Below are 57,671 nucleotides of genomic sequence, written 5' to 3' on the forward strand. Positions count from 1 at the left end.
CATTGGGCGGCTGCGCCTCGCCGACGGTCGTGACCCTGCACAATGGCACCCAGTACTTGACCAAAGAAACGCCGAAAACCAGGGATGGCTTTTACGAATTCGAAGACATCTCGGGTAAGCGGGTGAAGATCAAGGCGGATGATGTCGTCACCGTTCGCCATGAAGACTGAATCCTGAAACCTGCGGGTGCCCCGAAAAGATCGTCCTGACGCGGCCCGAGCCTATCGGCAGCGCTTATAGAACTAAAATTAACTAATTGAAATATATAGTTTTTTTGTAGGAGCAGCCGATCGACGCTCGATTGCTCCCGATGGCGATGGCGATCTCAAGGATGCCATCGCCGGCAAGCCGTGCTCCTACAGGTGTTCTATGCGTGACAGCGCAGCGGCGAAGACGGGGTGTCGGGTTCGCGCTGCACTTTGTTGTGGTTAGGCGATGACGATGCCGGCGCCTGACAAGTGATCCAGTCCAACACCTACCAGAGTCACCGAATCGGTACCAAAGGTCAGTACCGTGTCGCTACCCACTGCGCTGGCATGCTCCCGGTAGTCATAACTTTGGCCCACGCCTTCGACACCCTGGAACACCAGTTTGTCGGTGGATTGGAAACCCAGGATTTTGTCGTTGCCGAAATCACCATTGAACAGGAAGGTATTGCTGCCCCCTCCCGACTCCATAAGGTCATTGCCGGCACCGCCGACAAAGACGTCGTTGCCTGTGGAGCCGATCAAGTGGTCGTTGCCGTCCAGGCCAAACAACCAGTCACCACCGGCATGCGCCTTGAGGGTATTGTCGCCCGCATCGCCCTTCACTGCCGACGCGTACTGCGTCAGGGTATTGCCGGCGAGCAGGCCCTTGTCGGTGACGCTGTGGGTCACGTCGTCCTTGAGCAGGCCCCACATAAATCCCGGCTCCTTGCTGGTCAGCGTGCCAATGTCGCGGGTGATGCTGATGCCGCCATTGGCATCACGAACATACAGCGTCCCGGCGCCGTCGTTGGCGAAATCGAAGTTTTTCACCGACTGCTGCAAATCCAGGGTGTTGCTGCCCTTGCCACCGAGCAGAATGTTGTAGCCGCCACTATCCCTGAAGGTGTCGTTGCCATCGCGACCCTCCAGGTAGTCGTTGCCGCGCCCTCCCTGGATCAGGTCGTTGCTGTCGGTGCCGATGATGAAGGTGCTGCCCTTGTGGGGTTCGGCGTTGCGGTTCAGGTCCTGGACCCAGGTGTTGCTGCGCGCCGGGTCCGAAAGGTTGGCGACGATGATGGTCGAGTCCTTGCTCGTCAAATCGTAGAACTTCGATTCAAGAACCCGGGTCATGCCGTCGCCGTAACCGGTTGGCAAATGGGAGATCCAGGTCGGGATGTTGGTGATGGAAAACGGCAGGATATTCCAGGCCGTGGAGGCGTAGTGATCGTTGAAGCTGACAATGTTGTTGGTTGCCGAATCCTGATGGGTATCGTGCACGCCCGCCGACGACAGGTTCAGTGACGAACTGTCCAGCACGCGGAACACCGGATCGTTTTCGTAGCCCACGTTGAGCACATTATTGCCGCTGCTTTGGGTCGGTGAGGCAAAGGCTACGTAGTTGGCATCTTTGTAGAACCCCGAAAAGTGATCGGTGCTCAGGTCGGCGAGGCTGTTGACCGCCAAGCCACCCAGGCTATGGCCGCTGACGACGATATCTTTGCCGGTGAGGCCGTTGGCACTGGCAAAAGTGGCCACGTCTTCAAGCAGCGAACCGAAGGCTTCGCCCGCGTAGTTTTTCGCATAATCCTTGGGCCCGAAGGCAGCCAGCAGGTCATTGATCACATCGCCGATGGAGTCGCTGATCTGCGATTCCCGCGGGCCGCTGGTGCCGCGAAAGGCAATGCCGATCGAGGTCAGGTGACCCTCGGCGTCGTACTTGCCGAGCACTTCGACCTGGGCACTGGTGTAACCGGCCTTTTCACCGAAGAAGGTTCCACGTGCGTCGACCTTGCCGTCATAACCCAGTTGCCCGGCGCTGATCGGCGTCCAGCCGGCTTTGTGTACCGCGTCCAATGCGGCTTTTTCCGAATCAGGGTTCCACGGTATTCCTGGAATGACACCCTGGGAGTCGGCGCCGCCGATCAACCCAGAGAGCAGCGTGGCCGGCAGTCCTAACCCGAAACCATTGTGCTGGTAGCCGGCGGCAAAGCCGTTATCCAGGTTGTGGTAGGAGTAAAGAGCGATCGCCAGCGCATCGGAAAACAGCGCTTTGGAGTCCTCTGTACCGAGTTTTTTGTAGTCATAGACACCCATGGTATTGCCTCTCTTTGTTGGAATTGTCAGAGATTGCTCAACACGACGTTGCGAGGTATTAGTGCAATGTTGTTTTATCGAGGTTTAAGCAAATACGATCCCTGCCCCCGACAGGTTGTCCGGGCCGACGCCCACCAACGTCACCCCGTAGTTGCCCACCGTCAGCAATGTGTCGTTGCCGATCTGCGAGAGGTGTTGCGTGTAGTCATAGCCTTGGCCTGCACCTTCGACACCCATGAACACCAGTTTGTCGCTGCCCTGATAGCCATGTATGACGTCGAAACCGAACGCCCCGCTGAACAGAAAGGTGTTATTGCCACCACCGGTTGAGTGCATGACGTCATTGCCGCTGCCACCGACGAAGGTCACATGGTTTTTGCCGCTGCTCAGCAGATCGTCGCCCGCATCGCCGAACAGCCAGTCACCATCGAAACCGGCCGCCAGTGAATTGCCGTAGGCGTCGCCATTGAGCGAATGGCTGTAGAGACTCAGCTCAGTGCCGCTTCGCAGACCGGCCTGTGTCACGTAGTGGGTCACAACATTGTTGAGTGCACCCCAAAGCCAGCCAGGTTCTTTGCTCACCAGCGCGCCGATATCACGGGTCAGGCTGATACCGCCGTAGGCATCGCGCAGGTACAGCGTGCCGTCGCAATCGTTGGCGATGTCGAAGTTTTTCAGCGGCTGCTGCAGTTCGAAGGTATTGCTGCCCTTGCCGCCCAGCAGGATGTTGTACCCCCCGTCATCACGGAAGGTGTCATTGCCGTCACGACCTTCGAGGAAATCATTGCCGACACCGCCCTTGAGCAGGTCGTTGCTGTCGGTGCCGATGATGAAGGTGCTGCCCTTGTGAGGTTCGCCACTGCGATTGAGATCCGCCACCCAGGTGTTGCCACGCGCCGATTCAGACAGGGTGGAAACGATGAGGGTCGAGTCCTTGCCGGTGAGGTCGTAGAAGCCCGAGCTGATGACCCGGTTCAACCCGTCGGCATAACTCGGCGAGCCATGCGCCGACCAGTCCTGCGGGTTGAGAATGCTGAACGGCAACAGCTGCGTGGACGCGTAATGGTCATTGAAGTTGACGATATTGTTGGTCGCCGACCCTTGATGAGCATCGTGTTTACCCAAGGACGCTACGCTGAACGTGGTGCCGTCCAGCACCCGAAATACCGGGTCGTTTTCGTAACCGATGTTCAACACGTTGTTGCCGGTGGCGCTCTGGGTTGGCGAGGCGAAAGCCACGTAATTGGCGTCTTTGAAGAAGCCTCCCCAATGGTCCGTGCTCATCTCGGCCAGGCTGTTGACCCCCAGACCGCCCAGGCTGTGGCCGCTGACCAGGATCTGCCTGGCGCTCAGGCCATGAGCGCTGGCGAATATCGCTACCTCATTGAGCAAACTGCCGAAGGCGTTCTGGACGTAGTGCTTCGCGTAATCCGCCGGGCCGACGGCGGCCAGCAGGTTGTTTTTCATGTCGCCAAAGGTGTCACTGAAGCCCAGGCCGCCGGTGCCGCGAAAAGCGATGCCGACCGAGATCAGTTTGCCGGCAGCGTCATATTTGCCGAGGACTTCGGCCTCGGCGCTGGTGAAGCCTTCCTGCTCGCCAAAATAGGTGCCCTGGACACCTACCTTGCCTTGATGGCCCAGTTGCCCGGCGTCGATCGGCGTCCAGCCCGAGGGCGTCAGAGGTTTACCGGTCGGCGTGTAGGCGTACAGAGCCAACGCCAGTGCATCGGCGTACAGCGCTTTGCAAGCGCCACTGCCCAATTGCTTATAGTCAAAAACACCCATGGTCTTGCCTCTTGGTTGTTGCTGTTGAGCGGTTGCGCTATTCAGAACTGCCAATCGAGAGTGAGCCCGACTCCATGGTCTTTCTCCCGCGAACCGAGCAGCCCGTTGTAATCCAGGTTCAGCTGGGTATCGCGCCCCAGGGAAAGCCCGGCACGCGCCCCGAGCACTGCCGCGTTGCGGTCCATGGAGACGCTTTGCACAGTGAACGGCGCGCCGCCGCTGGCAAATGCCACGTGATCTTCGGCGCGGGTATTGCTCAGGTGATGCTGCCAGCCGAGGGATCCGGAAAGGTCCAGTTGCTGCTTATCGGAGAGTGCGAAACCTTTATTTGCCCGCAGGCCCAGGGTCGACAGCACGGCATCGCGGTTGTCGTCTGTGCCCTGGAGCGCGGCGGCGTCACCTTTCTCGGTGAAGCTGTCGCGGCTCACATGCACGTAAGCGAGGTTGGCGAAGGGTTCCAGCGTCAGCGCCGGCAGCTCCAGCCGATACGCCGCTTCGGTGAACAGCTGGGTACTTTGTGCGTCACCTTTGGTTTTCTGCTGGCCGGAAACATCGCCATATTGCAGATCGCGTTTGACGTCGATTCGGTGCCAGCCATAGGCGCCGCCGAGGCTCAGACGCACAGCGCCGAACGCGTGCCCGGCATAGACCCCCAAGTGGTAGCTGTCGACCGATGCCGAGGAGTGGGTGCCGTCGCCCATGCTCAGGGAACTGTCGCTGTAACCGGTAACGAAGCCCAGACGAGTGTCTTCGCTGAGCAGGCCATCCACGCCGGCCAACAGACCGCCGATGGCGCTGTTGTAGCTCGCGTTGTCATGGCCACCGTCGGTCTTGCCCCAGGAGCCCAGCACTTTGACCCAGGCGTTGCTCTGGTCATCGGTCGGGGTTGCCGCGTCGTAGAGGTCGTCCTGACGCAAGCGCTCGCCCACCGCATCGCGCAGGTAACGGCTGTCATGGATCAGCAGCGTGCCGATCGCCGGATGGATTTCCCCGGACAATTGCTGGAAGGCTTGCCGCGCGCTGCTGGCCGTCGGCGACAACAGCAGGCTTTCGAACACTGGATTACCAGCCCCCAATTGCTCGGCCGCGGCGGCTACGGAACGCTGGTTCGGCGTTTGCCCGACGCTGGCGAAGGCGGTTGCGTTGCGTTCGATAGCCAGTTGTACGCCAGTTGCCGCGTAGTCGAGGCTGGCACCGAGAAACAGGTAGTTCGGTACCACGGCAGCAAAACGCCCTGCGATACCGCCCGCGGCCTCAAGAATGTCGTACTGACGGCCCAGCAGGCTTTTCGCTTGAGCGGGACTCAGCAGCGTCGGGCTGTTTTCCAGCGCGAGGGTCACGCTGGCACCGCTGACAGTCGCCGTGCCGCCGGCAACGATGCGGTCGCTGCGGGTTTCGGAAAGCTCCACGGCATAGGTCGAGCCCGGCTCGAAGGTGACATCACCGGCTACCTGCAAGGTGCCGATCGAGTTACCGGGGGCGATGGTCCCGCCGCTTTTCGCGGTCAGCGATCCGACACGGCCCGAGCCGCCGAGGATACCGCTGTTGTTGACTGTGACGTCGGATATGAGCGAACCGTTAACCGCCAGCCGTCCCTGATTCACCAGTGTCGGGCCGGCATAGGTGTTGGCCCCGGTCAGCACCAGGGTGCCGATCCCCTGCTTGGTCAGACCGCCGTGGCCGGAAATGTTGTTGCGCCACACGTCCAGGCCGCACTGTACGTCGGTGCACACCCGCTCAGTGGGTTTGCCGGCATCCACAATCGCGCCGATTCCCGGCAGATCCGCAACGAACTGCCCGGAGCCGTAAGCCCCATCGATACGGAATTCCTGCGGGATATCGGCTTGGGTGACAAACATCCCGGGGCCATCGATCCCTTTGCGCAAGTCGATCATTCCCCAGCCGTAGAGCGCATCGATACCCGGAGCGCCCATGTCGGTTGCGGTGGTCTTCAGCACCGTAGCGATTTGCGCACCAGTCATGTAGGGGAAGCGTTCCATCAGTACCGCGGCACTGCCGGCGACATGGGGCGCGGCCATCGAGGTGCCGTTTTTATTGGCATAACCGACGGTCAAATCATCCAGCGTAGTGCCACCGATCACGGCACTGTAGATCCGGCTACCCGGCGCGGACACACAGAAACTGGCGGTATAGCCACAGCGAGATGAGAAGGTACTGATGTTGTAAAGATCCGGACTGTTGGTGTCCGGGTTTTTCTGCAGACTGGCAACCGTTAACCAGTTGGGTGCAATTTGCGGGACGAAATACGCCAGGCCGGCAATTGCGTCCGGGTTATTGAGGTTGTAGTCATTGCCCGCGGCGAATATGGTGACAATGCCGCTGCGGGCCGCATCGATGGCCCCCTGATAAGCGCCCCCCGATCTGGTGTGCAACAGCGGTCCGATCTGATCGAACTGCAGCTGCGCATCCTGCACCGTGAAGTGCGGGAAGGCCGGATCGCGTCCTCCCTGATCAAAGCGCTCAGTGATGCCAATGCCCCAGCTGTTGTTGATGACCCGCGCGCCACTGGCGATCAGTCCGTCCCAGCCGGCTTTATAAACCGCACCATCATTACCGAGAATAATGCCGTCCTCGGGTCCCGGGTCGCCGTTCTCGGCACTGATAATCCGGGCATTGAAGGCCACGCCGTGCATGGGCCCACCATCACGGTCACCCGCGGCAATCCCGCCGACATGGGTGCCATGAGAACCCAATTTGCCGTTGGAACCCACGGACGGTGTGCCGTCATAGCGGAAAGCATCCCCGGCTTTCACCGGAATATAGGGGTCGGTGTATTCCCGAATGCCACTGGTAACCAGCGTGAGCACCTTGTTCGGGCTGGTGAACTCGGGATGCTGCGCATAGACCGGCTGATCGAAAATACCCAGCTTGACGCCTTTACCGGTGTAACCGGCCGCATAGGCATCTTGCGCATGAATCGCGCCCAGCCCCCATTCAGCGTTGAATTCACTGCTGCGCCAGCTGTCGGGATCACCCTGTTTGCCGCTTTCGACATAAGGTGCCGCCTGCGCGCCGCCGATTGCTGCCAGGCACCCCATCAACGTGCCACCCAGCATTTTTGCTGGCTGGAACCTGCGCCCCTGAAAAAGATTGACGTCTCTACGCTTAAATTCCATTACCGCTACCGTCCTTAGTTGTCTTGCCAAAATCCTCGCGCCTTCAGCTGGGCGGTGCAGCGTTTAACGGGTTCGGGGCCGCGACATGAAGGCTTCGTCGACCTTGGCCAGATCGTCTTCGCGCAAGGTGCCGGCGTAGTAATGCAACTTGGTCCAGGCCATCAGATAGTCGTAACGAGCCCGGGCCAGATCCCGGCGTGTGGTGTAGAGCTGCTGCTGGGCATTCAAGGCGTCGAGGTTGACCCGCTCGCCACCGAGGATGCTTTGCCGGGTCGAAATCACCAGCGCTTCGGCTGAACTCAGGGCTTTCTGATACGCCTGCAACTTGCTGACTCCAGACAGGCAGGCGCTGAACTGGCGACGCAGTTCGATCAGGGTCTCCCGGGTTTTCGCATCCAGTTCGTACTCGGCCTGCTCCATCGAGCGGCTTGCCTGGCGGGTGGACGCAGACACCCCGCCACCGGCATACAGCGGCACGCTGATTTCGATGCCAATGGTGTTGGTGTCATAGCGCTGGTTGTAGGTGTTGCCGCTTTCCGATTCGTTTTGCCGGACAGAGGCATAGGCGCTTACTTTGGGCAGGTGCCCGGCGCGATTGCGCTCGACCTCGAATCGGGCCGCTTCCAGCGCCTGACGCCGGGAAGCGAGGATCGGGTTGTTGGTGACCGCCAGTTCATGCCAGACATCGAAGTTGGCCGGCTGCAGAGTGAAGGACTCGAAAGAATCGCCCAGCGGGGCCAGATCGCCGATGTCCACCGCAGGTACACCGATCAGAGCACCCAGTTCGCGCAAGGCCGCATCCTGCTCGTCGCGCGCTTCGATTTCCTCGGCGCTCGCCAATTCAAAGCGCGACTGCGCTTCGAGAATGTCGGTGCGGGTGCCCTCGCCCTGGCGAAACAGCTGTTCGTTCTGCTGGAACTGTTCCTCCAGAGCTTTTTTCCTGGCCTGCGCGATGTCGATTTGATCCTGCGCGAACAGCGCTTGGGTATAGGACGTCAGCACCCGGACCAGCAGCTCCTGGCTTTTGCCGCGAAAATTTTCGTCGGCATACAACGCCTGTGCCACCCCCTTGCGGTAAGAAGCATAAGCCTCGTAATCAATCAAAGGTTGCTGCAGGGTCAAGGCCGAGCCGTAGCTGTTGTAGTTGCGATCATCGTGAGTGGTGCCGCGCCGACCATCCAGGTTGGTCGCCCTGGAATTATTGCGCCCCTTGTTGTAGGTGTAACCGAGTTTGGGCAACAGCCCGGCGCGGCCGATGGCACGGTTCTCAAGGCCCGCATCGCGTTCCTTGATGGCGCCGAGAAACACTGGATCATTGCGCAGCGCCTGCTCGTAGACCTCGAACGGCCCCATGGCTTGCACACTGGTACACGCGAGGAGCGCAACGGCTGCCCCGAGCATGGAAAGCTTATTCATACGCCGGAACATCCCTATTGCTCGGTCAATGCGGAACCTGCCCGATCGAGCAGAGGTTTGAACAAGTAATTGAGGAGCGAACGCTCGCCCGTGCGCACGAACATTTCCGCCGGCATACCGGGCTTGATTACCAACCCGTTGAGCTTCTCCATGGCCACATCACTGACGCTGCTGCGCAACACGTAATACGGCACACCGGTTTTTTCATCGACCATCTGGTCGGCCGAAATCAGGCTGACTTCGCCTGGTACACGGGGCGTACGGCTCTGGTTGAACGCGGTGAACAGGATGTCCACCGGCAAGTTGCCGCCGACCTTGTCGATCAGGTTCACCGGCAGGTGCCCTTCCACCTCCAGCCGGGTGCCTTGCGGAACGATTTCCAGCAATGTTTCACCGGGCCGCACCACCGCGCCTTCGGTGTGTACACCCAGGCTCACGGCAATGCCGTCGGCCGGTGCATTGATCTCGCTGTGTTGCAGATCGAATCCGGCCGAGGTGAGCTGCTGCTCCAGGGTCAGACTTTTCAATTGTGCGTCGGCCAGTTGGCTGCGGACTTCTTTCTGGTATTCCTCGCTGTGTTGCTGCAGCTTCAAGCGCGACTCAAGAATGCCCTGCTCGACACGCCCGCTTTCACCGGTGTTTTTCGCCTGGTCCTGCTGCACTTGCGACAACTGTCGTTCGTATTCCATCAAGCGGTTACGCGGAATGTAGCCGTTGGCCGCCAGCGGACGCAGGTTGTTCAGTTGCTCACGCAGGGACTCGGCCTGCGCGCTCAGATCAGTGTGGGCGCGGCGCATCCCGGCCAGTTGTGCGCTAGCGCCTTCGATGTTGGCGCGAATGCCGGCTTGCTCCCGGGCAAAGGCTTCGCGTCGACTGCTGAACAGTTGCCGCTGGCCTTCGAGCACCAGCGCCAGTCGCGGGTCGGGATCGCTGCTCAACCCGGCAGGAAAACTGACCTGTTTGAGGTTGTCGCGTTCACTCTGCCAGCGCGCCACGCTGGCCCAGGCCATCCGGTACTGCGCTTGCAGGGATTGAACATCGGCGGCGACCCGGGTCTGATCCAGCACAAACAACGGCTGCCCCTGCTTGACCACCTGCCCTTCACTTACCAGAATCCGGCTGACGACACCGCCACTCAGCGATTGCACGGCTTTGCGCTTGCCCGAGACCACCACAGTGCCCTGCACTGGAATCCCTTGATCGAGCGGCGCAAGACTGGCCCAGGCAAAGAAACTGCCGGCACCAAGGATTGCCAGAATCCAGCCCATACGGGCAAAAAAGCGCGCGTCGCGTTCAGGGTGCGCCGGCGCATAACCTTGTTCGATTGTCATGTCGCTGTCCTTGCTCATGCGCCACTGTTCCTGTTTGCAGCCTGATACTGACGACTGAGGCTGAGCCCGGCCGGTGTGGGGGATGGGGCTTTTTCCCGTTGCGGCTCCTGAGCGCCGGACAATGCCTTGAGGACTTCATGGCTTGGGCCGAAGGCTTGCAGGCGCCCTTCGTTGAGCACCAGCAACTTGTCGGCCTGGGCCAGCGCCGAAGAGCGGTGAGTCACCAGAATCACGCTGGTCCCTTGGGCTTTCATCTGCGCAATGGCGGCCGCCAGGGCCGCTTCGCCGACGGTGTCCAGGTTCGAGTTCGGCTCATCGAGCACCACCAGGCTTGGGCCGCCATACAGGGCACGGGCCAGGGCCACACGCTGCTTTTGGCCGCCGGACAGGCCGCTGCCATCCTCCCCCAATACCGTGTCGTAGCCTTGCGGCAGGCGCAGAATCAGTTCGTGAACACCGGCCTGCCGGGCCGCCTCGACGACTTTCTGCGGGTCGGTGTCGCGAAAGCGCGCGATGTTTTCGGCAATGCTGCCGCTGAACAATTCGATGTCCTGAGGCAAGTAGCCGATGTAGGGCCCGAGGTCATCGCGATTCCAGCGATGAATATCAGCACCGTCCAGGCGCACCGTGCCTCCCAGGGTCGGCCAGACACCCACCAGCACCCGCGCCAGTGTCGACTTGCCCGAGCCGGAAGCACCGAGTACCCCCAGCACTTCCCCCGCAGCAAGACCGAAGCTGACCTGATGCAAGGTCGCCGCCCGCTTGCCCGGCGGGCCGGCGCTGACCTGTTCGAAGGCCACCTGACCTTTGGGCGCTGGCAAGGCCATGGCGCTGTCGCTGGGCGGGAACCCTTGCAGCAAGGTGTCCAGGCGCTGGTAGGCCAGCTTCGCCGAGCTCCATTGCTTCCACACGGCGATCAATTGGTCGATCGGGCTCAAGACCCGTCCCATCAGGATTGAGCCGGCAATCATCATCCCGGCAGTCATGTCGCCCTTGATCACCAGCAACGCGCCCAGCCCCAGTACCAGTGATTGCAGGCACAGGCGCAGGGTTTTACTGAGGGAGCTGATGACCGCGCCGGTATCGCTGGCCTGATTCTGCAAACCGAGAAAGCGCGAATGCACCTCAAACCAGCGTTTGCGCAAAACCCCGAGCATGCCCATGGCCTGAATGGTTTCGGCGTTGTGCAGATGACTGGTGGCCAACTGGCTGGATTTTTGCGAATAGCCACTGGCTTCACCCAGCGGCTTTTTGGTCATGGCTTCGTTGAGACACGCCAGCGCGATCAGCAGCAACGCACCGGCCGTGGCCAGCACGCCGAGCCAGGTATTGAACACAAAGATCACGAACAGATAGACCGGAAACCACGGTGCGTCGAAGAAGGCGAACAGCGCCGGTCCCGTGACGAACTGGCGAATGTACGTGAGATCCCCCAGCGACTGCCCGGCATTACCCTCGCCCTTGAACAGGTTGCGTTCGAACGCGGCCCTGTAGACCCGCAGGTTGAAGCGGCGCTCCAGTTGGCTGCCGATCCGGATGACGATGAAGCTGCGGATGATTTCCAGCAGACCGATAAACGCGAAAAACCCGACCACCATCAAGGTCAACATGGCCAGGGTGGTTTCGTTCTGCGAAGAGAGCACCCGGTCATAAACCTGAAGCATATAAATCGACGGTACTAACATCAGTACGTTGATCAGCGCGGTGAAACAACCAACGCTGATCAGGGTACTTTTATAATCGCCCAGTGCCTGCAACAGCGGTGCAACGGGAGTGGTCTTCGCCATCTTCATGAGTCTTCCCTGAGCTAATACCCGCGCGATAGTTCGGCGAGGGTTCAATGTATTGTCCGCACACGCGTCGAGACGTTATTGGAGGATTGAAACGTGCAGGCGAAAGGACCTTATTGCCAGACGAAATAAGGTTCGAGGTAGTTGTTAGCTGCCTGTTTTAAACTACCGATACGCGCATATAAACATCGCCTACTCTATTAAGCGCAGCGTTGTGTTTTATTACTGAGGGCGGTGCAGAACAAGTACAGTCCCTGACTTCAAAGTGGCGTGATAGAGCCCTTCCCGCTGTCGGCCTAAATGAATGATCCTCGAACCTTCTTTACCCGTCAGCGATATTCCATCCGGTTCCGGAAACCAGCCGCTGGGTGTTTCACCCAACCAACCGGCGACACATTCGAGTTCTCCGGCCAGCGTCTGGTTTTGTGCGAGCTCAAGCATGCAGACTTTCGTTGGCTCATCTTGCTGGTGGATCTGCCACTTCCCGGCCAGTTCCGAAGGGTCGGGTAATCTCAGGCTTCTTGCCATGCTGGCATCTCCAAAAAACATCATCAGCGTCGCGATCAACCACGCTGCGGCCCTGGTAAAGGCGGTCTGGTTCATAGGGTGTTTCATTCCGGGCTTTAGCCTCGCTTACACGAGGAGTCGATGCAAGGACAGGGAGCAGCGCATGCGCGCCGCCCCTGCTTTTACTTCGCCTGGCTGCTACGCCACGATGTCCGTGACTGCCGCTTGCCCGACGGTGGTGACCAGAAAGTCAGCCACACCGTGCCCGGAGAAGTCCACGGCCAGGGTGCTCAAGTTCATTCCCGAGGCATAGCTCAGCACCGCTTCGCCGGCAGAACCTGTGAATGAGTTGACGAAGTGCAGCCCCGTTCCAGCGCTAATGCCGGTCAGATCGATCTTGTCCAGGCCGCCGACAAAATCCATGATCTGGTCGGCTGCGCCCGGTCTGGAGTCCGAGCTTGCGCCAAACACGAAAGTGTCGGAACCGGCACCCCCCCAGAGCTTATCCGCGCCGCCGGCACCGTAGATGATGTCGTTGCCAGCACCGCCCTTGAGCACGTTGGCCGCGCTGTTACCAATCAGCAGGTCGTTGCCCGAACCGCCAATGGCGTTTTCGATGGTCACGCCTTTGGCAATGGACACGTTACCCACCAGGCCGCCAACGTCGGAGAATGAGGCTTCATTGAGGTTGATCTTCTGGTTTTGGGTAAAACCGGAGAAGTCAAAGGTGTCCTTGCCACCCGCGTCCCACACCGAGAACACCAGCTTGTCCGAGGACGAGCTCGCACTGAGAAAGTCGCGACCGGCGTTGGAGTTGAAACCGTAGGTGGTGTCACCGGCACGGGTGTTCATGTTGGCGCCGTAGAGCTTTTGCACCGCAGCGATATCGTCCATCAACGGGCCGGATGAATAAGCCTCGACACCGCCTTTGCTGAAGTTCTGGCTGGTGTTGCTTTCACTCCAGTAGCTCATGAGGCTGTAGCCGCGAGTGTCCTGCCCATAGGACGCATCGTTATAGGTCGGATTGCCTTCGCCGGCATTGTAGTCGCCGGGGTGAGACAGGCCGAGGGTATGACCGATCTCGTGAGTCAGGGTTTGACGGCCGTAGTTGTTCACACCCGGGGTTTTGTTGACGTTGTAGCCACTGCCGGTCAGGTACCAGGACTGACCGTCATAGCCAGGCTCGGTACCCGGCAGGAAAGCAAACGCTGCCGCCCCTTCCTGACCGCCACTGTAGTTGCCGAAGGTCATGTGACCGTCGCCGCCCTTGGCGGCCTCAGTGAAGGTGACATTGGCCACATCTGCCCAGGATTGCATGGCGAGCACGGACTGAGCCTTTTGCAAGGCGTTGAACTGGCTGAAGCCAGTGACACCCAGGCCGCTGAAATTGGATGTTGGCGAAGTCAGAAACGTGTAGGTAAGTTCAATCTTGCCGCTGCCATTGAGATCTTGCCATGAAGCACCATCACGCAAGATCTGAGTCGCGGCCTGATCTACAGAGAAGGAGGGTTTGCCATTGACCGTGAGGTCGTCGCCACGGTCATACTGATGGCTGAAACTATCGATCTGGTTGAACGCCGAACTTGATGTGGCCTGTGGCGCCCATTGTTGTTCAGCTGCAACGATAGCGTTCTCTTTGACTTTCGACATAAACACACTTCCTTGTTTGCAATGGAACAGTTTTTTTCAGATAGCGACAATCTCTGGCGAGATCGTCCTATCACTCGCCCAATGAAGGCGAAAGAAAACTGACACAATTCGAAAACAAACGTCCACTACTTTTTTTGAGATCGAATTGTGTGGTTCCAGCAAACTCCCGGAAACAATGCCTGCAGGGTCTAAATATTTTGGGTGATTCCGCTCTCCCGACCAATTGTCCGACAATCTACTATTTAAATATTAAATAAAGGCAAGTTCGTTTTTATTCACTACATCGCGGCTTTATCAACTACTCGCGCGTGCGCCATCCTGTTGCGTTTAATGCGTGTAGTAATGTCTCTGGGTCGAGGGCAGGAACCAAGGTGCCAGTGGCCGTCCTCATGTGTTCGCCTGCCAGCAGCGCGTTTATGATCGCCTCCTCCACCGCCTCGGCGGCAGCGCTGAACAACGGCGAAATATGGTCATTGTTGAGCATCTCAAGGGACGTGCTCATTGGCAGGTCTTTACGTCCATAGTCCGCGGGCGGCAGGTCATGGTTGCCGGTGGCGAAGGCCAGGAAAATATCGCCGCTGGATTCTTCGGTACCGCCGCCGGTGCGGGCGATGCCGATCGATGCCCGTTGCGCCAGGCGTTGGCACTGATGAGGCAACAATGGCGCGTCGGTGGCCAGGATCACCACGATCGACCCCATGCCCGGCGTGCCCCTCTCATCGAAGGGCGACGGGATATCCGTCAATTGCCGACCGACTGGATAACCATCGACCCGCAACTCTTCACGCTTGCCATGGTTGGCCTGTACCAGCGCGCCGACGGTCCAGCCGCCCTGTTGCGCCGACAGTTTGCGCGAGGAGGTACCGATGCCGCCCTTGAACTCATGGCAGATCATCCCGGTGCCGCCACCGACCGCACCTTCCTGAACCGGGCCGGTCCCGGCATTGGCCATGGCTTCGAGCACCTGTTGCGGGCCGACATGCTGCCCCCAGATATCGTTGAGCACGCCGTCGTAGGTTTCCATCACCACCGGCATGCACCAATACACCGCCGGATCGGCCAGGCTGTCGTGCTCCTGGGCGATCAAGGCATCGCGAACCACGCCCACGCTATGAGTGTTGGTGATCGCCAGAGGTGTGGCCAGCAGCCCCGCCTCGCGAATCCACTCAAGGCCCGTGGCGTCACCGTTACCGTTGAGCACATGGCAGCCGGCGAAGCACGGTTGCAGTCGCGCATGGCTTGCCCGCGGCTCGATCAACGTCACACCGGTGCGTACCTGCTTGCCGTTGACTTCGGTCTTGAGGGTGCTGTGCCCTACCCGTACGCCCGATACATCAGTGATGGAATTGAATTGACCGGGTGTTCCCAGGCCCAGGCGGATGCCCAGTTCACGTGCACGCATAACCACTCCTTACAACTTCTGGAACGCCGGGCTGAACCGGCCGTTGGTGCCATACAAAATTACCGACACTGCCAGCAGCCCGATAATCACCATGATGTCCCTGGCCGAAGCCTCAAGGAACAGATTGAACAATAAATAACCGGCGCCGAGCACCGCCAGCAATGCGGGCAATGGCCACAGCGGCATGCGGTAAGGATGCTGCCGATCGCGCAGCACCACCCGACTCATCAATGCACTCAAGGCGACGATCAGGTAAACCAGCATGATCAGCAGCACGCTGAAAGAAGTCATGTCTGCCAGGTTCGAGCTGAAACTGAGCAGCGCCGATGGAATTGCCAGAAACAGCGTGGCCAGCCACGGCGAGTCCCAACGGGGATGAATACGGGTGAACAGCCGGTTGACGGTGGGCGTCCACAGGGCGTCGCGGCCGCTGCTGAATACCACCCGGCCGATCTGAATCACGATCGCGACGATGGCGTTGAACACCGACAGGAAGATCCCGGCGCTGACCACACGGGACAGGGTTTCGTTGCCATGACTGGTGAGCAGATAGCCGATCGGGTCGGGGCTGTTGATCATCTCGCTGAGGGACGGTGCGCCGATCAGTAACGCGGTCAAGGGCACCAGTTCGATGACCACCACCAGACCCAGCGACCAGAGCACAGCTTTGTGCACGCCGCGCCCGCCGCATTTCATGTCTTCGCCCAGCACCACCGCCGAGCCAAATCCGTTATAGGAGAACAAGCCGATACCTATGGCGCCAATCACCAGAGCCCAGGGTGCCAACTGCAAAGTGCCGTTTTCGACGATCTGCGGTTGCAACAGGATGCTTGCCGGTTGCGAGGCATGACCGAAGCCAATAAACACAATCACCAGCATTGCCGCGACTTCCAGCAGCAGACAGGTGCCGGTGATCCAGGCGTTGAGTTTGATATTCAGAATGCCCAGCAGGTAACTGCACACCACAATGAGCAGGGCGACGGTCTGTGAATCGAAATGACTCCCCAACGCGTTGTTCAGATAGGTCGCGGCGCCAGTGGCCAGCACCGGCGGAATGAACAGCAACATCGCCAATACCGTCAGGAAGGTCGCATAACCGGCCATGCCGCCAAACACTCGCTTGGCGTACACGTATTCACCACCGGCGCTGTTGTGAGCCCTACCCAGCTCGGCGTAACAGTAGGCGAACATCATGGCCAGTAAACCGGCCATGACGAACGCGAGAAACACTCCGGTGCCAGCCTGATGAATCGCGAACGGCGCGATCACGAACACCGAACTGGCCGGCGTCACGCTCGAGACGGTAATCGCCACGACGTCGAAGACACTCAACGTGGGTTTCAGGGTGCCGTTTGGTGCTGCGGGAGAGCTCATATCGTTATCCTCCTGGTTATTTTTAGTCTGAGGCAGAAACGAAAAAGGGACCGGGGGTGCGTTCCGGGCCGCACTGGGTGGGGCTACTCTAGGCAGCACGACAACGGCGGCCAATTCCCCTATTGGAGTACTCCCCTTGACCTTGAGCGCAAAAAGGTTGAAACCGTCGGCCGGGTTTTGATTTTTTGAATGTGGAGCAACACACATGAGCAGTCTGTTCAGGGAAGTCGGTATGCACGCGGGACTGGGCCGTACCCTCTCGCAGGTCGGCACCGAGCGTTTTTGGAAGCAGCTTGTTTTGTTGTTGCACCAATGCCTGCCGTTCGATAACGCTCTGGCGATTTTCTATCCGCAAGACGGCCTGCCCCAGGCGCTGGAAGAGTACGACGCCGAACCCTCGAGCAAACCGGCGTCGATGCTGACCTACCTCAATGGTTTGTACCTGCTGGATCCGTTTTTCCAGGCGTGCCGTGAAGGCTACCCCAGCGGCCTGTATCGGCTGGAGGAAGTGGCACCCGATCACTTCCGGCAAAGCGAATACTTCCACAGCTACTTTCACGAGAACGTGCTCGAAGACGAGGTGCAGTTCATTCTTCAGCTTCCCGGGGCCGGAACGCTGTCACTGTCGTTGGGCATGCAGCGCGTGTTCACTGCGGATGAAGTGGGCCAACTGACCACCCTCGCTGCCTGGGTACTGCCGCTGATGCAGCAGCACTGGCAGCAGAACAGCCAGCGCACACAGGCGCCGGCACAGGATGAAATGGCCAGTCAGATCCGCGATGCCCTGAGCCACTTCGGCTGCGGCGTACTGTCGGACCGCGAACTGGAAATCGCCCGGCTGATCTTGCGCGGGTTTTCCTCCAAAGCCATGGCCGAGCGGCTGAAAATCTCACCGGACACCATCAAGGTTCACCGACGGCATCTGTACGCCAAGCTGGATATCTCATCGCAACCGGAACTGTTTTCGTTGTTTATTCAGTCGTTGGGGCATGATCTGGAAAATCCTTGAGGCCTTCGGCAGACTCAGGCATTCAACGAAAATGTTCATCTGGTTGGCCAGCGACACCGGGTTGAGATTGGGTTCGCTCAGCGACTGACTGATCAGCTTTTGCGCATAGCAGCGCAGGCTATGGCCGTGCTGGCTGTCATAGCCGTCAAGGGTGTTGCTCTCGGTCTGACGCAGGGTTGGCCCCAGTAGCACAATCAACGCTTCCTGCAGCGCCTCGCCCTCCTGCTGTGCCGTGCAACCATGCAGTTCGCCGGCACAAATCTGCTCCACCAGCATGCGCATCAGTCGGCCACTGGTGCAGTTCTGCGAGAGCTTGCCGAATTTACGTTGAGGGTCTGGAAGATGGCGGTAGACCTCGTCCCGAGACAGGTGAAACGAGGCGTGTTCGATCAAGCCATGGGGCACGATTTCACAGGCTCCGGCAAGTTCATCTGAGACCGCGTTTGCCGGTTTTACGACCGCTGCGCGGCCGGACGCAGGCTTCGCCAGCTGCTACAGGAAGACGCGTTTGCCGTGAGTGCATGTCCCCGGCAAATGAGCTTTTCGTAGCAGCTGGCGAAGCCTGCGTTCGAGCGCGCAGCGGTCGTAAAACAGTCACCTCAGGTATTAAAGCCAACAGGCATCCCACAGCGGATAATCGTGGACACGCTTGACCAGGCCTGCTCGCAGAGGGTTGCGGACAACGTAACGAGCAAGGTCTTTTACATCATCATCCTGACGCGCTGCGCGGTCGTAATAACCCTTTTGCCATAAGCGCCCTCGCCGTCCCATTGCTTGATTCACCGTCAAACTGCTGCGTGATTTGATTCGGCACATCAGTTCGGCCAGCGTTTTGTCCTGGAGTTGGAGCAACCAGTGAAAGTGATCCGGCATCACCACCCAAGCCAATGAATCTGTCCACCCATCTTCTTGAGCAAGCCGAAACTGCTCCACAACCAACCGCCCCAAACGCCAGTCGGAAAAAACCGGTTGGCGCTGATGCACAACAACGGTCAGCAGATAAATTCGCCCCACCTCAGAAACACGGCCAATGCGCAGACGATCAGCATTTGTCGCAACAGGCATTCCTTTGCCTCCTCAGGTTCACAGGAGGCAAAGAACTTACATTGCTGAGGGCTGCTTCAGAGAACGAACACTTGAGGAAATGTTACCTGTCAGCTCCCCGTCCTGATCTTGTTCCACAACCGAGTGCGAATCCGGTCGATGTCCAGCGGCATGGCTTCCAGAGCGAACAACTTGCCCATCATTTCCGGGCTTGGGTAGACCTTGGTGTCGCTCTTGATCGCCGGATCGATCAGGCTGTCGGCCTGTTCGTTGCCGTTGGCGTAGTGCACATAGTTACTGATGTCGGCCATGACGTCCGGACGCAGCAGCTCGTTCATAAAGGCGTAACCGGCCTTCTCGTCCGGGGCGTCGGCGGGCATGGCGACCATGTCGAACCAGATTGCTGCGCCTTCTTTTGGGATCGAATAGCCGATTTCCACACCGTTTTTGGCTTCACTGGCGCGGCTTTCGGCTTGCAGGATGTCGCCGGAGAAGCCCACGGCTACGCAGATATCGCCGTTGGCCAGGTCACTGGTGTATTTGGATGAGTGGAAATAGCTCACATACGGCCGGACTTTCATCAGCAGTTCTTCCGCTTTTTTGTAGTCCGCCTGATTCTTGCTGTGGTGCGGCAGGCCGAGGTAGTTCAGCGCAGCCGGCAGCAATTCCGGACCGTTATCGAGAATCGCCACGCCGCACTTCTGGAGCTTTTTCATGTTCTCGGGTTTAAAGATCAAATCCCAGGAGTCCACCGGCGCATTATCGCCCAGTACCGCTTTGACCTTGGCGATGTTGTAGCCAATCCCGGTGCTGCCCCACAGGTACGGAAAACCGTGCTCGTTACCCGGATCGTTGGTTTGCAGGGCCTTGAGTAATACCGGGTTGAGGTTTTTCCAGTTCGGTAGCTGGCTCTTGTCGAGTTTCTTCAGCGCCCCGCCCTGAATCTGCCGGGCCATGAAATGGTTCGAAGGGAACACCACGTCATAACCGGATTTGCCGGTCATCAGCTTGCCATCGAGGGTTTCGTTGCTGTCGTAGACGTCATAAGTGAAAGCGATACCGGTTTCCTTCTGGAAGTTTTTCATCGTGTCCGGCGCGATGTAGTCCGACCAGTTGTAGATCTTGACGGTCTCGGCCGCCTGACTGAGTGAAGCGAGGAGCATCAACGGAGCTAACTTCAACGAAGCGGTGGTCATACGGATCATGAGTCGATTCCTGATTATGTACGGCTGTTTTTGTCAGGCAGGTTTTCGGTTGATCAGCGGATCAAAAAATCAAAACGTAAGTCTTGCGCACGGTTTCCTGGATATCCCAGATCCCGGTGCTGTTGGCCGGCAACATCAGTGCGTCGCCCGCTTCTATTTGTAAAGTTTCACCGTCATCCGGGGTGAAGGTGCAGCGGCCCTGAATGAAGTGACAGAACTCTTGGGCAACGATCTGCCGCCGCCAGCGACCGGGCGTGCATTCCCAGATGCCGGTTTCAACGCCGTCGTTGCGTTCGACGCACGTCACCGAGGTAACGGCGATGGGCGTACCCAATGGCACGGCTACCGGGTTCGATTCGTCCAGGATGGCGGTGGCGGTATGTTTGAACTGTGTGATGCTCATGGTGGTCCTTACGGGTGGATGATCGACGAGCCGTTACTGCATGAACCCTTCCATAAACCCCGCCACCCGACTGGCAAACTTGCGCCGCCACGGTGCGGTCTGCGGATTGGCCAGGGTCTGGTCTTCATGGACGAAACTGCGAATGATCGCGTTGTAGCCGAGCCAGCGGCAGGGTTCCGGTTCCCAGGCTTTCAGCGCGCTGAGGCCGCCCTGCTGGATCACCCACGGTTGATGCACCAGTGTGGTGTCGCGTTCGAGAATCAGGTCGGCCAGGGTCCGGCCACCAAGATTGCTCGCGCCTACGCCCTCGCCACCGTAACCACCTGACAAGGCGATGCCGTTGCTGCGATCGCAGAGCATGTGCGGCTTGAAGCGCCGGGACATGCCCAGGTTGCCGCCCCAGGCGTGGGTAATCTTGACGCTCTTGAGCTGTGGGAAGAGTTCGCCGAACAGGTAGCGTCGTAATTCGACTTCGTTGGTTGTCAGGTCAAAGTCGTGGCGCAGTTTCCCGGCGAACTGATAACCCCCGCGCGCGCCGAATACCAGACGATTGTCGGCGGTGCGCTGGCCGTAGGTGACTTGCCGACTGCTTTCACTGAAGGCCTGGCCCTGGCTCAAGCCAATCTCGTCCCAGGTTGCGGCGGACAGTGGCTCGGTGGCCACCAGCAAACTCTGCACTGGCAGTTGATAACGCCCCAACGGTGCCAGCGTCACGGCATAGCCCTCCACCGCGGGCACGATCCAGCGGCTGCGAACCTGCGCCTTGGCGGTGCGCAAACTGCCGGATTGCCAGTCGGTGACCGGACTGTTCTCGAAGATTGTTACCCCCAAGCGCTCGACAGTCCGGGCCAGGCCACGCACCAGTCTGGCCGGCTGAATGGTCGCGCAATGCGCTGCATGGATACCGCCATAAGGTTTGGCGACGCGGATCTGTTGCGCCAGTTGCTCAGGGCTGAGCCAGCGGTAGTCGGCTTCGTTGAGGCCCTGGCTGTAGAGTGTGTCCAGGTAGTGGCGCAGGCTGGCTTGTTGCTCGGGATAGCGAGCTGCGCAATACAGCGCACCGCCCTTGCGGTAATCGCAGTCAATGCCTTCGCGTTCGAGGACGATCTCCACCTCATCAGGAATGCCGTGCAGCAAGTCGAACGATGCCCGGCGTTGCTCGGCTGGCAGATCGCCAAGTAAGCGATCCTCCCCCAGCAGGTTGCCCATCAGCCAGCCGCCATTACGTCCGGACGCACCGAAACCAGCGGTCTGCGCTTCAACGATGGCGATGTTCAACCCGGGCGCCAGACGCTTGAGGTAGTAAGCGGTCCAAAGCCCCGTGTAGCCGGCGCCGATGATCGCCACGTCAACGTCCAGGTCTTGCTCCAGCGACGGCCGGGCAACCAGGGGCTCCTCGAGTTGATCCATCCACAAACTGATAGTGCGCCACGCCGGCATGCAAGACTCCGCAACCCAAAACTAGATGGCTGCGATCCTAGTGCCTGGGTTCAGAGGCTGTCTTGCGCGCGTGCACGCAAAGAAATGTGTTTGGCATAAGCCTTCGGTGACAGGCCGGTGTGTTGGCGGAAACAGCTATAGAAGGCCGAGAGGGAATTGAAACCAGCGGCGAACGCCAGCTCGTCGACCCGCAACGGTGGCGATGCTTTGTCCAGCGCCGCCAACACGTGCTGAAGGCGAGCCTGGTTGACGTAGCGATAGAAGCTTTGCCCCAGCACCTGGTTGAGCAGATAGGAGATCTGATTGCGGCTGTAACCGCACTCTTTCGCCACCCGCTGAAGATCGAGTTCCGGGTCCAGATACGGTTGCTGACGCTCGAAATACTGTTGCAGGTCTTGCGCCATAAAACTCAATTGTCGCGGCGAAAGCCCCAGCCGACTGACCGCCGGGCGCAGGCTGGTAGCGGACTTGCTGGACGGGTGCTCATGCACCAGCGAGGCATACTCGTTGACCCGCCAGATCAGACCGTCACGCACCGTGATGGCTTCGCTGGCGCGAAACGACACCAGCCCCTGGCCGCCACGCAACGTCACCCGGTACTGAATGAACGCGGTATTACCATCCAGACGGATGCGGTCGGAGTGTTCGAGCGCTTCATCCGGATCGCGGGGCATACTGCTGCGCACGTACTCACGCAGCTCAGCCAGACCGAGAATGCGGTTCTGAAAGAAATCGTTGTACTGGACGTCCGGGTGATAGAGCGCCATGACCCCCTCCAGGTCACGGTGTTTCCAGCACAGGTGATAACGCAGCACGGTTTCGCCGGTGGCCTGGGTTTGCAGCGGGCCATCATCATTGGCAGGCATAAAACACTCGATGACAGAAAAACAGAGCTTGCCGAACTTCAGCTTGCGCTTCAATGGCCAATTGATGGCTTGAGATAATGGCGCGTTGTCTTAGACATACCGGGATTTGACCTGCATCAAAGCTTTTCAAAGCAATCGCCAAACGGCCTGAAAAAAACCTCCTGCCTGTCGCGAGTGATGCTACTTTTAAAAGCTCAAAGGTTGGGCCAGTGAAGGCCCTTCCGTTCCTACCGCGAGCTTAAGGAAGTGCTCAACGAACAAGGTGGGCAACACATGAATACGGTCTTTTCCAAGGTCACCTTTCCTAATGCCTGTCAGCTCATGCGCTGGCATTTTCATCCAATGGGCTTCGAGGCCAGCATGGATGCCCCCGACAGCATGATTGCCCGGCTATTCGACCGAGCCAGCGGCGAAACCATGATCGCCATTGCCGGTATCCCTTGTGCAACAGTGATGAACGCCACCGATGTGGAGAGAATAATCGAGGCGGTAGAAGACGAGCTTGAATCGTTCATTCCACCCATGAGTTCAAGAGGTTTTAGTTAGCCATTGAAATCCCGGCTGCTCCTACACCTGAACCTTCATCCCCCGCTGATCATCGAAGAACGCCTTGTCCCCGGCGATCCGGTCGGAGGCCTTCGGAACATTGGCCGCCTGCACATCCTGACTGTCGACATACCAGTAGCAGTGCTTGACCGCCCGGGTAATACCGACATACGCAAGGCGCAGGATTTCGTCTTTCTGGGCACTGTCATACGGTTCGACATCGCCATCCCTGGCCAGCCCGGCCATGCGATACACCTGGTTCTTGTAGGGTGAACTGGTCAGATGCTGGCAATCGCCCAACAGAAACACTGCATCAGCCTGCAGGCCTTTGGAGCTGTGGTAGGTCAGTTGTTTCAGTCGGCGATCCTCGATTGGCAATCTAGAATCGACATTAACTACAGCCTGAATATGCTCTTCTATCAATAACTTATCGCTACTTTTTCGAAACAACATCAAGACCGAATCGCCGTTTCGATAGTGTTCGACCAAGCGCTTGGCCAGCGCCAGGTCATCTCTATCCATGACCTTCACCGGGAGCAACTCTTTGGGGTCACCGCTGGCCTTGGCCTTTTTCCCGGCAATCGCGGGGGCCGCACGGACAATATGCTCTGCCGCGTCGATGATGTGCTGATGGCTGCGATAGTTATCGCTGAGCATGACCCGAGTGGTACTTGGAGACGGGAACTCCTTGTTGAATTCCATGAAGTATTTCGGCGAGCTGCCACGCCAGCCATAGATCGATTGCCAATCATCCCCGACGCATAACAGCGACGAACGCTGCGCGCCCCGGCCGACATGCATGGCCGGGCCACGGCTGCGGATCTCCCGCAGGCTGGCGCGGATCCAGGAGACGATTTGCGGGGAAACGTCCTGGAACTCATCGATCATGAGGTGCGACAGCGGCCGCAGCAGCTCGTCGCTCAACAGCTTGAAGTTTTCCGGTGAGTGCTCGCTGAACAACGCGAACATGCGGTTATAAGTCATGACCGGCGGCGATTGATCAAGCAAGTGATCCTCCAGCGCCCGCCAGAAGAGGCTCAGGGCCTCGAAAAAAAAGCGATCAGGATCGTCTTTGGCAAAGCTCATCTGGCCCACGGCGGCAGGTACATCCAGCCCCAGGTTCTCGATAAACCCGGCCGCAGCGACAAAGCAATCCAGCAGTGGCGCGGAACCGAGCTCGCCTTTGACCTTGTAATCGAAGCCTGGTCCCGCGCTGGCATCCCCGGCCAGCGACGACAAAACGCGTTTCGCTGAATCATAACTATCAAGCCAAATCAGTGGCTTACGACAGAAAGCTTGAAACAAGGTGCGCTTTACCGCCCATTCCGCGCGGACCGACAGCTTGGCGCCTGGCCGGCTGATCTGTGCATTCTCACGAGGGTCGAAGCCCAGCACGACCCAGGCATCCAGCTCGGCGATATAGCCGTGGCAATGAAATGACGAACCATTGATCTCGAACCTCTGCCGGTCGGGTTCGATGCCTTTGATCGGCCAGGCACCGGCGCGAAACCACAGGTCTTCGATCGTGTCGCAGAGCTCTTCATCACGCTTGGCCGCAAGCTCGGTCACCGCGATGCGCTTTTGCACGTCCGGGTGATCACGCTCCAGTTCCTTGAGCTGCAAGGCGTGCCGGGACAGCGGTTTGATCAGTTCGCGGAATCGCTCATCACGGGTATGCAAAGCGTGATAACAGGCATTCAGTTGCTGGCGCTGGGTGTCGTTGATCCGCAGATCGAACGGATTACTGTCAGCGCCTTCATCACCCGGCAGCGAGCGGGCATTGAGGTTCTCGAAAGCCTGCAACCGAGAGAAACCCGGCAGGCTACGGACCATCGGCAAGATTCGTGAGTGGAAGGTTCGCACCACGTCTCGGGCATCCTTGAGGCTCAGCGAGAGCCCCCAAATGGCGAACATCTCCGTCAGCTTGTTGATGAAGTCTTTGCGCGACTCACGGGTGAACGTCACCACCGTCAACGAACCCAGTTCAAAACCCAGGTAATGGGTCAGCAACAGAATGCGCAGCACCAACGAGGTCGACTTGCCCGCCCCCGCACCGGCAATCACCGTGGTCGAGGGTGTGTCGCTGAAGATCATCTTCCACTGCGCTGCACTCGGCTGCGCCTGCGGCGGGAGTAACCGGGTGACATCGGCTTTGATGCGCTTCTTCAGCTCGGCGGTGAGCGGCAAACGCCAGTCATCGAACAGGTTCTCATCGACACCTGGCGCGCGGTGTTCGGTGCAGCGCGTGTCGCGAATCAGCAGAACCTGCCGACCTTCTTCGATGCCCTCCAGCTTGCCTTCTTTGTAGCCGTAATCCACGCCGGCGCTGTGCCCGCTACGAAAGCCGTCGGCCTGGCCATGCAGCCAGGACGCACGGTGCTGGGCGCGCAAGCGATTGAGGCCATGGCCGAAGAACCTGGCGGCCAGACGCTTGAACAGCGGCATTTCGGCCAGTGGTACAAGCTCGGGAGGAAGATCGGGGGTGTGTTGCGGCACGCTGACTCCAGTGTGTGAGGCTGTTGGGCTATGGTCGCTTCATTTGCCGATGACTTCTAGTGAAATGCTTATGCGTCATTGGCTTAAGCGATGAACTGAAAGCTGTGAGGGAGAATTCCTCCTCCAAAACCATCTGTTAATTAGATTGGTTTGAAGTATTTTTTCCGCTTTTTATCGATATTGGCTTGTTGGATGATACTCGCCATCAACCACCGGTTTAGTTCTGCGGCTCAAATGTTCAGCCACATGACGAACCTTTACTGGAGACGATCATGCTTGAACTCAGACCCTTCACCTCCCTGGGCGGCGCTCACCATGGCTGGCTGGATGCCCATCATCACTTTTCGTTCGCCGAGTACCATGACCCTAAACGCATGAACTGGGGCAACTTGCGGGTCTGGAACGATGACGTGATTGCGCCCGGCACCGGCTTCCCGAAACACCCGCACCGTGACATGGAAATCATCACCTACGTTCGTGAAGGTGCAATCAGCCACGAAGATAACCTGGGCAACAAGGGCCGTACCGAAGCCGGTGACGTGCAGGTGATGAGCGCCGGTACCGGGATCGCCCACAGCGAGTACAACCTGGAATCGACCGCGACCAAGATCTTCCAGATCTGGATCATCCCGAATGAAGCCGGCTCGGCACCATCCTGGGGGGCCAAGCCGTTTCCTAAAGGGCAGCGCGAAGGTTTCGTTACCCTGGCCAGCGGCAAGGCCGGCGACGATCAAAGCCTGCGCATACGCGCCGATGCACGCCTGGTGGCGGCCAACCTGAAAGCCGGTGAAAGTGCCGAGTATCGCCTGGACAGCGGTCGTCGGGCGTATCTGGTACCGGCAACCGGAGTCATTGAAGTCAATGGCTTGCGTGCGCAAGCTCGAGACGGAGTTGCGGTGGAGCATGAGCAAGTGCTGCGAGTTACTGCGATCGAGGACAGTGAAATCGTTCTGGTGGATCTGGCTTGATGCTGTAAATGCCAGGCAAAAAAGGGGCGACCGTTTGGTCGCCCCTTTTTTTGTCTGCGCTTGATCGTTCCCACGCTCCTGCGTGGGAATGCCGCCCTGGACGCTCCGCGTCCATGTGACGCAGAGCGTCACCGGGATGCGTTACCACGCAGGAGCGTGGGAACGATCAAGCGCCACAGGGCCATCAGTCATTTCGCAGAAATTGCTCCATCCACCAATGTCTGAGCTTCTGCCACCAGTTGCTTGAGATGCTCATCACCGATGAAGCTTTCAGCGTAGATCTTGTAGATGTCTTCGGTGCCCGAAGGGCGTGCCGCGAACCAGCCGTTCTCGGTCATGACTTTCAAACCACCGATGGCCTGGTCGTTACCCGGTGCATGGCTGAGAATGCTTTGAATCGCCTCCCCGGCCAACTGCGTGGACTTGACCTGCTCCGGCGACAGTTTGCTGAGCAAGGCTTTCTGCTCGGGATTGGCCTTGGCATCGACGCGCACCGAGAAGGGCTCACCCAGCTCATCGGTCAGCGCCCGATAGATCTGGCTTGGGTCGCGACCGGTACGAGCAGTCATTTCCGCCGCCAACAGCGCTGGAATCAGGCCGTCCTTGTCGGTGCTCCAGACGCCGCCGTCCTTGCGCAGGAACGAGGCACCAGCGCTTTCTTCACCGCCGAAGCCCAGAGAGCCGTCGAACAAGCCGTCAGCGAACCATTTGAAACCCACCGGCACTTCATACAGACGGCGCCCCAGTCGTCTGGCAACCCGATCGATCAAGCCGCTGCTGACCACGGTCTTGCCCACGGCCGCATCGGCACGCCATTGCGGACGGTTCTGGAACAGATAATCGATGGACACCGCCAGATAGTTGTTCGGCGCCAGCAAGCCGCCGGATGGCGTGACGATACCGTGACGGTCATGGTCCGGGTCACAGGCGAACGCAACGTCGAAGCGCTCTTTAAGGCCAATCAAGCCTTGCATGGCGTAGCTGGAAGACGGGTCCATGCGGATCTGACCGTCCCAGTCCACCGACATGAAGCGAAACGTAGGATCGACCTGGGTGTTGACCACATCCAGATCCAGACGGTAGTGCTCGGCAATCGCTGACCAGTAGCGCACCCCTGCTCCGCCCAACGGGTCGACGCCCAGACGCAGCCTGGCGCCACGAATGGCGTCCATGTCGATCACATTGATCAGATCGGCAACGTAGGTGTTGAGGTAGTCGTGACGATGGGTGGTGCTTGCCTTCAGTGCCTGCTCGTAGCTGATGCGCTTCACGCCAGCGAGCTTGTTGGCCAGCAGTTCGTTGGCCTTGGCTTCGATCCACTTGGTGATGTGGGTATCGGCCGGGCCGCCATTGGTTGGGTTGTATTTGTAGCCCCCGCTTTGTGGCGGGTTATGTGATGGGGTGATGACGATGCCGTCTGCCAGTCCAGAGGTGCGACCACGGTTGTAGCAAAGAATGGCGTGGGAGACCGCCGGTGTCGGGGTGTATTCGTCGCCTTCGGCGATCATCACGGTGACGCCGTTCGCCGCGAGCACTTCCAGCGCGCTGGCACCGGCCGGAGTCGACAGTGCATGGGTGTCGATGCCGACAAACAGCGGACCATCAACACCCTGAGCCTCGCGATACAGGCAGATGGCCTGGCTGATGGCCAGGACATGCCATTCATTGAAGCTCAGCTCGAAGGAGCTGCCGCGGTGTCCCGAAGTGCCAAAAGCCACACGTTGAGTAGCAACTGCTGCATCAGGTTGGCCGGTGTAATAGGCCGTTACCAGTCGCGGGATATCGACCAACAGTTCTGCCGGTGCCGGTTTGCCCGCAAAAGGACTGATTGTCATGCATAACCTCTGGAAAGGATGGTTCAGGGATAGAGGCGCAGTTTACTGGCAGTTTGAGCGCTTTGCGACGTTATCTATCGCCTTGAAATGCTTGCTGGCGCCACTCACTCAAGCAACTCAAGCCTCAAGGCATCCGCCAGATAACCCAGCGCCGCATCCAGATCATGATGACCGTTGAAGGTATGACTCAATCTCAGGCTCTGGGAATGAAGCCCGTGAATGCTGAATAGTTCGCCAGGGGCAACGACGATCCGCTGCTTGAGCAGGCGCTGGAACACTTGACGTAAATCCACCGGCCTTAAACAGCGCACCCAGACAGTGGCGCCACCGGCGGGCACGATGAATTGAAGTGAGTCGGCCAGGCGCTCCTGCAGCCGTTGCATCATGTACCACATACGCTCTTCCAGCATCCGGCGCAGCACCTGTAGATGCTGGTCGAGGCGACCATTGCTGTATAACCGGGCGATGGCTTTCTGGCGAATGGGCGACAAACGGAAAGACCGCAAGAGAAAATGCCGATGCAGTTCGACACTCAATTGGCGTGAAAGCAAATACCCGTAGGGCGCTTCCGGACCAATGATCTTCTCGAATGTAGAAAACACAATCAACCGGTCAGTGCTGACCAGGTCACGAAAGCGCCATCCGGTTTGTTCAAAAGCCAGCTCACCGTAGATGTCGTTCTCCAGCACCCAACAACCGTACTGCTCCAGCACCTGCGCCACATGTCGCCTGTCGCTCGCCGGCATCAGGCTGCCCATTGGCATACTGATGCCGGAGGACACCATCACTAGACGTACCACTTCGGTCCTCAGTAGATGTGTGAGCGAATCAAGGTCCAGGCAGCCAGTGTCTTGCAGTGGCAACTCGATCACCCGCACACCGGCCGTCTGCAGCAAACGCAAGATTCCCCAGTCACAGGGTGATTCCACCAGCACCGTAGCGCCTTTGAGCCCAATCACTGCGATGAGGATCTCCAACACCCCGCGCAGGTCCGCGCCGATATAGACATCATCGGCATGCCAGCAACGCACCGGGGACGAGGTGTAGCGGGCGGCCAGCGCGGTGCGCAACTCCAGCTCGCCACATGGCTGTGACAGCGACTGAAGCTGACGCGGATACTGGCGCACCAGTTCTCGCTCCATCAGCAATAAAGGGTTATCCAGAGACAGCAACAGTGCTGGCTCGTCGCCGCTCAACACCAGCATGTCCGGGCGTCTGGCACTGACGTAGACCATTTCAAGCAAATCATTGCCAATGCTCAAGCAACTGCTGAAAGATACCGGCCGTGCATAGTAGCCAGACTTGGCGATCGAATAGACCCGCCCCTCCTTCTCCAGCAGTGAATAGGCATATTGAATCGTCGAGATGGAGACATTCAGCCGGTCCGCCAGCTGTCGCAGCGAAGGCAATTTGACGCGGACATCGGTGCCCACCTCACCGATCAGGCTGGTCAGATAACGGTACACCGCCTGATAAGCGAAATCGGTTTTTTCGACGCCTTTCACAAAAGATGACACGGCCTGCGTGACGGTACCAGGCATCTGCAGGCGCTTTTGGATGTCCGGCAAGTGCGAACGTGGAAACACATTATTTGACCCTATCAACTCAACCCCCTTCAACGTCCCGCTGACTCTTCGGTCGTCACATCACCACTATCGGAGATGAGGAGTCCTTCCTGGCCTTGATCAGGCTCACCAACGTCTGCCTGACACATGCCGTAGAGCTTGCCAAGCAAGCCGACGGGCAAACCGCTGACATCGACCATCCATTGCATGACCTGCTCCGGCGCCCACTGCATCTGCAGCGCTTTATGTACCTCAGGCATAGCCACGAGCATGCCCGGATGACAACGACGCAGGAAGTTCTCAAGACCTTCCCCGCCGTTGACAAAGGGCGCGAACAGCAGACAAACCAGTTGCACCTCATTCAGGCCCAGCGTTTGTCGGGCATAGGCGTTTGCCTGGGCGCGACGCTGCTCAATCCTTTGCGCACTGGCGTAGGCGCAAAGCACTTGCTCTACCAGGCTTTCGGGCAGGTCCTTATTACGCATCTGGAGCGAAGCCAGTCTCAAGTATTCGGCAACCCCCTCTGCATAACTCAGGCCACGCACAAACTGAGCCTGCAAGCCTCGCATATGAGCCAACAGCAACAGACTGGCGTATTCGCTTTCGCTGACGTGAGAGGTGAACAGATCGAACTGAAAGCCGAGAAACTCGCTGAGCAACCGCCAACGCTCCTTCTGCTTACCACCAACCAATTCATGCAGGCAAATGTATGACACCCGCCGACGCGCCTCATAAGCCACCGCCTGCTGCACGTATTGCTGGTCATTGTCTGCGCATAGCACGCGATAATAGTCCTGCCCAAACGGCTCGAGCGCCCCCAACAGATCATTGAAATCGGGTGCACTGATGCACTCGGCCGATAACCCGATTTTCTTCGCGGCACTCATGAAACAACTCAGATACTGTCTTTGCTCGAAGGGAGAGTCACCATTGATCAACGTATCGACACCACCGTCCCAGCGAGCCATCACCCCGTAGAAATCACCCATTGATAAATGATAGTCATCGCCAAACGTCGAGCTCCCTTCGCCGTGCGAAAGGTGACCACTGATCAACAGGTTTCGGCAATTGAGTTCACGACCTGTTTCGGAGATTGGCGCCAGATGATTAAAAGGCAGGACATTGCGCGCATCGAGCATCAACGCCTCAACCCGTGGATCGTCATAAACGAACAACGCGCCGTAGCTGCGGTGGATATTGGCCAATGTCTGCGGGCTCATCCAGGCATGGCGCAGGGTAGCGACCCGCAAGTTGAAAGTTGCCGGGGCTCTGCCGGCGAGACTCAGCTGAGCGGCGCGCAGAAAACCCAAGGTGTAGCTGCTGTCCCAGGAACCCGAATGGACCATCAGCACCTTGTGTTTACCGATACGCTCCATTCCGCCGGCAGAAACGACGAGACGCTGGATGAACAGTTGCAATGCCGTTCGTTCTGCGCGGGAGAAATAGCCCAGTAAGCGATGCAGTACTTGCTGATAAACATAGCTCATTGCCTGATCGTGAATTGCACTCATCGTCGTCACACCTGAAATGTATAATCGGTGTCAAGCAGGCCATTGCCAGCTCTGCTTCACCTTCAGTTACCAAACATTAACATCGCGATGAAATATCAGGACTGTCAAAAGGCAAATGAAAGCAAGTTGGGAAACTTCCTACGACTTCCTACAAACAATGAGCACACAAAACAAAGAAGATGCACGCAGGCATTATTGATCGCAACTAATTCAGCTCGCCATGCTTCTTGCAAGTGACGCACAAAACCACGCGCAGCGGGGGGCTTGCGGGGAATTTCGACACAAAAACAAAGCGACCCTTTAACTTCAACCATGACTCATTCCTTGAGACGAAAGTGATCATCCAATTATCAAGGCTTATACAATGATTGGAAGATACAGATTCGTATAAAAAACCAGTTCAGTTGCCAAGCCTTTAGAACACGGGATGTGTGGCATCATTCAAGTTAAACGGCGCAGGGAGCGAATTACTTACGGATATCGGCCTGAGCTGGCACGCGAGAACGGAGAATGCTCAATTAAAATGACTGGACAGGTGAGAACAAACAGGCGGGAGAGTAAAAGTTTCAGCGTGCTTTAGAGAGTACGGGGCCATTCGCTTTGGCCAAAACGTCAGAGCCCGCTGCAACGGACTCTGACGAAGGCAATCAGGCCGGCTCGACCTGAAGGGCAACCCGCACGCGGCATGGGCATTCGTCCATGTAACGATGGGCCTGGACAAACTCATTGAACGGGAAGACCCGAGTCTTGAGTGGCAGCAAAACACGATCCGCAGTCAGTTGATTGATGTCGCGCAATGCTCGTTGCAACGCCACCTGGTCCTGAATGATGCCCAGCTCCGGTTTGCCGGTGAAGTTACCGATGCAATGCACAAAGAACTGAATGTTCTTCTGGAACGCCGCGCAGGCCGGGAACGGTGTCTGGTTGCCGCCTTGCAGGCCATACAACACCAGGCTGCCGCGAGGCGCCAGCACATCACCGAGCAACGACATCTGCGGTCCGCCGAGGCCGTCGAACACAACGTCGACGCCACGACTGTCGGTGTACTTGTTGATCTGCATCAGCAGATCCTGTTCTTCGGTAACGATTACCTTCTCGGCACCGAGCGACAGCAAATAATCACGTTCATCAGCCGTCTTGGTCGCGGCAATGACCCGCACCCCCAACGCTTTACCCAGCTGCACAAAGGATGGCCCGGCACAGTGGCTGGCATCGGTCACCAGGGCAAATTGACCCGGTTTGACCCGCGCCAGATCGACGTAGGCAAAGTAGGCTACCAGCAGTGGCGTGTAATGCACGCTGGCTTCAATCGGGCTCAGTACGTCGGGGTAACGGGTCAACGCCGAACGAGGCAGAACGATCTGCTCACCGTAGACCGGATAATCGTTCGGGCTCTGCGCCGGGAAGCTGGCGACCTTGTCACCCACCGCCAGATCATCGACACCCTCGCCGACAGCCGTCACCACGCCGGCCATTTCATGGCCAAGGCCCGAAGGCAGTCGAGCGTGGGACGACGCCAGATTCTGACGCCAGAGCACGTCGTACCAACTGATGCCAATTGCCTCGACACGCACCTGCACTTCGCCCGGTGCAGGCATCGCTGCCGCATGCTCTTCGCATTTGAGCACCTCGGCTGGACCAAACTTGTGAAAACGGATCGTGCGGGACATCGCAAACCTCGTCAAAGTAACCTCTAATGCCCTGAACTCTATCTGGGCTTTCTGACCAAGACCATCAGTGGCTATTAATAGTCGACATGCCTGTCATTGATTCCGCAGCTCCGGCAACGACGTCAAAATCCGTAGAAAACCGAACCAGCATCGTGGGAAATCTGAATTATCCGGTGCAGAGTACCAGTCTTTCCCCGTAAGATTCATGCTGGTCATTGTTCTCATATGACTGTTCCCGTCAAGTTTGCTGACTCTGCCAGGACCCCAGATGAATCGTAATGACCTGCGTCGTGTCGACCTGAACCTGTTGATTGTGTTCGAAACATTGATGCATGAGCGTAGCGTGACCCGGGCTGCGGAAAAACTGTTCCTCGGCCAACCTGCCATCAGTGCGGCGTTATCACGCCTGCGCGGGCTGTTCGATGACCCGCTGTTCGTGCGCACCGGACGCAGCATGGAACCTTCAGCACGGGCGGTGGAAATCTTCGCCCTGCTCTCTCCGGCCCTGGATTCGATTTCCACTGCGGTGAGCCGCGCCTCCGAGTTCGACCCGGCGACCAGCAACGCAGTGTTCCGTATTGGCCTGTCGGATGACGTCGAATTCGCCTTGCTGCCGATGCTGCTCAAACGCGTGCGCGCTGAAGCGCCAGGCATCGTGTTGGTGGTGCGGCGGGTCAACTACATATTAATGCCGGGGCTGTTGGCGTCCGGCGAGATTTCGATTGGCGTCAGTTACACCACTGATTTGCCGGCCAATGCCAAACGCAAGGTCTTGCGCCGCAGCATGCCGAAACTGCTGCGCGCGGACAGTATGCCCGGAGCCCTGAGCCTGGATGACTTCTGCGCCCGCCCCCATGCACTGGTGTCATTTGCCGGTGACCTGAGCGGATTTATCGATGAAGAGCTGGAGACCCTCGGCCGCAAGCGCCACGTGGTGCTCGCCGTTCCACAGTTCAACGGCCTGGGCACGCTGCTGGCGGGCACCGACATCGTCGCCATGGTGCCGGACTATACAGCCGATGCCCTGACCGCCGCTGGCGGTGTACGCGCCGAAGAACCGCCGCTGCCGGTGCGCAGTTTCGAACTGCACATGGCCTGGCGCGGCTCTCAGGACAACGATCCGGGCGAACGCTGGTTGCGCTCGCGGATTCAGATGTTCTTTGGGGACCCCGATAGTCTGTAACAGAATTCCACTAAATGCCAAAAACCTTTTATTAACATGGGGTTATAGTGAAACTCAGTCCAAGTCGTCCGTCCAATTCCACTGGATTCCAGAGCTCATGGGGGCATAATTGGGGGCAAATTTCGATTTTTAAAAAACGATGCCCCCACCGATGCCCCCAGATAATGCCCCTGTTTTCAAACGAAAACTCAGCGACGCCTTCATCCGCTCGCTGACCGAACCCGGCAAGCACACCGACGGCGATGTCCCAGGCCTCTACTTGGAGGTAAGGGCGTCGAGCAAGGCAGGAAAGCCACCTTCCAAGTTCTGGCGCTTGAAGTATCGGCTGCATGGCAAGGAGAACCGCTTCTCGATCGGTGCCTACCCCGACATCGGTCTGAAGGAGGCACACGACATTGCCCGCGGCGCACGCCGCGACGTGGCCAACCACATTGCTCCGCTCAAAGCCAAGACCGCGAAGATCGAGGCACAGCTGCTCAACGAAGAGCGCACCTTCGAGTATGTGGCCAAGCAGTGGCTAACATTTAAGTCTGCCGAACTGGTCACCAAGTCCATCTCAGGGTTTAGTGGCGCGCTGAGTAACCACATCTTGCCTGCCATCGGCAATAAACCGGTCAGCGAGATCAAGCTGGAACACATCACCACAATCATCACGGAACTGCGCCGCCAGCGCATCATGGCTATGGCTCGGCGCGTACGCACCATCATACGTTCCATCCTGGGTTTTGCCGAAGGTCGAGGCTGGGTGGAGCGCAACGTGGCGCTCAGTAACATCGAGGAGCTAAAGATTCGCCACGTCGTGACTAGCAATCCGGCGATTGAAAGGCCAGCCGACCTGGGCAGATTTCTTCTACGCCTGGATGACTGTAACGACGGCAGCGTTGCCACCGCGATGCGGCTGCTGGTCATGTTGCCAGTCCGCCCTGGCGAACTGGTGCAGATGCGCTGGGGGCTGTGTATGCGCGTGCGCAACTGCTAGTGCAACGCCGGGAGGCGGCTCAACAATGGGCGAACTACTTAGACCAGTTGCGGCAAAATGCAGAGCGAGTGACGACAGATTGAACCAGTAAACGGCAACTTGAGCGGCTGTTTGTCGCCGAAACCAGTAACACTCCAGCCCAATTCTACCGTCAGGTTCGACTCAGGTTTGGCCGATGGCTCCTTATCAGCTCGGATCGACATATAGGGGAAATCGCTTTCGAATGCAGGCTCGCCGATGCACCTCATTTCATTCGACATATTCAGAACATGTTTGGCATGTCCCCCGGAAAATTGCGCAAAGAGTTGATGCGAAAAGCGACACAGTGACGCAATTAAAACCCGATCACCGGATAAAAGGATAGTGACGTCGTCTCTCGCTCTGAGTGACTCGCCTGATAAAGCTTCAACAATGTTCGATCGACGATGGCGCTGAACGCCACAACATTCAGCGCCCTCTGACTCGCTCACTTCCTCTCGCGGTTCACCACTCCCTTCTGTTTGAGAAGAAGCGTTAGATTGCCCTCGCTATCCGCAGTTGTTGAAGCAGATCCGGGCTGATTGTCAGCACTGCCATTTCAGGATTTATTTCCACCAATACTCGACCTGAAACCCTACGTTGGAGCCTTGCAGATCTGTACCAAACGCACCGGTATCAGACAACGCCGATCCCGGAGATTGTAAGCTGGCGGCGCGTTGCGCAGCCTTGTTCCAGGTTGCGTAGGTGTAATACAGACGAAATTCCGGCCTGTCCCAGAATCCCGTGCCCTTCGGTGACCAGGTAGGCGCGATGGTGTACTTAGTGAGTTTTCGGGTACCGTCTGCGGCTTCAACCTGGTCGCGCCCAACTTCTGTGATCAACTTGAACTGATCCGTGAACGCATAAATTGGCCGAACACCAATGGATAACCAGTTCTGATCATCACCATCAGGCCGCGTGTCTTTTTGATAGACCAATTCAACTTGACCACTGAAAGCATGAGTCATTTGCCAGTCGAAAAACTCCACGAGCCGCCAGCTCTTGTTGCTCTCATCCAACGTGGTATCACCGGTGTAGCCCAATGCGGTGCCCGGCCCTTGGCCGTATTGAACAGCGAACTTGTTGACTCCGCCGAGAAACGCGACCTGCTTGTGCTGGGCAACCACCGACCAGCCCTGATGAGCATTCTCGCGGCTCGGCTTGTCCAGATAACTGACGCCCAGCTGAATCTCGCCACCGGGATTTGTGTTGAATCCGCTGACGGTCACATCATGACGAGTAACAAAATCCTTTTGGAAGACGTTGTCCTTGCGTGAGAATACGTAACTGTATTTCAGATCTCCCAATGCGACTTGATCGAACCCAAAGCCCGTTGAGCTTTGGTTCCAGTAGAAGTAGTCGGAAATATTGATGTCGTTTCGGTTGTAGTAACGACGGCCCGCCCAGAAAGAACCGCCATTCAATGCCGGCATCTTGCTCCACTCAGCGTAGAGCTGGCTCATCCGCGTATAGCCGTGCTCCCCGTCAAATTTTGGTTCATGGCCATACTCGTTGAAAAACTGTGCCATGCCTTCCACGCTGACCACCGAGCCGTCGTCCAGTGAAAGCAGATCCTGACGCAAATCCAGTTCCAGATATTGCTCACATTCGTTGCCCAGACGGTACTTGGATTGCGCGCCCGGTAGCTGAAAACACGACTGTTTCCCTCCTTGAGTCGAATCTCCTACTCCGGTTCTGAAATAACCACTGAAGTCTGTTGCATACGCATCAACGGGCAAAAAGCCGACAGCAAAGGACGCACCCAGAACTGCGCTGAGAGTTTTAACGTTCATTCATAACACCTTTTGTTTGTTATATTTATTGGACAAGGCCGATAACACGAACAGCACGCTTTTGATTCGGATACGCGACTAACTCCACGCACCGGTTTCCGACAGGGAAATACCAAGTTAAATCGAATAAAAAAGGCACTGCATTACCTGAACCAAAAGCATGCGAAAAATCCAGGCAGTGCAAAGTGACCACGACGAGCTAACGATAAGGCATTAGTCCCGTCCAATCTTATGAGGCTCTACCCCCGATGACGTCCTCGGAAGAAATCTATAAGACCCTGCGTCGAGGAATCATCAGCCGGTTGCGCGTCATAGCGAGTCAGGAGGCTATGGACGCTGTTGCTTAGCTCCTTGCCCAGTTCCACGCCCCATTGATCAAACGAGTTGACTCCCCAAATTACGCCCTGGACAAAGACCTTGTGCTCATAAAGGGCGATCAGCGCACCAAGACTATGTGGATTGATGATCTCAAGAGCAACTGTATTGCTTGGCCGGTTACCGGGGATCACTTTATGCGGCGCCAGTCGTTCAATCTCACTGGATGAAAGGCCTTTGGCTTTTAGCTCTGCCTCAGCTTCACTGCGGGTTTTGCCCCACATCAGCGCTTGGCTTTGAGACAAGCAATTGGCGTACAGCCATTCCTGATGATCAGCCACTGGATTGTGGCTGACCACAGGCACAATGAAGTCAGCTGGAATCAGAGAAGTTCCCTGATGCAGCAACTGGTGGTAAGCGTGCTGTCCGTTACACCCCACGCCGCCCCAGATTACTGGGCCCGTGCTGCAGGACACTGACGTGCCGTCATGACGAACACTTTTGCCATTTGACTCCATGTCCATCTGCTGCAGATGCTTCACGAAGTTGCGCAGGTAATGGTCATAGGGCAAGAAAGCATAACTTTGCGCACCCCAAAAGTTGTGATACCAAACGCCGAGTACCGCTAAAAGAACAGGAAGGTTCTGTTCCAATGGTTCGTTCAGGAAATGCTGATCCATCGCGTACGCGCCGGATAGCAGCTCCTTGAAGTTAGCAATACCAATGGCCAGAGCAATCGGTAGGCCAATTGCAGACCATAGTGAGTAACGGCCACCGACCCAGTCCCACATAGGAAAAATGTTTGCTTCACGAATGCCGAAATCCAGCGCCGCTTGGCGATTACTTGTCACAGCAATGAAATGGCGATATAGCTTCTCCTCCGTCCCGCCCTTAGCCAAGTACCAGCTACGAGAAGCTTGTGCATTCTTCAAGGTTTCAAGAGTACCGAAGGTTTTGCTGGAGATGATGAACAGCGTTGTTTCTACGTTCAGTCCGGCTGTAACCTCTCGGAATTCACTGCCGTCGATGTTAGCTAGATAATGGCACCGCACTCCATGCCGAGCAAAAGGCGCCAATGCCTCAGAGACAAGCTCCGGGCCCAGAAATGAGCCACCAATACCAATGTTTACGACATCGGTGATGACCTTGTCGTTGTAACCACGCCACAGATGGTTATGGATACGACTCACAACGTCAGTCATTTGCGCCAGGGCTCCATGCACATCGCGCATCAAGTTGCGACCATCGACCATCAAAGCGTCACCCACTGGTCGCCGCAGCGCGGTATGCAGCACAGGACGCCCCTCGGAGCAGTTGATTTTCTCTCCACTGAACATGGCATGCGCTGCCTGTTCCACGCCTGCCTCGCGAGCAAGGTTTACAAGCAATGAACGCGTCTCGTGAGTGATCAGGTTTTTGGAGTAATCCAAAAAAAGCCCGCAGCCCGCCAAGGAAAACTCTTGAAAGCGTTTACTGTCATCTCGAAAGGCATCGCGCATACTAAAATTTTTCATGCTCTCCCGATGGTCGAGCAGATTGCGCCATGCCGGCAGTGCAGTTACATCATTCGTTTTGTTGTAGTTATTCATGCCCAGCCCCTCTTCGCCAATACGGCTTGTGCCGTCTAAATCGACTCTTGTCTTGCCATTCAAATTTAAGCATTTCGTAATTCTGCGAACGCAGAAGCGCCATCACAGGAATAAGCTCTGCATTTTGCAGTTACAACCAATTACCTGAAGAAAAACAAAACCGAACGCGGGGCACTCAAGCAGAAAACACTGAAAACATACATATACGTGCACGACAAATGGAAACCAGGTGCTAGTCGTTTAGTTTCAAAGTTATCCATGCGGCGAGACGTGAACAAGAGTCAAGTAATTCACGTCTGCACCGCTAGATCCTCAGGACGAAATCCTGATTACAGTCATTTGAGAGCGCCGCATGAATCTCGCTGAATTAAAGAGGGTTTCAATCTAATAGTCTGACGTCTACCCTCAGGTTGCTTGATACGCTTCAATAAAAGCTTCACAGCCTGGGCTCCGAGTTCCTCGAGAGGTTGCGCTACAACTGTCAATCTTGGGCTAAAAGCATCCGCCCAGTCGAAATCGTCAAAGCCAACCAACGCGATATCCTTTGGCACCTCAAGCCCCGCTTCACGAAGGGCCTGCATTGCACCAATGGTCATCAAGTTGTTTGCAGTCATTATTGCGGTGGGCGGGTGCTCTAGCGATAGCAAATGGCGAGTGGCTTCCATTGCCGGCGCAATCGCCGATTCACCACAGCAAACCAATTGATCTTCGTACTCAATTCCAGCGTCAGCTAAAGCCGCACGGTAGCCGTCAATTCGCTCATGAGAAGAAGACTGGGTCAATCGTCCGGATACCATCCCGATACGCCGATGACCCAGCTTAATCAAATGTGCAATCAACTCTTGAGAGGAGTGCTTATTCTCTACCCCCACCTGATCAAAAGACGTCGAGAGAAGTCGATCGATGAGAACCGTGGGTATCTTGTTGGCTTTTAAGTAATTAAATACTCGATTTTCTGGATCATATTCCGAAGCGAGTACAATCCCGTCAACACGTCGCTCATGCAGTGCCTTAACCGCTTTGAGTTCCTGTTCCGGATCTCTTTGCGTATTGACCAATATCATCATCAATCCGCTTTTCGCGCATGCCGCTTCGATGGCACGTACTGTTTCACTGAAGTAATAGTTTGAAAGCGTAGCAATCGCCACGCCGATAGCACCCGAACCCGAAGAGGAGCGAGCCAGAGACCGAGCGAGTGAGTTTCGAATATAGCCTACGGACTCTACAGCCTGATTCACACTACGGACGGTGTCAGGATGTACTTTACGAGTACCGTTGAGAACATGAGATACCGTAGACATTGATACGTTCGCGGCTCTCGCGACATCGCTCATCTTTGCGCCCACTGTGCATCACTCCTTTCTCACGTGATTTGATGGATAGCGCTGAACTCATGTCCAGTTGCTACCTATTGTAAAGCTCACGGCGAGAAAATGCGTCGATGGCTCTCGGAATTGATGCCGGGGCGAGCCCGCAATTTCGTGAAAGACCCAGCGAGATGCGCAGCGCATCTGAAGTCTGTGAATCGAGATGGTGGAATCCGCTATGCAGCATAGCCGGGCACTCCTTTTTATTATCGTAGCGATCATCCTGCGAACCAATTGATGGACGCAGCAGCGCTTGTTGAAAAAAGCATAGCCGAGACGAAAGCGCTTGCGCAAGCGCTTTTCTAACATCCTTTTCATGTGCTCTTTGATCGGGGCTTCCCTAGGGGATGGACGTTGAAGTGCTTTTTGGAGAATTCCTCGAACGAAAAGGAAAGCGCTTGCGCAAGCGCTTTCCTTTCGACTATGTTGCTCAAACAAGAACACCGATGAGAGGTTTCAACTGCCTCTCAAATCGGTAGATAAGGAGTTAACAGCTATGCTGAGCACTGGATCTGAAAGCCCCCCTCCTGCCCTATTGGAAATGCATTCCATCTCGAAGTCATTCAATGGGGTGCGCGTCCTGCATGATATTGACCTCAGTATTTTCCCTGGACAAATCCACGCGCTAATGGGCGAAAACGGCGCCGGAAAATCCACTCTGATGAAAATACTATCGGGGGCCTATGTCGCCGACAGTGGCACTATACGAATCGACGGATGTGATATTCGAAACTATGGCGTGAACGATGCGAAGCGCCATGGCATATCCGTCATCTATCAAGAGCTCAGCTTGTGCGCAAATATGAGCGTGGTGGAGAACATCTACCTGGGTAGAGAGATTCGTCGATGTGGAGTTATAAACCGCAAGGCAATGACCGAAGGCGCGCTCGTAGTACTAAAGCGACTTGGCGTCACATTTGATCCGCACGCACTGGTCGGCACCTTGTCGATTGCGGACCAACAACTTGTTGAAATCGCGCGTGCAATTCATGCCGATACGCGAATCCTGGTGATGGACGAGCCTACAACGCCGCTATCCACAAAAGAGACCGAAAGTCTTTTTACATTGATTCGGCAGCTACGTGATGATGGCGTCGCGATCATCTATATCAGCCATCGAATGGCCGAGATATACGCATTGTCCGATTGTGTTTCGGTGCTCCGGGACGGTCGTTACGTTGGTTCGCTGGATCGCGTCACGCTGTCAGCTGAAACCCTGGTCCGGATGATGGTTGGCCGCGATGTTTCCGGCTTCTACGCCCATGAGCGTTCTTTGTGCTCTTACGAGCAACCGATACTACGTGTTCGCAATCTTACAGATGACTTCAATATTCAAGATTGCAGTTTCGATCTGTATGCCGGCGAAATTCTCGGGATTGCAGGACTGGTGGGCTCAGGGAGAACCGAACTTGCCCGATTAATCGCAGGTATCGATGCACACTCAGGCGGAAAGATTGAAATGGACGGCGAAGTTGTAGTCATACGCTCTCCTCGCGATGCAGGTAATGCAGGCATCGCCTATCTGACAGAAGACCGCAAAGCGCTGGGCCTTTTTCTCGACATGAGTGTCCACGACAATATCAATGTATGTGTTGTGGGAAGTGATGCTCGACTTGCGGGGTTTGTGGACCGAACGGCCGGAACTGGACGTACCGAACAAGCAATCCAGGCACTCAATATCAAAGCGTCCTCAGATATCAATGTTGGAGCGCTGTCTGGAGGCAACCAGCAAAAAGTTTTGCTGGCTCGTTTGCTGGAGATGAAGCCCAGGGTATTGTTCCTCGACGAGCCTACATCGGGTGTCGACATTGGGGCTAAATCAGAAATATATAAAATCATCAATGCATTAGCAGCATCCGGCGTTTGCGTAGTGATAATTTCAAGTGAACTACCAGAGATCGTTGGAATTGCCGACCGTGTACTGGTCATGTGTGAAGGTAAACTTGTCACCGAACTCGGTGGCCATAGCGGTCTTGATATCACACCTGAATCCATTATCGCGTTTGCCACAGGCAGCGACAGGTTGACTCTAGCCAACGGAGACTTAGTCCAATGACTTCCCCACTGCAAAGCAAAGTAGCAAGTGACTTCACCGCGCCTGATGTACGAAGCATCGCCGGAGTTTCCACGCAGGATAAAATGCGCCAACTGATGAGAGTGGCGGGCATGCTACCCGTGTTGTTACTCCTTTGTGTAGGCTTTGGCCTGATGAGCGAGAGCTTTTTCTCGGTCCAGAATTTCTCAATCATCAGTCAGCAAGCCTCTATCAATGTGGTATTGGCGTCAGGTCTGACTTTCGTGATTTTGACAGGTGGAATCGACCTTTCGGTTGGTTCGATTCTGGCTGTTTCCGCAGTAGTGGCGCTATTGGTATCGCAAGTTCCGGGTTTTGCTCCCCTGGCCATCGCTGCGGGGCTTGGAGTCGGACTGCTGCTAGGGCTCGTCAATGGTGTATTGGTCGCGTTTGGAAAGCTACCGGCATTTATAGTCACGCTAGGCGGTTTGACTGCGATGCGTGGAATCGCACGCCTCATCGGCGAAGACAAAACGGTTTTCAATCCCGACCTGTCCTTTGCTTACATTGGAAACGATACGTTGTTCGGGGTGCCATGGCTGGTTGTAATCGCGGTAGTCGTGGTTACTCTTTCGTGGGTTATTCTTCGACGTACGGTGTTAGGCGTACAGATTTACGCAGTGGGCGGTAATCCTGAGGCCGCACGGTTGTCGGGAATCAAAGTCTGGAAAGTCCTGTTATTTACTTATGCCCTGTCCGGTTTGTTGGCGGGCGTGGGGGCCATCATGACTTCCGCTCGACTGATGGCTGCTAATGGACTGCAAATGGGACAGTCTTATGAACTCGACGCTATCGCCGCCGTTATTCTGGGAGGCACGCGCTTTACAGGAGGCGTCGGCACTATCGTCGGTACGCTAATTGGCGCCCTGATTATCGCTACACTTTCCAATGGCCTGATATTGCTGGGAGTCTCGGATATCTGGCAATACATTATCAAAGGTGTTGTCATCATCGGAGCGGTAGCCCTCGATCGCTTTCGGCAGTCAGGTGCACGAACCTGAATCATATATACCCCCCACACTCCAATAACAAGAGACAGTGCTCATGAAAAAAATAATATTTACCGCTGTTTGTACACTACTGGCATTTAGCAGCGCTCAAGCGCGAGAGTTGAAATCCGTCGGGATAACTGTTGGCTCGCTGGGTAATCCTTACTTTGTAGCGATGGTAGATGGCGCCAAAGCCGAGGCACTGCATATCAATCCCGCCGCAAAATTTATCTCAGTGTCGGCAGATTACGATTTGAATAAGCAGTTCACTCAAATCGATAACTTCATTTCTTCGGGCGTAGACTTGATTCTTGTCAACGCCGTCGACCCTGTCGCAATCGCGCCTGCGATTGCGAAAGCAAGGAAGGCAGGCATAGTGGTTGTGGGCGTAGATGTCATGGTGCAAGGTGCCAACGCCACGGTACAGACCGATAACGTCGAAGCCGGCAGGATTGTATGTCAGTACATCGCTGAGAAACTGGGTGGCAAGGGTAACGTTATTATCCAGAATGGTACGCAAACTTCAGCAGTCTTGGACCGAGTCAATGGCTGTAAGAGTGTATTCGCGCAGGCACCCGATATCAAAGTACTGTCTGATAATCAGGATGCCAAAGGCTCGCGCGAAGGTGGCTACAGCGTGATGCAAGGCGACTTGACTCGCTTTGCAAAAGTCGACGCGGTGTTCGCGATCAATGACCCCCAGGCCATAGGTGCAGACCTGGCAGCAAAACAACTCAAGCGCAAAGGCATCATTATCGCATCGGTGGATGGAGCTCCCGATATAGAGACTGCGCTAAAAAGCGATACACAGATCCAGGCATCCGCCTCGCAATCCCCTTGGGGCCAGGCACAACAGGCCGTAACGATGGGTTATGACCTGTTGAATGGCAAATCTTTGGAAAGCACAACGGTACTGCTTCAACCCTCACTGGTAACACGAGCCAACGTCATGGAGTACAAAGGCTGGCAAGCTGACCACTGACCAATTGACCACTGAGCGATTGAGTCAAATGACATAGGGGTCCCACCTCTTTAATGCGGGGAATGGCTGCTGCGAGTTGCTCGCAGCGGCCGAACGGCATGAAAATCCCTAGAGGGGCGAACCTACGGGAAACCTGAGCGACGGCTGCTGAGGAGAGATTTGGCATGTTTACCAAAACAAACACAATAGTAAGTACAGAGCTACTCAACTACGTTAAGGCCCTGTCTGGGAATCGAATTGTCGTTGCGCTAGCGGGGCCGCCTGGTGCCGGTAAGTCCACCGTCTCTCAGGCCTTGGTAGAGGCTCTTAATAGCGTTATGCCGGGGAGCGCAGCTGTTGTTCCCGGAGATGGCTTTCATTACGATGATGCGGTTCTTGGATCCTTGAACCTTTTAGATCGTAAGGGCTCACCTGAAACATTCGATGTGGGTGGCTTCAGGAGTCTGCTGCTACGGCTTCGTGCGAACAACGAACCAGCGGTTGCCGTTCCGGTATTCGATCGGATTCTGGAGATATCCCGTGCTGCAGGACAATTGATTTCCTCTGACGTGAAATATCTCATCGTGGAAGGAAACTACCTTCTATTAGACCTCGCCCCATGGTCGTCCTTAAGAGACTGTTTTGACGCCACCATAATGCTGCAGGCTGACCGCAAAACCCTGGAAGCGCGCCTGCTTGATCGATGGCGATCATTGGGTTTCGATGAGTCTACTTCCTATGAAAAAGTTCATCGCAACGACCTTCCGAATGCCGACATTGTGATTTCTGCCAGCAATATCGCTGACTTCACGATCACAAATTAAGATCCCACTTCCTCTCTTTTGAGAAAGAATCACGCCGTTAACCAAGCGCTTTGCTTGGCTAGCTTTTCAACGCTAACAGGCCTACGAACGCTATTAACAACTTGTAGCGAACCTTTAAAGAGCGAATGACTATGTATCTGGTATGTGGTGAAGCGCTGTTCGATTTCTTCAGTGAAAACGACGTCAACGTTCAAGCTTCAAAAGTGAACTACAAAGCGATTGCCGGTGGTTCGCCGTTCAACGTCGCCGTCGGCTTGCGCCGTCTGGGCATCGACGTGGCGCTGTTCGCCGGGCTGTCCAGCGACTACCTCGGCCGGCGTTTACAGCAAGTGCTGCAGGAGGAAGGCGTGCGCCCGGACTACCTGCAGGACTTCGACGCACCGACCACCCTGGCGATGGTCGCCGTCGGTGCCGACGGCTCGCCGCATTACAGCTTCCGAGGCGAAGGTTGTGCCGATCGCCAGCTGTTGCCGGGGCATTTACCTGAATTAGGCGCTGAGGTGCGTGGGTTGCATATCGGCTCGTTCTCGCTGGTGGTGCAGCCGATTGCCGACACCCTGCTGGCCCTGGTCCGCCGGGAAAGCGGCAAACGCCTGATCAGCCTCGACCCCAACGTGCGACTCAACCCAGAACCGAATATCGAACTGTGGCGCGAACGCATCAACACTCTGGTCGAGCATGCCGACCTGATCAAGGTCAGCGACGAGGACCTGAACCTGCTCTACCCCGAGCGTAACCCGCAGAGCGTGATCCATGGCTGGCTGGAACACCGCTGCCAGCTGGTATTCCTCACTCGTGGCGGCCAGGGAGCAACGGTATTCAGCCGCCGCCATGGCAGTTGGTCGGCGCCGGCCTGCGTGGTGGTGATGGCTGATACCGTGGGCGCCGGCGACACCTTCCAAGCGGCATTAATCGCCTGGCTGACCGAACAGCAGCTGGATTCAGTGGAGGGTTTGCAGCGCTTGAGTCGCGAACAGATCGACGCGATGCTCACCTTCGCCGTCAGCGCCGCCGCCCTGACCTGCGGCAAGACCGGGCCGGACTTGCCTTATCGACATCAGTTGGATTGATATCTGGTCGGGATCTGTATCGCGGGCATTGCAGTTTTCGCGAGCAAGTCGGCCCCACCACCGCCGCTTGACTTGGGCTGTGCCGAAGGCTGGCTGTTGCGGGCGCTGGCTGAACGGACTATCAAGGTGATCGGCGTAGATGGCGACGCGACCTGGTCGGATAGCGCGAGGACCACCGTGCAATCTCCGTCTCGTATGGATGAAGGTGATTTGTCGAATGTAAGGTCAGGTAGGCGGTGGGCGATACCTCTTTGAGGTTGCGCAATGTTTCGGGAAAACCCCGGGCGCAGGCAACTCGTTCATACGGAGAAAGAGATTGTGTGACAGGGGGCTTGGGAAGCGCTACCACATCAAGGTCCAACGCGGAATTTTGGCCAAGCCCCTCAACCTTCACCAAGGCGTATCGGAGTAATTGCTTGAACCAGGTCCGACATTTTTCCGCTGTCGTTAACGCCTCGCGTTGTTCGATTCCGCTTAGCAAGTCGAACTGGTCGTGGCGATTAATGTCGTAGATGGACAGCCGGCCGTGCGTTGGCAGGAGGTTTTTTTGAAGATTCTCAAGATCTGCGGAAGCGTGCTCTGGCGACCTTCCTTGAGGCTCAGCCTGCGGAACTCGACCCACTGATCAAACACTGCTTCAAAAGTGTGCTCCGCTGCGCTACGAACTGCGCGACGCTGCTGTTTACGATGCTCATAAGGGTTGATGCCCTGGGCAACCAAAGCACGCGCCTCATCACGGCGACAGTGCTTGTCCGAATTCAAGACTCTCATTCGAGACTCAATTTAGGACTTAAAAGCACTGGATGGTGCTGGACTTCAGCAATTCCCGTCGGAACGAAAAAAGGACCCGACGGTCCTGATTTCAATCACTTACAGAATTCTGTGGAACTCTGCAGCGCAATAATTGGAGCGGGAAACGAGACTCTCATCTAGCGTCCGACCCATTGAAATCTAAAGGTTTTATAATATCCCCTCAGTGGGAATGGGCTCATTTTTGGACTTGTTCGGAGGGCATGTCAAGAACGAGAAGAACATAAGTCCGAGTCGCGCTACCGAGTGCTTTCTACAGTCACGCGGAGAAGCAGCTATCAGGCCGTGAGTATCATTTTCCACACGATTGCCGCGATGGTCGGAGATACGTCGATCAGCTGTGTTCTCTCGTTTATCGTGGCGATTCAAAAACGACATCGCCCGATCGAACACCACTCCAAATATCGAACGCCGCAAAAGCGGCCTCGCCGTCGATGGACTCTTGATGAACATGGTATCGGAGCTCCTCGCACCTAACTGACATTCAGTAACTAAAATCATGCCCCAACTCTTTCTGCATCCATTCCAGGAATCGTCTGACCCGAGGGAAGTGTGCGTGGGCCCTTGGGAAAACCAAGTGGTGTGCAGTAATCGAAGCGCTCAGCTCCGGCGCTACCTCTACCAACGCACCGCGTGCGAGATAGTCCTGCGCCAGCAAGGTGCTTTCGAGGGCAAAGCCGAGCCCGTGGCTGGCAGCCTCCAGCGTCATGTAGGAACGATCGAAGCTTAGGGTGTAGGGCTTCTCGGGGCGTGACACACCATGTTGGGCAAACAACTGCGGCCACTTGATCAGCGTGGCCTCCGACAGGATCAACTGGCTGTCCAGCAAATCCGCAGCGGTCCGGATCGGGTGTTTTTCCAGCAGCTTCGGGGAAGCCATGACTGCAATCTGTTCATTGCGAATCGTCCGCACTTCGTAGCTGGGCCAGTTGGGCATGCCGTGGCGGATGTCCACATCGATCTTGTCGCGACTGAAATGCAGCGATTCGTAGGAGCACGAAAGGTTGAGCTGGATGTCGGGATGACTCTGGCGAAACTGTTCGAGGCGCGGCATCAACCACAACAGGCCGAAACTGGGCGACGAGTGCAACCGCAGGCAATCCAGGCTGACATCGCTGGTGGCCCGTTCGGTCGCCACCGCCAGACTGTGCAGGATGCCGGAAACCTCGGTGAGGTATTGCTCACCGACCGGGGTCAATGTCACGCCCCTGGCCGTTCTGAGAAACAGCTGGCGTCCGATCATCGCCTCCAGTTTGGCCAACTGGTGACTGACCGCTGAGGGTGTCAGATCGAGCAATTCGGCGGCGCGAGCGACGTTGCCGAAACGTGCTGTCTGCTCAAAGGCCTGAATGGCTTTCAGTGGTGGCAGGATCGGAGGTGCATCGCCAGGTGTACTCATGATTATTGTTATTCCGCTGCAAGTGGCGTGGGCCGGGCATGCAGCTATTCAAACATCGGGAGAGCCCATTGGCGAGTGCTGAATTTTTTTCAGCATCAAGTGACATTCGCGTTATTGCTCAGGGTCAGCGTGGAGAACAAGCTGAGTCATCGGTTCTTCGTGGATCGACCCAATAAAAACAATCAGAGGTACTCTTCCATGCTTCTTCAAGGCAAAGTCGCGATCATCACCGGTGCAGCTTCCGCACGTGGCATCGGCCGCGCTACTGCAACGACCTTCGCGCAACAAGGCGCACTTGTCGTGATCCTCGATCTGGACGAATCCGCCGCACGGGATGCCGCCGCATCCCTGGGCGAAGGTCATCTCGGCCTCGCCGCCAACGTCGCAGACGAATCGCAAGTCCAGCAGGCCGTCGCCAAAATCATCGAGCACTTCGGTCGCATCGACATTCTCGTCAACAACGCCGGTATCACCCAACCCCTCAAGACCCTGGACATCCGCCCTTCGGATTACAACAAGGTGCTGGACGTCAGCCTGCGCGGCACCCTGCTCATGTCGCAGGCGGTCATTCCGATGATGCGCCAGCAGTCGAGCGGCAGCATCGTGTGCATGTCGTCGGTCTCCGCTCAACGCGGCGGCGGCATTTTCGGTGGCCCTCATTACAGCGCCGCCAAGGCCGGCGTGCTGGGCCTGGCCAAGGCCATGGCGCGGGAACTGGGGCCGGACAAGGTGCGCGTCAACTCCATCGCCCCCGGCCTGATCCACACCGACATCACCGGCGGCCTGATGCAGGACGAACGCCGCCACGCGATCATCGACGGCATCCCGTTGGGTCGCCTGGGCGAGGCGCAGGATGTGGCCAATGCGGCGCTATTTCTGGCCAGCGACCTATCCTCCTACCTGACCGGCATCACCCTGGATGTGAACGGCGGCATGCTGATTCACTGACAACACCTGGCGGGCCTCGCGGCCCGTGCGGATCTGGATCGACGACGCAGCCGGGCCCTATTGCCTGGCGGTCAATAAAAACAAGAGATCAGACCATCATGACAACCCTGTCGCTCGAAGCGGTTTCGACCGTGCGCTCCAACGCCTACCGGAAAACCGCGTGGCGCCTGATGCCCTTTCTGATGCTGTGTTACCTGTGCGCCTATCTGGATCGAGTCAATGTAGGCTTTGCCAAGTTGCAAATGATGAACGATCTGGCGCTCAGCGAAACGGTCTACGGGCTGGGCGCAGGCATGTTCTTCATCGGCTACTTCCTCTGCGAAGTCCCCAGCAACATCATCTTGCACAAGGTCGGTGCGCGGGTCTGGATCGCGCGCATCATGATCACCTGGGGCATCGTGTCTGCCCTGTTCGCCTTCGTTGAAACCGCATGGCAATTCTATGCCTTGCGCTTTCTGCTTGGCATTGCAGAAGCAGGGCTGGCGCCGGGTCTGTTGTTGTATCTGACCTACTGGTTTCCGTCCTACCGTCGTGCGCGCATGACCGTGTTGTGGTTTATCGCCATTCCGCTGTCAGGCATGGTGGGTGGCCCTCTCTCCGGCTGGATCATGACCCACTTCGCTGGTATGCACGGCTGGGCCGGATGGCAATGGATGTTCGTGCTGGAGGCTATACCCACAGTCGTGGTTGGACTGCTGGTGTTGAGCTATCTCAAGGATGGCGTGTATCAAGCCGGCTGGCTCAACGACGATGAAAAGGCGCTGATCACCCGTGAGTTGGCCGAGGATGACCAGAAAAAAGTCACCCATGCCTCTGTGGGCGAATTCATCCGCGACCGTCGTCTCTGGTTACTGGCCGCCATCTACTTCTGTGTCGTGATGGGACAGTACGCAATTACCTTTTGGCTGCCGACCCTAGTGCGTAACGCAGGGGTGTCCGACCCGATGAAAATCGGCGTGCTGACCAGCCTGCCCTACCTCTGCGCAATTGTGGCCATGCTGTATGCCGGACGCAGTGGCGACAAACATCGCGAGCGCCGCTGGCACCTCATTGTACCGATGATCGCGGGTGCTATCGGGCTGAGCCTGGCTGCTCTGATGGGCGGAAATGTGATGCTCTCTATTCTGAGTCTTTGCTTGGCCGCTTCCGGAATTTTATCCGCGACGTCGATGTTTTGGATGTTACCCACCACGCTGCTTGGTGGCATCTCAGCCGCCGCAGGCATCGCGGCGGTCAACAGCTTCGCCAACCTCGCCGGCTTCTGCTCGCCTTACCTGATTGGCTGGATCACCACGCTGACAGGCTCCAGCGCTATTGGCATGTACCTGATCACCGGCGTTCTGGTCGGCGGTGCTCTATTGGTACTGCGCATCCCCGCCGCCTTGGTTAATCGTTGAGTTAACGGAGTTTCATCATGACTACCAATCCTTCACTCGCTTCATCCAAAACATTGGTGGAGCGCGCGTATAACATCCGCCGCCATGCACTGCGAATGGGTCAAGTCCAAGGGCAAGGATACGTTGGCCAGGCCCTCGGTGCCGCCGACTTGCTGGCTGTCTCGTATTTCCATGCGCTGAACTATCACCCCGAAGATCCTGAATGGGAGGAGCGTGATCGCTTCTATCTCTCAATTGGTCACTATGCGATTGCGCTGTATGCGGCCTTGATCGAAGCCGAAATTATCCCGGTAGATGAGCTGGAAACCTACGGATCGGATGACAGTCGCCTGCCAATGTCGGGCATGGCCACCTACACCCCGGGAATGGAGATCACGGGGGGCTCCCTTGGCCAAGGTTTAGGGATTGCGGTAGGTGCTTGTCTGGGCCTCAAACGCAAAGGGTCGCCCTCCTTCGTCTACAACCTGTTGTCGGACGGCGAGCTGAATGAAGGCTCGACCTGGGAAGCCGTGATGTCGGCTTCGCATTGGAAACTCGACAACCTGATCGCGATTGTCGACGTCAACAATCAACAGGCCGATGGCTATTCAAGTGAAATCCTGTCGTTCGAGCCGATCGTCGATCGCTGGCAGGCGTTTGGCTGGTTCACCCAGCGGGTCGATGGCAATGATCTTGATGCATTGGTCACCGCATTCGACGCCGCGCGCAGCCATCCTGGAACCCAACCACGCGTCATCATCTGCGATACCCGCATGGGCAAGGGCGTGCCGTTTCTGGAAACCCGCGAAAAGACACATTTCATCCGCGTGGAAGAACACGAATGGGATCTGGCACTGAACAACCTTGAAGAAGGAAAAAAACAATGAGTAACGCGGCCAACACTCCGACCTCGAAGGGCGAACCGGCAAAAAAACGCCTCACCACCTCGGCGATGATCGCCTCGATCGCCTCCGAAGGCCAAGCCACCAAGTCGGCACCTTTCGGGCATGCGTTAGCCGCGCTGGCGGATCAGCGTCCGGATATCGTCGGCATGTCCGCCGACTTGTCCAAGTACACCGACCTGCACATCTTCGCCAAGGCGCATCCAGATCGCTTCTATCAAATGGGCATGGCTGAGCAACTGCTGATGAGTGCGGCGGCGGGGATGGCTCGGGAGGGCTTCGTTCCCTTCGCCACCACCTACGCGGTTTTCGCCTCCCGTCGCGCCTACGACTTCATCTGCATGGCGATTGCCGAGGAAAACCTCAACGTCAAAATCGTCTGTGGTTTGCCTGGTCTCACCACCGGCTACGGCCCGAGCCATCAGGCCACGGACGACCTGGCGATCTTCCGTGCGATGCCCAACCTAATGATCGTCGATCCGTGCGATGCGCTGGAAATCGAACAGGCGGTACCCGCCATCGCGGCTCACCAAGGGCCTGTCTATATGCGCTTGTTGCGCGGGAATGTGCCCCTGGTGCTGGACGAATACGGCTACAAATTCGAGATCGGCAAGGCCAAGACCCTGCGCACCGGCAATGATGTGCTGATCATCTCCACCGGCTTGATGACGATGCGCGCATTGGAAGCGGCCAAAGAACTGCAGGCTGACGGCGTTGATGTCGCCGTGTTGCACGTGCCGACGATCAAACCACTGGATGAGCAAACCATCCTTTCTGAAGCCAGGAAGCCTGGTCGTCTGGTAGTGACTGCAGAAAACAGCTCCATTATCGGTGGATTGGGCGAGGCTGTTGCGACTGTCTTGCTACGTAACGGCGTTACTCCAACCTTCAGACAAATAGCTTTACCTGACGCGTTCCTCGACGCCGGAGCTTTGCCGACACTGCATGATCGTTACGGTATTTCAACTCAAGCCGTTTGCACCCAAATCAAAAGCTGGCTGTAGCAGCAACGTAGAGGCACCTGAAAACAGGTGCCCTTTAGCGGCCCTCGTTGAAGCAGGCGAACTAAGACCTTTAGAGGCCGGTAGTGCTGCTCTCCTTGATGCTCAATAGCGAGTCCCAGCTCTGGTAGGTAAATGTCGAGTCTCATCCTGCCAAGCCACTCCGGAGTAGCCTCACGCAAAACCTGATGATCAGGAAAAATCTCCCGTACCAAGCCGTACAATGCGGACTCCCGCCGCCACCGGCTTAACCCCAGTACATGCATCACCTCAGCGCGAGCGGTTCTCTGATCTACCTTCAGATCAAACATCACCTGATCGAGGTAGCTTTCATAATTGGTCTCAATACTAGGACCGTACCTTTCGTCTTCAGCGGCCGCCTTAGCAATACACAAGTGGCACAGGCCCGTTCCGTAGTCGCACGTTGAAATGTACTCACGCAACGCGGACCTGTGATATCCCCCAGCTTCCAAATTCGCCATAGCGTTTTCATGGAACGCTTTGGAGCACTCACAGAGGAGTCGCTTGCCAGACAGCATATGATCGAATGAGACGATTCTCAGCCCCCACGAACTTGAGCCTTCGAATGCTCACCCTGTGCGATCCGGTGAAGGTTAGTTTCGAGAGAAAACCACGCTCGTTGATCCCGGCCAGCGTGTGGCGCAGTAAATTCATTCCAGAGTTGGAATCCCGGGCATTGATCAGCCCATGGCTGCCCTGGAAACCCACCAGATCAGTCACGGCCGAATCTGCTCTGCAAAGCAGCAAACTGCAATGGTCACCACCCGAGCTATGGGTAAGCTCATAACTCGGGCGCCCTACCAGTCTCACCTTTCCCCGCAGTGACGTGATGAATGGATAACCACAGGTCTGGGATAACAAGAGATCCGGAGAAAGCCAATGGGGCGTTGGATCAACGATCGGCTTTTGCTCACGGCGCTCGCCCAAGATCTCCAGGACGCATTGGAGCCAGGCTTCTTGTGCCTGTACAACCCTGGCAGAAGCGATCTATCCATGTACCTCGCTCCTGCCAGGGTGATTGTGATTAGCGCTTGGCCCCAGATCACAGCAAGAAGCTATTAACAGGCTTTTTCAAGCCCAAGCGGTCCCTCAGCGTCCCAGGTTCATATTCCTTGCGGAAGACACCTTTGGCTTGCAGCAAAGGCACCACGCCGCGGGTGAAGGCTTCGAAGTCCGTCGGCAAAAACGGAAACATGAGGTTGTAGCCATCGACGGAATTCGACTCGTATAACGCTGAAAGCTTATCGGCAATATGCTCCACCGTTCCGATCAGCAGCCAGGTACTGGAGCTCTTGACCAACCGGCGCCCTATTTCGCGGATAGACAAGGAAGTATCGTACTTCTTGAGCAGGGCCAGCTCAGTTCGAATGCCATCGAACTCAGATTCATCGGGCAACGCTGGCAATGGGCTGTCCGGCGAAAGTCCTGTCAAGTCGAGACGGGTGTAACTGGAGACCAGATCGATCGCCACGGCATCGATGATGAGGCTGTCCTCCAGTTGCCGGCGTCGCTCCTCCTCAGTCTCATTCTCGAGAACCACCGGAAGCACACCGGTGATGATTTTCAGATCACTGGAATGCCTACCCTTCAACTCAAGTCGGCGATTCAAATCGGCCCTATACGCCAGTCCTTCTTCGACCGTATTGATGAAACAGAAGTGCACGTCCGCATGGGCGGCGGCCAGGTTCTTGCCCGCTTCAGAAGACCCCGCCTGGGCAAGGACCGGATGTCCCTGAGGTGGACGCGGCACGTTAAGCGGCCCACGTACGCTGAAATGTGCGCCTTTGTGATTGATCGGGTGAATCTTCGACGAATCGGCAAAGTCGCCGGTACCCTTGTCAAATTCAAGCGCACCGTCTTCCCAGGAGTCCCAAAGCTGCTTGACGACATGGATGAATTCCTCGGCCCGCAGATAACGATCGCCGTGCTTCGTCACGCCTGACAATCCGAAATTCGAAGCCTCTTCTTCCAGCCAGGAAGTCACGATATTCCAGCTGGCTCGCCCTGCGCTGAGATAGTCCAACGAAGTGAAATATCGCGCGAGGTTGAACGGCTCGTTATAGGAAGTTGAAGCGGTGCCCATCAGACCAATGTGATCAGTCACGGCAGCCAGTGCGGACAAGAGCGTAATAGGTTCAAGGCGGGCGTTGGCATAGTGCCTCAACCCACTGGCCACGGAGTCCCAGACCGCGACGTGATCCGCGACAAAAACCGCATCGAACTTCGCCGCCTCGGCCGCCTGCACCAGTTTTACGTAGTACTTGAGCGTGAATATTTCCTGGGTCGGTGACAGCGGGTGGCGCCAGGAAAAACGATGATCTCCTTGGGGGTTAAAAAAGAACAAATTCAAAATCATACTTTTATTGGACATAACGCCTCCGCGACCTTACCAACGTCGCATTCATTTTCACTGGGCCGTCTTGACGGTATGTTCGGCGACCCACTGCGCCGCGACTTTTGCGGGATCCTTGTGATCGATATCAACAAGGCGATTGAGTTGCTTGAGGTCGTCATCGGTCAGTTTTGCAGAGACCTCGTTGAGCACCTGGGTGACTTCTGGGGTTAGCAACGCCTTGCGACCCAGTGGCGTGATGTTTTGCAGGGGCTGTTGGTGCTTGTCGTCCTCGAGGACAACCCAAGGTTCCTTAGCCAGGATGCCTTGCGTGGAGACCACCGTGGCGACGTCGATAGCGCCTGAGTTCAACGCCAGCCGCGACAAGGGCCCGCCCATGTCCAGCGATTTGATGCTCTTGAAGTTGATGCCGTAGACCGCCTTCAACCCGGGCAGGCCCAATGCAGCAGTGGCGACTTCGGGAGGCCCGCCCAGCGTGAAATCACCCGAGACGGGCGCCAGGTCGGACAAGGTGTGCAAGTTGTACTTTTCTGCGGTTTTCTTGGTAACAGCCCAAGCGGTAATAGAGCCCGCGGACGAAGGCTCAAGCAGCTGGAGGTCCGCCGGCAACTTCTGTTGCAAAGCGCTGAGGATCTCCTTTTGGGTGGTCAGGGCGGTCTTGTCGTCATAGAAACTCAACAGTGATCCTATGTATTCGGGCACAACGTCTATATCCCCGTTTTCCAGCGCCTTGGCGATGATCTGGCGGTTCCCCAGATTGAGTCGGGTCTTGACGTCAATCCCTTCATTTTTCAAGGCTGACGCATAGATGTTTGCAAGAATCGTCTGCTCGGAAAAATTGGCCCCTCCTATGGTGATGGACTGGGCACTGGCAAACGTGCTGCCAACCAGCAAGCCTAACCCCAGCAACAATGAAACCGAGTGCACTGAGCGAGCCTTCGAACGTTGTTTGTTTTTCATTTGGATTTGCACCTCTGCAAAGTTAATACGCACTTTCAAATGCCTCTGGTCATGTAGCGCTCAGTTCAACATCCCCCGCTCGCCATTTTCGAACCATGAGTGTTTCTATCATTGAACAAACCCACTCGCTGATAATCGCAAGTGCCGACACCATCAGTGCGCCGCCAATAATTTGCGGCGTATCATTTCGGCCCAGTCCATCAATAAGAAACCTGCCCAGCCCGCCGAACCCTGCATACGCAGCGATGGTGGCTGTTGCGATAAGTTGCACCAGGGCTGATCGGAATCCAGAAAAGATCAGCGGAAAAGCCAGCGGCAACTCGAGCTGAATAAACATCTGCCATCTGCGCATCCCCATTGATCTGGCAGCCTGCTTCAGAGACGAATCCACCTGATCGATTCCAACATAGGTATTGGTTAATATCGGCGGGATGCTCATGGTCACCAATGCGATAATCACCGTGCTGGTTTCATAGCCAATGAGCATGATTGCAAGTATCACAATACCCAGAGAAGGTAATGCTCGCCCAATATTGAACAGCCCTATCGCCACCTGCGCGCCTTTGCGGTAGTTAGCCAGAAGTACGCCGAGCGGCAACGCTATTGCACAAGCAATAGCCAGGCTCAAAGACACATAATAAATATGCTCTGCCAGCCGAGTCAGTATTCCGTTTTCACCCAACCAATTGTCAGGAAGAGAAAACCAAAGGTAGACACCTGCGATCATGTTCATCAGCGCACCCAAGGGACCAGCCATTTATTAATTGAATAAAACAGAAAATCAAAACATAACGCCAACATCACCGTCAGGACCAAGCTGACCGCCACAGGCGTAGTGAAACTTTGAGCCAGCCCGGTAATGAACAGCTGGCCTAATCCGCCTTGGCCAATCAAGGCAGTAACAGTCACCAGCCCCACCAAAGTAACCGAGGTTGTTCGTAAGCCCGCCAATAACGCAGGCAGCGCCAGTGGAAGTTCAATCCCGAGGAATCTCTGCATGCGCGTATACCCGAGCGCACGGGCTTCCTCCAATACGTCCGCAGGGTTACTCGCAAGCCCCGCCAAGGTGTTCCGCAACACAATAAGCAAGGAATACAGGCTCAAACCAATGACCGCCGTCGTCTTGGATAAACCGGTAAAAGGCATTATCAAAATAAACAGCGCCAGGGACGGAATGGTAAAGAGTATGCCGCTGACATAAATCATAGGGCGCGCCAATCCTGGCTGCCACAACGTCAAGAGCACCATTGCGCCCGCTAATAGCATCCCTATACACAGGCCCAAGGTCACCAGCTGAATATGATCAACTAACAACTGGCCGATCTGCTGCCAGTTTTCAACGATCCAGGACCAGTCAATCATTGCGCACTTCCGAAGCGGCGCTCATTAAGTGCGCTGTGAAGGCTGGCAATCGAGAGGCAACCTTCGTAACCGCCCGCCTCGTCCACGCGAACAACCACACCGATAGGAGCCGTTAGAATTTTAACCAGTGCGTGATGCAACGAGT

45 protein-coding genes and 4 pseudogenes (2 of these 49 running past the window's edge) are annotated in these 57,671 nt (G+C 56.7%); 16 read left to right on the plus strand and 33 right to left on the minus strand.

The genetic code is table 11. From position 1 onward, the window contains the following. Window positions 1-170: the 3' portion of a YgdI/YgdR family lipoprotein gene (locus AC07VR_RS06840; protein ID WP_495010795.1), read on the plus strand. It extends 49 nt beyond the left edge of the window; the window shows 170 of its 219 coding nt (coding positions 50-219); its start codon lies beyond the left edge, outside the window; the stop codon is at window positions 168-170. Between the two features lie 258 nt (window positions 171-428). Here AC07VR_RS06840 and AC07VR_RS06845 read toward each other — a convergent pair whose 3' ends face one another. The 10 genes from AC07VR_RS06845 to AC07VR_RS06890 form a co-directional block, all read right to left on the minus strand. Continuing rightward, on the minus strand, window positions 429-2,282 hold the full coding sequence (locus tag AC07VR_RS06845) for a polyurethane esterase (RefSeq protein ID WP_495010796.1): 1,854 nt from the start codon (window positions 2,280-2,282) through the stop codon (window positions 429-431). An 84-nt stretch (window positions 2,283-2,366) separates the two neighbouring features. After that, window positions 2,367-4,067 carry a polyurethane esterase gene (locus tag AC07VR_RS06850; RefSeq protein WP_495010797.1) on the minus strand — a complete coding sequence of 567 codons (1,701 nt, stop codon included), beginning with the start codon at window positions 4,065-4,067 and terminating at the stop codon, window positions 2,367-2,369. A gap of 41 nt (window positions 4,068-4,108) precedes the next feature. Then, window positions 4,109-7,144 (minus strand): autotransporter domain-containing protein, encoded by a 3,036-nt coding sequence (locus AC07VR_RS06855; protein WP_495010928.1) that lies wholly within the window; start codon window positions 7,142-7,144, stop codon window positions 4,109-4,111. A 123-nt stretch (window positions 7,145-7,267) separates the two neighbouring features. After that, window positions 7,268-8,632 carry a TolC family outer membrane protein gene (locus AC07VR_RS06860; protein WP_495010798.1) on the minus strand — a complete coding sequence of 455 codons (1,365 nt, stop codon included), beginning with the start codon at window positions 8,630-8,632 and terminating at the stop codon, window positions 7,268-7,270. Window positions 8,633-8,634: 2 nt separating this feature from the next. Continuing rightward, the gene (locus AC07VR_RS06865) at window positions 8,635-9,969 is read right to left on the minus strand and encodes an HlyD family type I secretion periplasmic adaptor subunit (RefSeq protein ID WP_495010799.1); all 1,335 of its coding nucleotides are present in this window, start codon (window positions 9,967-9,969) and stop codon (window positions 8,635-8,637) included. Beyond that, window positions 9,966-11,744, minus strand: coding sequence for a type I secretion system permease/ATPase (locus AC07VR_RS06870; RefSeq protein WP_495010800.1), 1,779 nt, complete (start codon window positions 11,742-11,744; stop codon window positions 9,966-9,968). The genes AC07VR_RS06865 and AC07VR_RS06870 overlap by 4 nt, the downstream gene beginning before the upstream one ends. 219 nt (window positions 11,745-11,963) lie before the next feature. Next, window positions 11,964-12,344, minus strand: a complete 381-nt coding sequence (locus AC07VR_RS06875) for an AprI/Inh family metalloprotease inhibitor (protein ID WP_494994913.1) — start codon at window positions 12,342-12,344, stop codon at window positions 11,964-11,966. Between the two features lie 102 nt (window positions 12,345-12,446). Next, window positions 12,447-13,898: a serralysin family metalloprotease gene (locus AC07VR_RS06880; RefSeq protein WP_495010801.1), complete on the minus strand. Its 1,452-nt coding sequence runs from the start codon at window positions 13,896-13,898 to the stop codon at window positions 12,447-12,449. 298 nt (window positions 13,899-14,196) lie between these two features. After that, complete coding sequence (locus AC07VR_RS06885) at window positions 14,197-15,300, minus strand: DmpA family aminopeptidase (RefSeq protein WP_495010802.1); 1,104 nt, start codon at window positions 15,298-15,300, stop codon at window positions 14,197-14,199. Window positions 15,301-15,309: 9 nt separating this feature from the next. Next, entirely contained in the window at window positions 15,310-16,674 is a 1,365-nt protein-coding gene (locus AC07VR_RS06890) for an APC family permease (RefSeq protein WP_495010803.1), read from the minus strand. 205 nt (window positions 16,675-16,879) lie between these two features. On the opposite strand from AC07VR_RS06890, the gene AC07VR_RS06895 reads away from it, so the two are divergent. Next, window positions 16,880-17,683 (plus strand): helix-turn-helix transcriptional regulator, encoded by an 804-nt coding sequence (locus AC07VR_RS06895; protein WP_495010804.1) that lies wholly within the window; start codon window positions 16,880-16,882, stop codon window positions 17,681-17,683. A 15-nt stretch (window positions 17,684-17,698) separates the two neighbouring features. Here the strand turns inward: AC07VR_RS06895 and AC07VR_RS06900 are convergent. The 6 genes and pseudogenes from AC07VR_RS06900 to AC07VR_RS06925 form a co-directional block, all read right to left on the minus strand. Continuing rightward, a pseudogene (locus tag AC07VR_RS06900) lies at window positions 17,699-18,109 on the minus strand (helix-turn-helix domain-containing protein); the annotation flags it as partial. Window positions 18,110-18,289: 180 nt separating this feature from the next. Continuing rightward, window positions 18,290-18,748 carry an REP-associated tyrosine transposase gene (locus AC07VR_RS06905; protein WP_495010805.1) on the minus strand — a complete coding sequence of 153 codons (459 nt, stop codon included), beginning with the start codon at window positions 18,746-18,748 and terminating at the stop codon, window positions 18,290-18,292. An 89-nt stretch (window positions 18,749-18,837) separates the two neighbouring features. Continuing rightward, window positions 18,838-19,932, minus strand: coding sequence for a polyamine ABC transporter substrate-binding protein (locus AC07VR_RS06910; RefSeq protein ID WP_494994907.1), 1,095 nt, complete (start codon window positions 19,930-19,932; stop codon window positions 18,838-18,840). Window positions 19,933-19,993: 61 nt separating this feature from the next. Continuing rightward, window positions 19,994-20,335, minus strand: coding sequence for a cupin domain-containing protein (locus AC07VR_RS06915; RefSeq protein ID WP_494994906.1), 342 nt, complete (start codon window positions 20,333-20,335; stop codon window positions 19,994-19,996). Window positions 20,336-20,368: 33 nt separating this feature from the next. Then, on the minus strand, window positions 20,369-21,775 hold the full coding sequence (locus AC07VR_RS06920; RefSeq protein ID WP_495010806.1) for an NAD(P)/FAD-dependent oxidoreductase: 1,407 nt from the start codon (window positions 21,773-21,775) through the stop codon (window positions 20,369-20,371). Window positions 21,776-21,825: 50 nt separating this feature from the next. Then, window positions 21,826-22,641: a helix-turn-helix domain-containing protein gene (locus AC07VR_RS06925; RefSeq protein ID WP_495010807.1), complete on the minus strand. Its 816-nt coding sequence runs from the start codon at window positions 22,639-22,641 to the stop codon at window positions 21,826-21,828. Between the two features lie 273 nt (window positions 22,642-22,914). Between AC07VR_RS06925 and AC07VR_RS06930 the strand changes: the two genes are divergently transcribed. Continuing rightward, the gene (locus tag AC07VR_RS06930; RefSeq protein ID WP_494994902.1) at window positions 22,915-23,187 is read left to right on the plus strand and encodes a DUF1652 domain-containing protein; all 273 of its coding nucleotides are present in this window, start codon (window positions 22,915-22,917) and stop codon (window positions 23,185-23,187) included. Between the two features lie 21 nt (window positions 23,188-23,208). On the opposite strand, the gene AC07VR_RS06935 is transcribed toward AC07VR_RS06930, so the two are convergent. Continuing rightward, a complete protein-coding gene (locus AC07VR_RS06935; protein ID WP_495010808.1) occupies window positions 23,209-25,683 on the minus strand; it encodes a UvrD-helicase domain-containing protein in 2,475 nt (824 codons plus the stop codon). Between the two features lie 272 nt (window positions 25,684-25,955). Between AC07VR_RS06935 and AC07VR_RS06940 the strand changes: the two genes are divergently transcribed. Then, complete coding sequence (locus AC07VR_RS06940) at window positions 25,956-26,651, plus strand: pirin family protein (RefSeq protein WP_494994900.1); 696 nt, start codon at window positions 25,956-25,958, stop codon at window positions 26,649-26,651. Window positions 26,652-26,839: 188 nt separating this feature from the next. On the opposite strand, the gene pgm is transcribed toward AC07VR_RS06940, so the two are convergent. From pgm to AC07VR_RS06965, 5 genes are all read right to left on the minus strand, one after another. Beyond that, a complete protein-coding gene (gene pgm, locus AC07VR_RS06945; protein WP_494994899.1) occupies window positions 26,840-28,486 on the minus strand; it encodes a phosphoglucomutase (alpha-D-glucose-1,6-bisphosphate-dependent) in 1,647 nt (548 codons plus the stop codon). A gap of 104 nt (window positions 28,487-28,590) precedes the next feature. Continuing rightward, the gene (locus AC07VR_RS06950; RefSeq protein WP_495010929.1) at window positions 28,591-29,991 is read right to left on the minus strand and encodes an aminotransferase-like domain-containing protein; all 1,401 of its coding nucleotides are present in this window, start codon (window positions 29,989-29,991) and stop codon (window positions 28,591-28,593) included. 110 nt (window positions 29,992-30,101) lie between these two features. After that, complete coding sequence (locus AC07VR_RS06955; RefSeq protein ID WP_495010809.1) at window positions 30,102-31,562, minus strand: hypothetical protein; 1,461 nt, start codon at window positions 31,560-31,562, stop codon at window positions 30,102-30,104. 104 nt (window positions 31,563-31,666) lie between these two features. Next, entirely contained in the window at window positions 31,667-31,876 is a 210-nt protein-coding gene (locus tag AC07VR_RS06960) for a hypothetical protein (RefSeq protein WP_495010810.1), read from the minus strand. 333 nt (window positions 31,877-32,209) lie between these two features. Beyond that, a complete protein-coding gene (locus AC07VR_RS06965; RefSeq protein WP_494994896.1) occupies window positions 32,210-33,232 on the minus strand; it encodes a zinc-dependent alcohol dehydrogenase family protein in 1,023 nt (340 codons plus the stop codon). Between the two features lie 268 nt (window positions 33,233-33,500). Between AC07VR_RS06965 and AC07VR_RS06970 the strand changes: the two genes are divergently transcribed. Then, window positions 33,501-34,415, plus strand: a complete 915-nt coding sequence (locus tag AC07VR_RS06970; protein ID WP_494994895.1) for a LysR family transcriptional regulator — start codon at window positions 33,501-33,503, stop codon at window positions 34,413-34,415. A 151-nt stretch (window positions 34,416-34,566) separates the two neighbouring features. Next, window positions 34,567-35,364 (plus strand): annotated as a pseudogene (locus tag AC07VR_RS06975) (tyrosine-type recombinase/integrase); the annotation flags it as partial. 68 nt (window positions 35,365-35,432) lie between these two features. Here the strand turns inward: AC07VR_RS06975 and AC07VR_RS06980 are convergent. The 4 genes from AC07VR_RS06980 to AC07VR_RS06995 form a co-directional block, all read right to left on the minus strand. Further along, window positions 35,433-35,864, minus strand: coding sequence for a hypothetical protein (locus AC07VR_RS06980; protein WP_494994894.1), 432 nt, complete (start codon window positions 35,862-35,864; stop codon window positions 35,433-35,435). Window positions 35,865-35,978: 114 nt separating this feature from the next. Then, window positions 35,979-37,205, minus strand: a complete 1,227-nt coding sequence (locus tag AC07VR_RS06985) for a maltoporin (protein ID WP_495010811.1) — start codon at window positions 37,203-37,205, stop codon at window positions 35,979-35,981. 239 nt (window positions 37,206-37,444) lie between these two features. Beyond that, window positions 37,445-39,109: a glucose-6-phosphate isomerase gene (gene pgi, locus AC07VR_RS06990; RefSeq protein ID WP_495010812.1), complete on the minus strand. Its 1,665-nt coding sequence runs from the start codon at window positions 39,107-39,109 to the stop codon at window positions 37,445-37,447. A gap of 335 nt (window positions 39,110-39,444) precedes the next feature. Further along, a complete protein-coding gene (locus AC07VR_RS06995; protein ID WP_495010813.1) occupies window positions 39,445-40,455 on the minus strand; it encodes a LacI family DNA-binding transcriptional regulator in 1,011 nt (336 codons plus the stop codon). 517 nt (window positions 40,456-40,972) lie between these two features. On the opposite strand from AC07VR_RS06995, the gene AC07VR_RS07000 reads away from it, so the two are divergent. The 6 genes and pseudogenes from AC07VR_RS07000 to AC07VR_RS07025 form a co-directional block, all read left to right on the plus strand. After that, window positions 40,973-42,532, plus strand: a complete 1,560-nt coding sequence (locus AC07VR_RS07000) for a sugar ABC transporter ATP-binding protein (protein WP_495010814.1) — start codon at window positions 40,973-40,975, stop codon at window positions 42,530-42,532. Then, window positions 42,529-43,551 (plus strand): ABC transporter permease subunit, encoded by a 1,023-nt coding sequence (locus AC07VR_RS07005; protein ID WP_223484890.1) that lies wholly within the window; start codon window positions 42,529-42,531, stop codon window positions 43,549-43,551. Before AC07VR_RS07000 ends, AC07VR_RS07005 begins: the two co-directional genes overlap by 4 nt. Window positions 43,552-43,594: 43 nt before the next feature. Beyond that, window positions 43,595-44,521, plus strand: a complete 927-nt coding sequence (locus AC07VR_RS07010; protein WP_218537081.1) for an ABC transporter substrate-binding protein — start codon at window positions 43,595-43,597, stop codon at window positions 44,519-44,521. Window positions 44,522-44,685: 164 nt separating this feature from the next. Continuing rightward, window positions 44,686-45,324 (plus strand): nucleoside/nucleotide kinase family protein, encoded by a 639-nt coding sequence (locus AC07VR_RS07015; RefSeq protein ID WP_495010815.1) that lies wholly within the window; start codon window positions 44,686-44,688, stop codon window positions 45,322-45,324. 131 nt (window positions 45,325-45,455) lie between these two features. After that, on the plus strand, window positions 45,456-46,394 hold the full coding sequence (locus tag AC07VR_RS07020; RefSeq protein WP_495010816.1) for a carbohydrate kinase family protein: 939 nt from the start codon (window positions 45,456-45,458) through the stop codon (window positions 46,392-46,394). 54 nt (window positions 46,395-46,448) lie between these two features. Beyond that, window positions 46,449-46,583, plus strand: a pseudogene (locus tag AC07VR_RS07025) (methyltransferase domain-containing protein); the annotation flags it as partial. Window positions 46,584-46,679: 96 nt separating this feature from the next. On the opposite strand, the pseudogene AC07VR_RS07030 reads toward AC07VR_RS07025, so the two are convergent. Together AC07VR_RS07030 and AC07VR_RS07035 are read right to left on the minus strand one after the other, a co-directional pair. Next, window positions 46,680-47,135, minus strand: a pseudogene (locus tag AC07VR_RS07030) (tyrosine-type recombinase/integrase); the annotation flags it as partial. A gap of 553 nt (window positions 47,136-47,688) precedes the next feature. Continuing rightward, complete coding sequence (locus AC07VR_RS07035; RefSeq protein WP_494994888.1) at window positions 47,689-48,603, minus strand: LysR substrate-binding domain-containing protein; 915 nt, start codon at window positions 48,601-48,603, stop codon at window positions 47,689-47,691. Window positions 48,604-48,801: 198 nt separating this feature from the next. Between AC07VR_RS07035 and AC07VR_RS07040 the strand changes: the two genes are divergently transcribed. The 4 genes from AC07VR_RS07040 (at window position 48,802) to AC07VR_RS07055 (ending at window position 52,833) form a co-directional block, all read left to right on the plus strand. Continuing rightward, window positions 48,802-49,551: an SDR family NAD(P)-dependent oxidoreductase gene (locus tag AC07VR_RS07040; RefSeq protein WP_494994887.1), complete on the plus strand. Its 750-nt coding sequence runs from the start codon at window positions 48,802-48,804 to the stop codon at window positions 49,549-49,551. A gap of 98 nt (window positions 49,552-49,649) precedes the next feature. Continuing rightward, window positions 49,650-50,948, plus strand: a complete 1,299-nt coding sequence (locus tag AC07VR_RS07045) for an MFS transporter (RefSeq protein WP_495010817.1) — start codon at window positions 49,650-49,652, stop codon at window positions 50,946-50,948. A 17-nt stretch (window positions 50,949-50,965) separates the two neighbouring features. Continuing rightward, window positions 50,966-51,814 carry a transketolase gene (locus AC07VR_RS07050; protein ID WP_494994885.1) on the plus strand — a complete coding sequence of 283 codons (849 nt, stop codon included), beginning with the start codon at window positions 50,966-50,968 and terminating at the stop codon, window positions 51,812-51,814. Then, window positions 51,811-52,833, plus strand: a complete 1,023-nt coding sequence (locus AC07VR_RS07055; protein WP_494994884.1) for a transketolase family protein — start codon at window positions 51,811-51,813, stop codon at window positions 52,831-52,833. Before AC07VR_RS07050 ends, AC07VR_RS07055 begins: the two co-directional genes overlap by 4 nt. Window positions 52,834-53,893: 1,060 nt before the next feature. Here AC07VR_RS07055 and AC07VR_RS07060 read toward each other — a convergent pair. The 5 genes in view from AC07VR_RS07060 to AC07VR_RS07080 are tightly spaced (at most 49 nt apart) and all read right to left on the minus strand, a layout consistent with a single transcriptional unit that may run on beyond the window. Further along, window positions 53,894-55,222 carry an LLM class flavin-dependent oxidoreductase gene (locus AC07VR_RS07060; protein ID WP_495010818.1) on the minus strand — a complete coding sequence of 443 codons (1,329 nt, stop codon included), beginning with the start codon at window positions 55,220-55,222 and terminating at the stop codon, window positions 53,894-53,896. Between the two features lie 36 nt (window positions 55,223-55,258). Next, complete coding sequence (locus AC07VR_RS07065) at window positions 55,259-56,164, minus strand: ABC transporter substrate-binding protein (protein WP_495010819.1); 906 nt, start codon at window positions 56,162-56,164, stop codon at window positions 55,259-55,261. Between the two features lie 49 nt (window positions 56,165-56,213). Further along, entirely contained in the window at window positions 56,214-56,897 is a 684-nt protein-coding gene (locus tag AC07VR_RS07070; RefSeq protein ID WP_495010820.1) for an ABC transporter permease, read from the minus strand. Then, a complete protein-coding gene (locus AC07VR_RS07075; RefSeq protein WP_495010821.1) occupies window positions 56,897-57,526 on the minus strand; it encodes an ABC transporter permease in 630 nt (209 codons plus the stop codon). Before AC07VR_RS07075 ends, AC07VR_RS07070 begins: the two co-directional genes overlap by 1 nt. Continuing rightward, on the minus strand, window positions 57,523-57,671 hold the 3' portion of the coding sequence (locus tag AC07VR_RS07080; protein WP_495010822.1) for an ABC transporter ATP-binding protein. Its footprint extends 1,027 nt past the window's final position; 149 of the gene's 1,176 nt are visible here — the last part of the coding sequence; its start codon lies off the right edge, out of view — the gene reads right to left on this strand; the stop codon is at window positions 57,523-57,525. Before AC07VR_RS07080 ends, AC07VR_RS07075 begins: the two co-directional genes overlap by 4 nt.

The organism is Pseudomonas sp. GW821-FHT02H09, assembly GCF_059421425.1.

Excerpts from the sequence above, each read along its gene's own strand:
- AC07VR_RS06845 (WP_495010796.1), bottom strand. The coding sequence starts at position 2,282 with ATGGGTGTCTATGACTACAAAAAACTCGGTACAGAGGACTCCAAAGCG.
- AC07VR_RS06850 (WP_495010797.1), bottom strand. The coding sequence starts at position 4,067 with ATGGGTGTTTTTGACTATAAGCAATTGGGCAGTGGCGCTTGCAAAGCG.
- AC07VR_RS06855 (WP_495010928.1), bottom strand. The coding sequence starts at position 7,144 with ATGCTGGGTGGCACGTTGATGGGGTGCCTGGCAGCAATCGGCGGCGCG.
- AC07VR_RS06860 (WP_495010798.1), bottom strand. The coding sequence starts at position 8,632 with ATGTTCCGGCGTATGAATAAGCTTTCCATGCTCGGGGCAGCCGTTGCG.
- AC07VR_RS06865 (WP_495010799.1), bottom strand. The coding sequence starts at position 9,969 with ATGAGCAAGGACAGCGACATGACAATCGAACAAGGTTATGCGCCGGCG.
- AC07VR_RS06870 (WP_495010800.1), bottom strand. The coding sequence starts at position 11,744 with ATGAAGATGGCGAAGACCACTCCCGTTGCACCGCTGTTGCAGGCACTG.
- AC07VR_RS06875 (WP_494994913.1), bottom strand. The coding sequence starts at position 12,344 with ATGAACCAGACCGCCTTTACCAGGGCCGCAGCGTGGTTGATCGCGACG.
- AC07VR_RS06880 (WP_495010801.1), bottom strand. The coding sequence starts at position 13,898 with ATGTCGAAAGTCAAAGAGAACGCTATCGTTGCAGCTGAACAACAATGG.
- AC07VR_RS06885 (WP_495010802.1), bottom strand. The coding sequence starts at position 15,300 with ATGCGTGCACGTGAACTGGGCATCCGCCTGGGCCTGGGAACACCCGGT.
- AC07VR_RS06890 (WP_495010803.1), bottom strand. The coding sequence starts at position 16,674 with ATGAGCTCTCCCGCAGCACCAAACGGCACCCTGAAACCCACGTTGAGT.
- AC07VR_RS06895 (WP_495010804.1), top strand. The coding sequence starts at position 16,880 with ATGAGCAGTCTGTTCAGGGAAGTCGGTATGCACGCGGGACTGGGCCGT.
- AC07VR_RS06905 (WP_495010805.1), bottom strand. The coding sequence starts at position 18,748 with ATGCCTGTTGCGACAAATGCTGATCGTCTGCGCATTGGCCGTGTTTCT.
- AC07VR_RS06910 (WP_494994907.1), bottom strand. The coding sequence starts at position 19,932 with ATGATCCGTATGACCACCGCTTCGTTGAAGTTAGCTCCGTTGATGCTC.
- AC07VR_RS06915 (WP_494994906.1), bottom strand. The coding sequence starts at position 20,335 with ATGAGCATCACACAGTTCAAACATACCGCCACCGCCATCCTGGACGAA.
- AC07VR_RS06920 (WP_495010806.1), bottom strand. The coding sequence starts at position 21,775 with ATGCCGGCGTGGCGCACTATCAGTTTGTGGATGGATCAACTCGAGGAG.
- AC07VR_RS06925 (WP_495010807.1), bottom strand. The coding sequence starts at position 22,641 with ATGCCTGCCAATGATGATGGCCCGCTGCAAACCCAGGCCACCGGCGAA.
- AC07VR_RS06930 (WP_494994902.1), top strand. The coding sequence starts at position 22,915 with ATGAATACGGTCTTTTCCAAGGTCACCTTTCCTAATGCCTGTCAGCTC.
- AC07VR_RS06940 (WP_494994900.1), top strand. The coding sequence starts at position 25,956 with ATGCTTGAACTCAGACCCTTCACCTCCCTGGGCGGCGCTCACCATGGC.
- pgm (WP_494994899.1), bottom strand. The coding sequence starts at position 28,486 with ATGACAATCAGTCCTTTTGCGGGCAAACCGGCACCGGCAGAACTGTTG.
- AC07VR_RS06955 (WP_495010809.1), bottom strand. The coding sequence starts at position 31,562 with ATGAGTGCAATTCACGATCAGGCAATGAGCTATGTTTATCAGCAAGTA.
- AC07VR_RS06960 (WP_495010810.1), bottom strand. The coding sequence starts at position 31,876 with ATGGTTGAAGTTAAAGGGTCGCTTTGTTTTTGTGTCGAAATTCCCCGC.
- AC07VR_RS06965 (WP_494994896.1), bottom strand. The coding sequence starts at position 33,232 with ATGTCCCGCACGATCCGTTTTCACAAGTTTGGTCCAGCCGAGGTGCTC.
- AC07VR_RS06970 (WP_494994895.1), top strand. The coding sequence starts at position 33,501 with ATGAATCGTAATGACCTGCGTCGTGTCGACCTGAACCTGTTGATTGTG.
- AC07VR_RS06985 (WP_495010811.1), bottom strand. The coding sequence starts at position 37,205 with ATGAACGTTAAAACTCTCAGCGCAGTTCTGGGTGCGTCCTTTGCTGTC.
- pgi (WP_495010812.1), bottom strand. The coding sequence starts at position 39,109 with ATGAATAACTACAACAAAACGAATGATGTAACTGCACTGCCGGCATGG.
- AC07VR_RS07000 (WP_495010814.1), top strand. The coding sequence starts at position 40,973 with ATGCTGAGCACTGGATCTGAAAGCCCCCCTCCTGCCCTATTGGAAATG.
- AC07VR_RS07005 (WP_223484890.1), top strand. The coding sequence starts at position 42,529 with ATGACTTCCCCACTGCAAAGCAAAGTAGCAAGTGACTTCACCGCGCCT.
- AC07VR_RS07010 (WP_218537081.1), top strand. The coding sequence starts at position 43,595 with ATGAAAAAAATAATATTTACCGCTGTTTGTACACTACTGGCATTTAGC.
- AC07VR_RS07015 (WP_495010815.1), top strand. The coding sequence starts at position 44,686 with ATGTTTACCAAAACAAACACAATAGTAAGTACAGAGCTACTCAACTAC.
- AC07VR_RS07020 (WP_495010816.1), top strand. The coding sequence starts at position 45,456 with ATGTATCTGGTATGTGGTGAAGCGCTGTTCGATTTCTTCAGTGAAAAC.
- AC07VR_RS07035 (WP_494994888.1), bottom strand. The coding sequence starts at position 48,603 with ATGAGTACACCTGGCGATGCACCTCCGATCCTGCCACCACTGAAAGCC.
- AC07VR_RS07040 (WP_494994887.1), top strand. The coding sequence starts at position 48,802 with ATGCTTCTTCAAGGCAAAGTCGCGATCATCACCGGTGCAGCTTCCGCA.
- AC07VR_RS07045 (WP_495010817.1), top strand. The coding sequence starts at position 49,650 with ATGACAACCCTGTCGCTCGAAGCGGTTTCGACCGTGCGCTCCAACGCC.
- AC07VR_RS07050 (WP_494994885.1), top strand. The coding sequence starts at position 50,966 with ATGACTACCAATCCTTCACTCGCTTCATCCAAAACATTGGTGGAGCGC.
- AC07VR_RS07055 (WP_494994884.1), top strand. The coding sequence starts at position 51,811 with ATGAGTAACGCGGCCAACACTCCGACCTCGAAGGGCGAACCGGCAAAA.
- AC07VR_RS07060 (WP_495010818.1), bottom strand. The coding sequence starts at position 55,222 with ATGTCCAATAAAAGTATGATTTTGAATTTGTTCTTTTTTAACCCCCAA.
- AC07VR_RS07065 (WP_495010819.1), bottom strand. The coding sequence starts at position 56,164 with ATGAAAAACAAACAACGTTCGAAGGCTCGCTCAGTGCACTCGGTTTCA.
- AC07VR_RS07070 (WP_495010820.1), bottom strand. The coding sequence starts at position 56,897 with ATGAACATGATCGCAGGTGTCTACCTTTGGTTTTCTCTTCCTGACAAT.
- AC07VR_RS07075 (WP_495010821.1), bottom strand. The coding sequence starts at position 57,526 with ATGATTGACTGGTCCTGGATCGTTGAAAACTGGCAGCAGATCGGCCAG.